Consider the following 57671-nt stretch of genomic DNA (forward strand, 5'->3'; position numbering starts at 1 on the left):
TTTAGACCGTCGGATTCAGGGTCGATACCGACCATCCAAACCGGTTCGATCCAGTCGGAGCGTTTCATTTTCATGAGTAAATCGGTACCAATATTACCCGGCCCAATAATCACTGCTTTTAATTTCTTGCTCATAATTTTTCCCTTAAGCGCTGTTGCTAGGCGCTTCAAGCCATATCATCGGCCGTTAGACAAACCGCACTGAAGCAGAACCGATACCGCCGATACTGACGCTCATATAATCACCTGCTTGCACAGGCTCCAACGGCACCAAGGAGCCTGACAGAATCACTTCACCGGCCTTCAATGGAATACCAAACTGTCCCAGCGTATTCGCCAACCAGGTGACACAGTTCACCGGGCTACCCAGTGCTGCAGCGCCGGCGCCGGTTGAGATAATCGAACCATTTTTCTCAACCACCATGCCGCAAGTAGCCAAATCGACTTTACGGGGATCAACCGCCTTATCACCGAGAATAAACAGACCACAAGAAGCGTTATCCGCCACCGTGTCCTGAATTTTGATATTCCAGTTTTCGATACGTGAATCGACCACTTCAAAACAGGGAATCACGCAATCCGTCGCGGCAAGCACATCGGCATTAGTAATTCCCGGCCCAAGCAAGTCTTTTTTCAGGATAAAAGCAATCTCACCCTCGGCTTTTGGCTGCATCAACTGCTGACTGATCGGCATCTCTTGGCCTTCAGAATAAGCCATCGCATCGGTCAGAAAACCAAAATCCGGCTGGCCTACCTTGAGCATGTTCTGCACAGCTTTTGATGTGAGGCCGATCTTTTTACCGATAATCTTTTCCCCGGCCGCGACCCGTCGCTCCATCATGCGCAGTGAGATGTTATAAGCATCTTCAATCGTGATATCTTCAAATCGTTCGGTAAAAGGACGCAGGGTGTGACGCTGTGTCATCGCCTCGTACAACTCATCACCGCACATTAGTATCTGTTCTTTATTCATCATGATTCTCTTGTAGTCAGACAGTTACAGCTTGATGCAGACGTTTTTCAGTTCGGTATAAAATTCCAGCCCGTGAACACCGCCTTCACGACCAATCCCCGACTCTTTAGCACCCCCAAAAGCAGTGCGCAGATCTCTTAGGAACCAACTGTTAACCCAAGCAATTCCCACATCCATCGCTTCTGCCACACGGGAGGCACGGGATGAATTCTCGGTCCAGATCGCTGCCGACAAACCGTATTTAGTATCATTCGCTAGTTCAATGACTTCGTCTTCCGTATCGAATGGACGGATATGGCAGCAAGGGCCAAAAATTTCCTCTTTGACAACCCGGGCGTCATCCGCAAGGCCGGTCCAAATAGTAGGTTCAACCCAAGCTCCCGCATTCAGTTCAGCACCCATCTCTGGTACACCGCCTCCGGTAACAACCGTGGCACCCTCTTCCACCGCAAGGCGGTAATAAGACAATACTTTCTCTTTATGCTCTTGACTGACCAGAGGGCCAAAATCCACGTTAGGATCTTCCGGCATACCCAGCTTAAGTTGCTCGACACCCGCTTTTAAACGCTGCACAAACTCATCAAAAATAGGCCGTTCAACATAGATTCGCTCGGTACCCAAACAGACCTGACCGCAGTTCACAAAAGCCGAACGCATGGTGCCCTCAATTGCTTTCTCTATATCACAGTCGGCAAACACAATACCGGGATTCTTACCGCCACACTCCAAGGAAATATTACGCAGCCCAACGGAAGCGGCTCGCATAATGGTTTCGCCGGTACGGGTTTCGCCGGTAAAGGTGATCGCGTTAACATCCGGGTGAGCGGTCAAGAACGCGCCCGCAGAATCAGGGCCAAAGCCGTGCACCACGTTATAAACGCCTTTCGGCACGCCGCATTCGTTCATTACTTCGCCGAGCAATGTTGCCGTTGCGGGTGTTTCTTCCGACGGTTTTACCACCACGGTATTACCACAAGCCAATGCCGGGCCGACCTTCCAGGTCATCAACAACAACGGCAGGTTCCATGGGCTGATGACTGCAATCACCCCTTTAGGAGAACGGTGGCCATAGTTAAGCGCACCACGGCCATCCGGTGTATCCAGTTTATAAGCTTCGGTGGGATGGTTTGCTAAGGTTTCGGAGAACGCTTTAAAATTAGCCGCCCCCCGGGGAATATCAATATGAGAAGCGATTTTGTGGGGTTTACCGGTGTCTTTACACTCGGCATCCAGAAACTCATCGAAACGCTCATTGATGCGATCAGCCACTTTGTCCAACAAGGTAATCCGCTGGGCTTGGGTCATTTTGCCCCAAGGGCCTTTCATTGCGGCTTTGGCCGCCGCCACTGCGGCAGCCACTTCAAGCTCACCCGCTTCATGTACTTGACCCAGCAGACTGTTATCCACCGGGTTACGATTTTCAAAGGTTTTACCGCTGGCGCTGGTAACAAATTCGCCATTAATAAAGTTCTTAAATTGTTTCATTCTTAAGCCTCGGTGAAGATAACAATAGCTAACAAATCAAGCTGCCCGGCCACCAGCCGAGCAGCGCTGCTAATCAGGTTAATACACTCAGGAAGCGCTCATTCAGCACTCGGTCATGGTAGAAAATCGCCTTACCCAGGTCTTCAGCTTTCCAGGTGACCGCCTCATGATCGGGATAGTGATAATCACCACCACAGAACACCTCATTACGATTACCCGATGGATCAAAGAAATAAATAGTCTGACCGTGAGTCAAACCGTGACGAGTCGGACCAATATCGATAGGGGTTTCGGTCATTGAGATCAGATCAGCCGCGCGTAACACTGATTCCCAAGTTTCTAGGTAGAAAGAGGCGTGGTGGAATTTATCCGGCTCTGGACAATCAATAAAAGCAACATCGTGAGCTTTCATGCCGACGGTGAGGAAAACAGCAACGCGATTTTGTTCGGGATCGACCACCTGTTCAGCCAGATCAAAGCCCAATACATCACGAAACAACGCATAGGTCTCCTCGATATTAGGCCCATACAGCAAACAGTGATCAAAGCGGGTGGCTTTCATCCCTTTCAAGTCGCGCGGCCAAGCCTCAGGATTAACCTTCGAAACACCCCATTTACCGGGCTGCTCTTTCTCGGCAAATAGCTCAAAATGGTGGCCAGTTGGCGCTACAAAACGGATACGGCGACCGCAGCCATTTAACTCACCTGCGGCGATATGCTCCACTTCACAACCATAAGCGATCAGATCGGCCTCTAGCTGTTCAAGCACCTCGTTGTTAAGCACTTTGAAGCCCATCAGGTCCATACCTGGATGATCTGCTTCACGCAGAACAACTGAGAACTTATCAATTTCGGTCCAAGCTTTCAGGTAAACACGTCCTTGAGTGTCCCGCTCAACTTCGATCAAACCTAACAGGTCACGGTAATGTTTCAGCGCTTCTTCAATATCCAGTACCCGTATCTGCACATGACCGGGACGCATTACACCTTTTCTCATATTTTCCTCTGCACTTCTTATCAACTTTTATTATTTAGCTAACGGTCGTTCTCTGTGACCTTATCAGCCGCTTTACAATGATCAGATTCAATTTCTAGATCGGTTCTCGGGAAAACTCGACAAGCAAGAACAAACCCCTGCTGCAGCTCTTCCTCTGACACATGGACTTTACTCATCCGCTTGGTCTCATACTCTCCGCTGAGAATACGGATTTTGCAGACACCACAGCCCCCGCCTCGACAACCAATATTAATAGCAGCAGCATTGCGACGCTCCATTCCTATCAATAAGGCTTGATCCTCCCGACAACTGAAACATTGATCACGATTAACAACATGGATCTGATGCATAAGCGAGTCAGCCATAAGCATCTCCACTCGGTTCATTCGGTTGTACCACTATAAACATAGCAAGCACTGAGCCAGCATCAAATAAAACAACCTAAGCCATTGTTTATAAATATATTTATCATTCACATCAGAAAATAACGAAGTCATTGATACTGCAACAAGTCATCAAATGATCAATACCAGCCAAAACGAGTGATCATTTAAGCAATTGAACATCACCTCATGTCCAATAGATCACAGCGGCTGAACAAGCCAATAACAGGATTCGGTCACGATTAAATCGGCGATTAAACCTAAACCGATGAAATTGACGCTTATCATAAGCATCAAAAAGCCTGAACAGAGTCAGGCTTTTGAGAGAGGATTAACATCAAACAATGTTATTGCCAGAGGTAGGACTCCATTGATAGCGCACTATATAAAATAGGGCTTTGCAACAGGGTTAAACAGTCGGTTGCACAACTAGCCCCCATGGCAATCAGCAGCGGTAGATAATGATCGGCTGACGGATGAGCTCTAGCAAACGCCTCCGTTTCAAGCTGCGGCTGACAGAGCGCCGAAATCTGCCGCTCACTCACCTGCTGCCGAACCCATGCTTGAAAGCGCACCGCATAGTCCGCAGGCGGTGCATCTTCATGTCGCACAATATCGCGCAGATTATGGGTGATGCTGCCCGAAGCAATCACGGCAATATTCTGTTCCCGTAAGGGTGCTAATGACTCACCCAAAGCCACCAACTGCAGCGGTGATAAGCTCGCAGGCAGAGATAATTGAATCACTGGAATATCCGCCTGCGGCAATAAAAACCGCAGCGGCACCCAAGCGCCGTGATCCAAACCACGCTGGTGATTAAGGGATACCTTGATACCCGCACCACCTAGGCAGTCAGCCACTTGGCCCGCAATCGCCGCGCTACCGGGAGCCGGGTATTGCAGTTGATACAGAGCCGCCGGAAAGCCACCAAAATCATGAATGGTGTCAGGCTGCGACGACGTGGTCACTTCGGCCTCAGCGGTTATCCAATGAGGAGAGATAATGACCACGGCGTTAAGCTGTGCAAATTGCGCAGTCAGCTGCATCAGCTGCGCGCCTGCTTCGCCGGGGTCTAATGCCCACATTGGCGAGCCATGACTAATAAACATAACCGGTGCTGTAGACATTGTTAGCGATCCTGTAAATAACGATACCAGCTAAGCTGAGGCCCAGCGGGGACAAAACCCTGTGGGTTTAAAGCCTTGATCGAATAGTAACCCGACTTAATATGATCAATTCGAGTATTTTGACTAAAGGCATCGATCTGTAATAAACGCTCTAAATAAGCCGATAAAGCGGAATAATCGCCGATGCACTGCCGGTTGGTTTTAAATAAACTAAAATAGACCGGATCGAAACGTACCAAGGTCACAAACAGCCGAATATCACTCTCTGTCAGCTGCTCACCCACGGCAAACTGATGCTCACTAAAGTGCTGTTCTAAACGATCTAGGGTTGCAAACACCCCAGTATACGCCTCTTCATAGGCCTGCTGCGACGAAGCGAACCCCGCCTTATAGACACCATTATTTAAGCTTTCATAGATCCCCTGATTAAATTGATCAATCTGAGAAGCCTGCGCAACCGGTAATAGATCGATCTCAGAACGGTGTAACGGCCGCAGGTCATGGTTGAAAATCCGTAGAATATCGGCCGACTCATTATTCATAATCGCACCGGCGCCCGCATCCCAGAGCACCGGCACTGTGGCCCGCCCGCTATATGCGGGATCAGTAGTGGTATACAGCTGATGAATATAGGTGATGGTTTCCTCCGCTACCGGCGTACTACCGGGAAAGTCTCCAAACTGCCACCCGCTATCGCTCAATACGGGTTCAACCACACTGATCGGGATATAGTGATCCAAACCCAATAGTGATCGCGCAATCAGTGTGCGAGTCGCCCAAGGGCAGATATACGCCACATACAACTTCAACCCTAACGCCTCGACATCATCAACCGCAGTCATCACGCGCGCAGCGCTGGGGGCAGCTCTAAAAGCACTACTCTGGCGTACAAACCGCCCTTGAGCATCTTTACTCTGTACCGGATCCCATTTCTTTTGCCATTTGCCGTTAACTAACATCACTCGTCCTCCTTGGAATAGACCCCATAAATCGGGGCCTCGCCATAAACCAGGGTATTTAAACCGCCGCTTTCAAAGACCGTTGAGCCGCTTTGTGTTCATCAAACAACACCCAACGACCATTGCCTAATAAGCCCTGTACCAGTGAAGCAATGATGAGAAAAGCAGGATATTCCCAACCACCACCTTGATTACCAAAGCCCCAACCGTTTGCCCCGTGTACCAACACAATAGAACCGAGTAATACCGGCACCAAGGCCAACGCGATCCAGCGAGCATAAACACCTAACACCAATGCAGTACCACCGGCAATTTCGATCGCCATGGTCAACGGCCCCATAAAGGCGGGCACACCTAAAGAGGCAAAATAGCCGGCGGTGCCCTCGGGTGAGAACACCAATAGCTTGAGCAAACCATGAGCCAGATACATCACGCCCAGTGCGATGCGAAGCAAGGTGGTTGCGTATTCCTGTTGTGTATTCATCTCTATCTGTTCCTTAAGCAAAACTATGTAATGGATAAGGTGATTTTTGACCACAGAGGAAAAATAAACAATAATCCATTCACTATACTTATTGTTCGGATATATTTAACAGTTATGGATAAGCTCAACCTGATGACCTCCTATATTGCGGTGGCTGAACAAGGCAGCTTTACCGCCGCTGCACGACAACTAGGTAAAACCAAAGCGCTGCTGAGTACTCACGTATCGCAATTAGAAGAGTGGCTTAAAGTTCGCCTGATTACCCGTTCGACCCGCAGCATGAAGCTGACCCCCGAAGGCCAGAGCTACTATGAACAGGCGAAGAAAATAATCGATGATATCGCCACGCTAGAAGCCGAGCTGCAGCATCAAAATCGCACATTAGTCGGACGCCTACGAATTGCCGCCCCCACCACCTTCGGCGAACTTGTGTTGATGCCCTATATCGCGCAGATACTCACAGACAATCCGGAATTAACCATTGAGTTAGTGCTGAATGATCGCTTTACGGACCTGATCGCTGAAGGCTTTGACCTAGGCATTCGTATTGGTCAGATGGACGACTCCAACCTTATCGCCCGCTCCGCCGGATCTTTACAGATGATGCTCTGTGCCAGTCCTGACTATTTAAAACGCTACGGCACGCCGCATCAGCTAACACAGCTGAACAAGCTGCCGTGCGTCTTTGATAGCAACCATCGAGCAGGTGCCAGTTGGCGCTTTCAAACGGACGACGGGTTAATTGAAGTCCGTCCAACATTTGTGGTCCGCGTTAACAGCGCCCTCGCCGCCGCGAATATGGCCCGCAGCGGCACGGTGATCGCTTACTGCCCGGACTTTGCCGTCAATGGGATGCTACAAACCGGGGAACTCGTCCCGGTATTGGCAGACCTCTGCCACAAACAGATACCGGTAAATATTATCTATCCGCACCGCCAACACCTTTCAGCCAAGGTGAAGGCCTTTGCCGATGGCTTGATCAGCTACCTTCATTAAAGCCGCACAAGACGGCTCTCTCATTTCAGTCCACTGGAACAATGCCGACAATCTGCCTTTTAGAGCCACTAGATGCGCTTAAACAATGCGGATCGATTTTGCTCTTCTGCGCCATCTGCAGCAGTTACAAACCGCTCCATATGGATATCCCGCTCGAATAAGCGTCCCTGCATTAAGGTGGTAATAGCCGCATCGATCATCGGTGGCGGGCCGCACAGATACGCTTTATTACCATCAAAGCGGCCATTAAAGTGGGCCTGTGCCGCTTCATGGACATAGCCGGTAAAGCCCTGCCAGTTATCCTCCGCTTGCGGAGCATTTAAGGCTGGCACATAGGTAAAATTGGCAAACTCTTTTGCCAATTGTTCAAACAAGTGACGGTTATAGAGTTCCCCTACATTGCGCGCGCCCTGTAACAACGTAATCGGACGACGGTCCCCCTCTTCTAACAGATCAAGAATCATTGATTGCGGACTAGAAAGCCCTGAACCACCGGCAATAAAGATCACCCCTTGTTGATCGGATTTACGCACAAAAAACTGGCCATAGGGTCCACTCACATCCAACGTATCCCCCACCGTCAATTGCTCATGGAGATACGCCGTGCCTACACCATCCGGCACCCGCCGCACATGCAACTCTAAGCAAGTGGCATCAGAGGGTTTATTAGCAATCGAAAATGCTCGACTCCCCTCCACTCCAGGAATATTCACATTAATATACTGGCCCGCCTGAAACGCCATCGGTTTATCTAGTTCAAAAAAGATCCCTTTAATCGTCGGAGATAGATCCCTAATATCGATCACCGTCGCGACAAAATCCAACACTGGATGACCAGCGAAGTCATCATCCACGTCAATATCCGCCTCAATCACCATATCGGATTCAGGCATACAGCAACAAACGAGGACTTTACCCTCTTCCCGTTCCATATCCATCAGCGCAAACGGCGAAGCATTACCAAGATCGCTTTCCCCTTCCAACACCTGCACCTTGCAGGTTGCACAGGTGCCATGACCACAAGCAAAAGGCAACCAGACACCTTGCCGCAAGGCGGCATCCAGAATCGTCTGCCCCTCTTCAACTTCAATGACATCACCGGTTGGTTCAACGGTTATTTCATAACTCATAATTTCACCTTGCTATAGGACCACGACAAATAACGTCGGCCCTACCTTAATCTGGCGGCATTTAAACACCGGCGTTTTTATAACCCAACAGTTCAGGGGTCTTAAAACGTATCAACGATTTATGCCCCACGCCCTGCGCCTCAAGACTGACCTCTAACTGCGGTTTAAACGACTCGCCATCGAGCAACCACTCAACGCTGTTCCAGTTGATCTGACTGAATTCGGGATGCTGTCCAAACGCCTCGGGCAGAGTGCTCTCGATCAGTTCACCAAATGTCATAGTCGGCGACAGCAAACACGTTTTGGCCGAACAAAACATCCGATGTTCATCCCACGACAAATAAACCAGCTGATTGCCATGAAAGTTCTCAACCCGGTCTCGTGTTTCACCTGTATAACCAGGATTCAATGAAAAAATTGGCATTGTTATATCCTCTTCTGCTACGGATATGGCCGTGCCATATCCGTTGTTATTGTTATTATTGGAGGCTTACGCGACGCCTTTCCATTTATTCCAACGCACCTCATCCGGCGAACCTTTTATATCCATATTGTCGTGGCCGACATTCATCTTGTAATAATCCTTCAGAATATCGCCAACATCTGGGCCGCCACAGTTGCCTTGAAAAATCTGATGTACGGGTAACCATGCCTGCACATATTTTTCCGGCTCATCGTTAAAGATGTCACAACAACCATCAGAGCAGAAATGATAGCGTTCTCCCTCGTAGACCGTCTCACGCATCGAGTTTTGGTTAGGATTTTCCATATCGGTAAATAACATAGGGATCTGACACACCTGACAAAGCTGTGGTAATCCTGAGGTATAAAAACGTTCGCCCTTAGCTTCCTTCTCTTTCGCCATCTCCCACAGCGGGCGGTAGTATTTATCAAAGGTGTCGGGGTACTGCTCTGACAACCAATCGAGTTCCTCATCCGATGGAATCCAAGTATGGAAACCAGCGGCATGGCCGTAGCTATAGAATGTCCACCACGTCTGATGCGAAACATGATGTTTCTCTTTTTCAATCACATCGGCATATTTCGGCATCCGAATGCCATAGCGGGCCAGATCCTTAAACAGCGCGCCACCGGCGTCTTCAAAATACACCTCCCAGGCTTCCTTCCACGACATCACCTTATTAGGCAACATATAGTCCATCATCATCGCCACTAGGCTTAACAAACGAGTGCCACGCCAAAACCACTTATCCAGCCACTTTTGCACAATCGGCAGATTATCTTCATGCTGTTCCAGCAGGAATTTAATCACTTCCAACCCCAGCGTCATATGCCGAGCCTCATCCGATTGAGCCGAAAAGCCAAACGTTACCGTCGCCATATCACCGTTATGGGCAGCACCCGACATAAAGGGCACAAATAGTAAATTGGTTAACACATATTCAAAGGAAAAGCCGATCGCCAACATAAACTCAAACGGCCCACCCGAACGCGCATCATGAAAGAACGATCGAGGTACCGACAGATACCATACCCGATCCTGCATATGGCTGAATTCTTGGAAACCATCAAAATATTTATTGTAGTGGCTCATCGCATGAATCTGGGTCTGCACATGACGTAACTCATCCAGTGCCTGCATCTGACAAGCAACTCTGGCACCCACACCACTTAATTGACGTCCCACGTGGGCAAAACCCTCGGATGCCTGATACTCCTGCGGCGAAATACCGGTCAGGAACAGTTTAATTGCGTTGACATAACGGGCATCTGTGACATTGAGGTGACCATTATTCTGTGAGAAGGCGTCCAGAATGGCATAGAGTTTCTTTTCTTTCTCAGCCTGATATTTCCAGTACGCATCCATTGTTAAGCGGAACGGATCTTCCCACTTATCCCAATCAGTAATTTTTATTCCTTCAAACGCCTCATAGGGAAACGCCTCTTGTCGGTCTTCGTAGGAAAACTCCCAATCAAGGTCACGGGTTAGTAAGCGATACTTATCTTTTATAGTTAGTTTTTTAGCAGCCATAATGTTTCCCCCTTACTGTTTCCACTCGAGCGCGAACTGATCATCATCTTCATCGACGTTGCCGCCTAAAGTGATTAGATTGAGGTGTAGCTCTTGCACATCCCAATCCCGACCCATTTTTTCTTCTACCACTTCACGTTCAATCACCAACCGCGCCTCCCGCTCAATACGAATCATGGCTGGTTGATGGATAATGGTGGCATCGGGATTACTTTCTTCTATGGCTTCGACAATATAGCGGGACTCATCATTGTCCTGCAGCATGATATATACTTTTGACATGGTATTAACCTTGTTATTTTTATAGGCGGTTTATTGGAACAAACCCGCTTTATTTAAGCGTTTAAGCAGCGCGCCTTCTGCCACATTGAGCGCCTGATCATCGATCATCTCTTGTGCCAACGGTTGCAATGCCTTAAGCGCTTTCTCTTTCCAAGCGGTAATCCAGAGTTCTAAGTGCTGCTGATTAGCGGTCGATTCCGCGGCGGCAATCTTCACCACCGCATCCACCCAGCGGTTCGTCTCTTTATTCCAATTTTGAATAAATTCGGTCAACATGCTGAAATCCTGTCCGCCGTTATCCGCTAGCCATTGATCAAACTGCAGATAGACAAGCTCATAGATCAAGCCATCGAGGACCACATCTTGGGCGACAAACGACTCAAACCAATCTTTGACGCAGATATTCGCCTCACAATAAGCGCGCATGCCCTGCCACACGGCATCACTCATCCAGAAGCCTTTAGCCTCCACCAGCGCATCACCAGAGTTACCATCCAGAATTAGACCGATACGAGACAGGTACTGTGCATTCCCCAGACGATCCATACCGTTAAATAGCAGCGCTTGAGAGATAGCGGTTCCACTGGCGAAGGAGTTGCCATACATATTGTTCAAATTCGCCGCCTGCTCGACATGACGAAGAGGCACTAACAAGCGGATAACCTTCTGCTGAATCGCTTCAGGGATAAGACGAGCCAGATCACGTTTTTCAAAGAAACTGTAATTACTCTCCGCCACTTCTTGCTGTTTGGCGCGGGCTTGAACATAAGAGCCGTAATAAAATTGGCGAGGGTCTTTAAAGGCATACCAATCCTGCATCACAATCGCGGTACGTGTGACATCATTCAACTCATATTCGGGCTGCCACAATGGCTTATAGTGAAAGTTACGTTCGGACGCCACGTCATAGGTGGCTTCTTGATAGCGGGTTGCTGGTTTGTCGCCAAAACGACGTTCGATATGCGCAAAGGTATGGCGCACGGGCTCCAGCATTGCAGTTTTAATCTCAATGGTCATTGGTTTTTATCCCATTCTTTGGATCATTATTGTTATTTTCAAAACATCCGCATAAATATCAGCGGTTACGAGCCATCAATGTCGCTTCACCGTAGCGCCACTTCTTCATCTCAATATCGACAGCGTCCTGCTGCGCTTGGGTCATAAAGACCACGTTATTGGTCTGACAGAACTGATCAAATACCTTTTGAGGCATAATCAACTCAACAAATAACGCGGGATCACCGATAGCAAAATCAAACTCCACAAAGCGTGCATGCTCCGGGCTTCGCACCCGAACATAGCGGATTAGCTTTTCCCCAGTGTGGCTATCTAAACAATCGTTGCCCCCCTGATCGTCTCGTTGTGTTGTCACCATCTGTGCTCCTTGAAACTTAAATTACTCAAAACAGATAGAGCAAGCGCTATGCCAGACAGAAAAAAACAACAACAAAAACCCGCAATCCCTTGAAATAATTAAACTATTTATCTATTCCCATCAAATACAGTAGATTGTTGACGCGCCCATTTCCCACTTGTTCAAACCAACCAAATGGTTAAAAGTTAATGAAAAAGTTAAATTTTTCTCCGCCGCTAGCGGAGAACAACGCACACCGAAAATTTAGGGTGTTGTTTTTATTTTAGAAATAGCGCCACAATAAAAGAGTGGCCACCGGCTATCTAAAAATAACTATAATGACCATGTGCAAAAAATATGACCGAACAAAGCCTTGTACTTCCAAACCCGCAAGACCTGCTCAAACAGATTCGCTTTGAAACTGAAGAGGGTAAGATCTGGCTCGATGAGCAACGTATGCTGCTTATTCACTCATCCGTCATGGGCCTACTGCGTAATGAATTAATCCAAACAATGGGGGTTGAGCGCGCTAAAGGGTTCCTAATGCGTTTTGGTTACCATACCGGCTGGCGAGATGCGGAGCTGGCCAAAAAAGTCCGCCCGGATATGAGCGCTGAAGAGGCCTTTATGGTTGGCCCGCAGCTTCATGCCATTAAAGGCATGGTAAAAGTAAAACCTAATTCGCTAGATTTCGACTCCGATAGCGGCCATTTCCATGCAGAGTTTGACTGGTTCAACTCTTATGAGGTGGAAACCCACCTTTCCAATTTCGGCAACTCTGATGTTCCTGTTTGTTGGACACTCATCGGCTATGCCAGTGGCTTTTCAAGTTTCTATATGGGCCGCCAAATTGTTATCAAAGAAACCCAATGTGCAGCCACCGGTGCCCATCACTGCCATATTGAGGGCCGACCCGCAGAGGAGTGGGACGATGCTGATGAGGTGCAAAAATACCTATTACCCGATCCCATTATCGAGCAGTTGCTAGCGCTGCAGGATGAGGTAAGCACCCTGAAAAATCAGGTTCGCAGCTCAGAAAGCGAAGAAGATATACTGTTTAACAGCGTAGGACACTCTGCAGCATTTAAGAATGTCTGCCACCTAATCAAGAAGGCTTCAAAAAGCAAAGTGAGTGTGTTACTTCAAGGAGAAACAGGGGTGGGAAAAGAGATTGTCGCTCGTAGCCTACACGGCTCAAGTGATCGAGCCAGCCAACCCTTTATTGCGGTCAATTGCGCCTGTATTCCACCCGATCTAATCGAAGCTGAATTATTTGGCGTTGAAAAAGGCGCCTATACCGGTGCAAGCCAATCCAGAGAGGGAAAGTTTGAACGGGCTCATCGAGGCACCATTTTTCTCGATGAAGTAATCGAACTATCGCCTCGAGCGCAGGCCTCCCTATTACGGGTATTACAAGAGTCAGAATTTGAGCGAGTGGGAGATACCCACACCCGCCGCATTGATGTCAGAGTGGTGGCTGCCGCTAATGAAGATCTAGAGTTAGCGGTACAGGAAGGGCGCTTTCGAGCCGACCTCTTCTATCGCCTCAATGTCTACCCAATACATATTCCGCCACTGCGCGATCGAACGGAGGACATCCCCCTACTGATCGAGCACTTTCTTAAAAAATACTGCGCTCTGTATAACAAAAAAATTACCGGCGTTTCAGACAAAGCCCTTCAGGGGCTCACCCAATATAAATGGCCGGGTAATATCCGCGAGCTAGAAAATATGATTGAACGGGGTGTCATTCTGGCGGAAAGTAATCATGTCATTGGTTTTGAAAGCTTATTCCCCTCGTTATCTGAGCCCTCCCACCCACTCAACATCATTAATGGCCGGGTTTCATTACATAAAGAAGACTCGCCACAATCGGATCAGCAGCCTGACCCACAAACGGCTGAGCAACTGCTCGTCGACAACTTCAGTCTAGAAGAATTAGAGCAACAACTAATAGACGAAGCAATGGCTCAGGCCAACGGCAATGTGTCAAAGGCAGCCCGTAAGCTAGGCTTAACCCGTCCAGCGCTGGCATATCGACTGCGCAAACGACAAGATAGCTAAGTTAAAAAAGCTGCTTTAAAATGGCGAGCCTAAATTGATGCTACGCTGGAACACCATGAACCTGATTCTGCTTTTTGAAAGTGATTTTACCGCCGTTGATACCGTCGTCATCAGCGATCGACGTTTTCACCACATCAAACAGTTTCACCAACCGGTGCCAGCGCAGTCGCTTAAAGTGGGTTTGCTCAATGGCGAAATTGGCCAAGGCATTGTCCTCAGTCTGACGGAGCAAAGCATCACATTGCAGGTTAAGCTGACTCAGCAACCACCCGCGCCGCTCCCCCTGACTCTACTGCTAGCACTGCCTCGGCCGAAAATGCTTAAGCGCACCCTGCAAACCGTTACCAGTATGGGGGTCAAGCAGATCTACCTGATCAACTCATATAAGGTTGATAAGAGTTACTGGTCGACCCCTCTGTTGCAGACACAATCCCTAACAGAACAGTTACTGCTTGGCCTAGAGCAAGCAGGCGACACCCAAATGCCTGAAGTTCACCTACGCAAACGCTTTAAACCCTTTGTCGAAGATGAGTTACCGGTAATCGTTCAGCACAGCCGCGCACTGGTCGCCCACCCTTATAACGCCGCGATTTGTCCGCCCGCAGAGTCGGTTAAAACAACCCTTGCCGTCGGCCCTGAAGGGGGGTTTATCCCCTATGAAGTGGAAAAACTGCAGGATGTCGGGTTTGCAGCTATTCATATCGGCCCCCGTATCCTCAGGGTCGAAAACGCCGTGCCAGTGTTACTAGCCAAACTATTCCCGGTATGAAACCCTCTACAGCAGAGATTTAGAGCTTAATTAATAGCCGTCAAACTGATTTCGGTCAATTTAATTGAGAATCATACGCATTACCATTGACATTAACCCCGCTATAAATAAGAATAGTTCCCATTAGCAATACACAATGACTCGACGCTCTCGAGCGTAACGCATTCGCCGTTACCCGGTAGCTGCATGCGGTCTCATAGATCAGGTATCCCTATAATGCGTAATAATTTGAAAAAACTGGCGTTTCTTACTCTACCTCTCACTCTAGCCGCCACTCATGTGTCTGCCGCTGATGAAGTGAACATCTACTCTTACCGCCAGCAGTTTTTAATTCAACCGATGCTCGATGCCTTTACTGAAGAGACCGGTATCAAAACCAATGTGGTATTTGCGAAAAAAGGCCTGATCGAGCGCTTAGAGCATGAAGGCAAAAACTCACCTGCAGATATCGTACTGACATCAGATATTGGTCCGCTTTACGATGTTGTCGCTAAGGGTCTAACCCAAGCGGTCCACAGTGATGTGTTAGAAGAAAATATCCCAGCTCATTATCGTGATCCTGATGCCCACTGGTTTGGTTTAACTAGCCGCACCCGCTTGATCTACGCTTCGAAAGATCGAGTCAAACCCGGCGAAATTGAAACCTACGAAGATCTCACGGATCCTAAATGGGAAGGCCGTATCTGCACCCGTAGCGGTAAGCACACTTACAACCTGTCACTGATCGGTTCAATGATTATTCACCATGGCGAAGCCGAAGCGGAACAGTGGCTCGAAGGTCTGAAAGCCAACCTAGCTCGCAAACCACAGGGCAACGACCGCGCTCAAGTTAAAGCCGTTAAAGAGGGGGTTTGCGACCTCGCACTGGGTAACTCTTACTACTTTGGCAAGATGCTGACCAATGATAAGCAGCCAGAACAGAAAGAGTGGGCTAATGCCGTTAACCTCGTGTTCCCGAATCAGGAAGACCGCGGTTCACACATGAGCATCTCTGGAGCAGCACTGACAAAATACGCACCGAATAAACAAGCGGCGATCCAACTAATGGAGTTCCTCAGTCAAGCCAAAGCACAATCCATGTATGCTGAAGCTAACTTTGAATTCCCAATTCGCCCAGGCACCAAACGTTCGGCGCTACTCGACGAATATATGGGCGACTTCAAACAGGATAACGTCAGCCTGCAAGAAATTGCCGAACTACGCGCAACCGCCGCACGTATGGTTGATAAAGTAGGTTTTGATAACTAAACCGACACCGACATATTTGGACAATTCGACATCAAAACGGTAGTCTGCGCGCTACCGTTTTTTGTTTAAGAAGACAGCGTTATGCAGGCAGAACAAGCCATCCCAAAAATCAAGCAGCCCCCAACTCTCATGACACCACAAAAAAACTATCTGTTTGGTTGGTACAGTGGCACCTGGGGCACTGCGTTGATGGTGGCACTGCCGATCCTCTCGGTTTTCTATCTTGCTCTGTTTCCCAAAGAAAATATCTGGTCACATCTCGCTGCCACCGTGTTACCGGTCTATGTCACGACGACGCTCGCATTGATGGTCGGCGTAGGCGCACTATCCATTGCGACCGGCGTTTGCGGTGCTTGGCTGGTAACCATGTGCCGCTTTCCTGGACGCAAACTGTTCGAGTGGGCATTGCTACTGCCCTTTGCCGTACCAGCCTATGTGATCGCTTATGTCTACACCGACCTATTGGAATACTCCGGGCCGTTACAGATAGCCCTGCGGGAGCTGTTTGGCTGGCAAACCGCGCGAGATTACTGGTTTCCCGATATTCGTACCCTTGGTGGCGCGATTCTAATGCTATCGATGGTGCTATACCCCTACGTCTATCTATTAACCCGCGCCACATTTTTAGAACAATCGACAACGATTCATGACGCTAGCCGGACTCTCGGCTGCACGCCACTACAAAGCTTCTATCGGGTATCCCTGCCAATTGCCCGCCCCGCAATCGCCGTGGGTTTATCTTTGGTTTCCATGGAAACCATTAATGATTTTGGTACGGTGGATTATTTTGCCGTCAAAAGCATGAGCGCGGGCATCTATGATACCTGGCTAAATATGGGCAACCTCGGCGGCGCAGCGCAGATCGCCAGCCTAATGATGATCTTTGTCGTGGTACTAATTTCACTGGAGCGCCTTGCACGCGCGAAGCAACGGCAATTCAATAGCTCTGATCGCTACAAAACACTCACCGGTTATCGATTAACCGGCTGGCGAGCTTGGGGCGCCACGCTACTCTGCGCGCTACCGGTAATCACAGGCTTTGCTATTCCGGTGTGGGTATTAGCGGGCTATGCACTGAAACATATCGATCAGCTCTGGACGCTTGAGTTTTTCACCTATGCGAGCCATAGCTTTATACTCTCCAGTAGCGCAGCGATACTAACCATTATCATCGCCCTACTTCTGGCTTATTCCAAACGACTGCATCGCAACAAGAGCCTCAAGATAGCCGTGCAGTTTTCAAGCCTCGGCTATGCCATGCCCGGAGCTGTGCTAGCGATTGGTGTCATTATTCCTTTGGCAGCATTCGATAATACCATCGACAATCTGATGGATCAGTTTTTTGGCATTTCCACGGGTCTATTGCTTAGCGGCACCGCTTTTGCTGTTATCTTCGCCTATGTCGTACGCTTTTTAGCGGTTTCCCTCGGGTCGGTAGAATCCAGCTTGAATAAGATTACCGAAAGTATGGATATGGCCTCCCGCTCATTAGGTCTCTCGCCACTGCAAACCCTACTGAAGGTACACCTACCGCTCATTAAAGGCGGTATTCTCACTGCGGCTTTAGTGGTGTTTGTTGATTCAATGAAGGAGCTGCCAGCAACGCTAATTTTGCGGCCCTTTAATTACGACACCTTAGCCACCTACGTTTACCAGTATGCCTCTGACGAAATGCTAGAAGCCTGCTCATTAGCAGCGCTATTGATTGTACTTGTGGGCATTATTCCGGTTATTCTCTTAAGCCGCACCATATCTGGCACCCGCGATATCCACTAAACCCAAGCGAGATTAAATAACATCGCTGCCAGAGGCAATCCCAGCAATAACAATGCCCCCCCTGTGGGGCGATAAAACCAACCAAAAACCATCGCTGCCAGAGGCCGCTCCCATATTAATAAAGCCTCTGTGGGAGCCCCGTCCCGGGGCGATAGATTTAGCTAGAAAACGCGATAGGGCGATGTGCAGCGACATGCAACGAAACCTGCGAACCAACTTCGAACATCAGCGGTTCAAATATTTCAGATTCGATTCGCCGGCCTGATGGCAGCAACAGATGATATACCACCGAATGACCCAAAAACTCTTTCTGCTCAACAAGGGCCATCACACTCCCTTTATCCATACTTGGACGGATATCGGCAGGGCGGATAAAGAGAGATAAATGTTTACCTGAAGCCGCACCGAAAGGCTCAGCAAACTCCAGCGTGCCTAGCTCGGTTTTCACTGAGGTTTCATTCAAGCACTCCCCATCAAACAACTCCCCTTTGCCGACAAAGCCTGCCACCAAAGGATTAACTGGCTGATAGTAGAGTTCGGTTGGCGAGCCCCACTGTTGCAGTTGCCCCTGTGCCAGAATCCCCAGCTTATCACTGATCGCAAACGCTTCTTCCTGATCATGGGTCACCATAATTGAGGCGATCCCTTGATCTTTAAGAATAGCCCGAACTTCTAAGGCCAGCTGACGACGCAGATCGGTATCCAAGTTAGAAAACGGTTCGTCCATCAATAGCAGGTTGGGCTTCGGCGCTAATGCTCGGGCTAGCGCCACCCGCTGCTGCTGACCACCGGATAACTCATGGGGGTAACGGGCAGAAATATCAGGAAGTTCCACCAGCTTCAACAACTCAGCCACCGAGCGCCTTTTTTCAGCTGCACTGTGTTTCTGCAAGCCAAAAGCAATATTGTCAAACACGCTCAAGTGCGGAAACAGTGCATAATCTTGAAATACAACACCGATACTCCGCTGCTCTGGCGGCTGAGTGAAGGCGGCGGTAGAGATCGCTTGACCATTCTGTAGAATACGCCCAGCTAACACCGGATTGAAACCGGCAATCGCACGTAATACCGTCGTTTTACCGCAACCACTAGGGCCTAGCAGACAGGCAATTTCGCCCGAGTGCAGCTGAAAATTCAGCTGTTCAGCGATCACTGTATCGTCATAGCCACAACTAAGTGAGTTGAGTTCCAGTAGAGGGGTCATACGTTGGGTGCTCTCTATCCTAAATGAAAATGATTCTCGCTTATATCTGGTAATATTTCAACCAGCTAACCGTTGTAACTCGAGCAATCAAAAGGAATATTTGACGATGGTGATTATACAGACCTCGCTATCAAGCTGAGGTTTTTCTTGATAGCACTAACATCGGTTCAATAAAAAGGCGACTCGATACCGAGCATGGTAAGCAGCCCCAACACCAGCAACCACAGAATCGCGGCACGTCGAATCAATTGATTGAGGCTAACAATCTCTTCTGCCGCATGATGCATAAACTGCTCATCGCCCCCATTAGCCCGTTGAAATTGATAAGTGCTATCCTCTCCGATAGCTCCAAGCGCGATCTGAAATAACCATTCACGCGGTTTTAACGCCTTGGATTCTGGGTGCTTCAACTGGCTATAGGCACTAAAGCCATTACCGACGATAAAGAATGTGAATCCTAACAGCCTAGCCGGTATTAAAATCACCCATTGCGCGACGCTATCCAACCGCTTAGCCGCCAACCGTTGTAGCGTCCAACCGCCCCACAGCGCGAGAAACAAACCCGGCAACCCTAGACAAACAAACCAAAACAACACGGCAAAGAAGCCGGTCAATGATAAGTAGAGATACTGCTGACAAATAGCATAATGAGCTGCAGGAGTGTCGATCACATCATCGGTTCGCTGAAGCCCTAACAAACCGGCTAACTGCAACCACGATGCTTCAAAGTCGCCCCGACACCAATCCTGATAATATTTGCCGGTTATATCGCTGGGCGACCAGTTTTCCAAATAGAAGTACAGCGCTAACAACTCGGCTACCAACAGCAAAAAACCAAAGGACCAACTAAACCATTCGAGCAGCAGCACCTCTCCAACGAACAAACCGAAAATAAGCAGCCACCAATAACGATCTTTTACCGGTTGATTCGCTTGAGCCAACTCAACCGCCCTTTGTGAGCGGCGTTTATAACGCCCGAAGATCAGCACGAGCATGACCGCTAAGAATTTCATCCCTGTATCTCCATGGTTAGCAGCCGATTAAAATAATCCCGATTAAAGGCAGGGCCCGGGTCGGTTTTACGTTGCGGCGCGATATCCGAATGGCCAGTAATCTGATCTGGTCTCATATCAGGATAGTAAGCAATCAGCGCTGCGGCCACACGCGCTAGCTGTTGATACTGTTGTTCCGTATAAGGAATAAGGTCGGCACCTTCAAGCTCAATACCAATAGAGAAGTCATTGCAGTTGTCGCAGCCAGCATAATGCGACTGCCCTGCATGCCAGGCACGCTGATCAAAACTAACGAACTGCACCAACTGCCCTGTGCGCTTAATCAATAGATGGGCAGACACCTTAAGGGTGTCGATCGTGGCAAAATAGGGGTCGGCATTCGCGTCCAGTTGATTAACAAAGAAATCTTCGATATAGCCACCGCCAAATTTGCCCGGCGGTAAACTGATATTATGCACCACCAGCAAGCGCGGTAACTGCTCTGCTGGGCGCTGATTAAAGTTCGGCGATGGGCAATGCACCGCAGCACTCAACCACCCCGCGTTGATCTGTAAATTATCCTTAGACTGCGTCATTTTTCCTCGAACAGCGACTACTTTACCCGACAGGTTTCCGTTAGAATAGCCGCCTGTGAGCGACCACTGACTGAATAGTACCACGCCGCACACATCAGACAAGCTATCAACACAGCCTTCGCCTGTGATAGCCGATTAACCGGAATCAGATCATTTAACGGAGCTCCCATGGCCAACACCCAACTACTCAGTGATATCCCCGCCACCGTGCGTACCGCATTGTTGGAAGATATCGGTGATGGCGATATTACCGCCCGTTTGATTCCAGCAGAACAACAGGCTAAAGCCCGAGTGATCTGCCGTGATGACGCGGTTATCTGTGGCGTTCGTTGGGTTAATGAAGTTTTTCATCAAGTGGATAAAAACGTCAAGGTTAACTGGTTAGTGGATGACGGCGACCGGGTGAAGCCGAATCAAGCCTTGTTTGAACTTGAAGGCCCAGCCCGTTCACTACTGACCGGCGAGCGCAGCGCCTTAAACTTTCTGCAAACTCTTTCCGGCACCGCCACCATCAGCGCTTATTATGCCTCACTGGTTGAAGGCACCGGCGTTAAACTGCTCGATACCCGTAAAACCATTCCAGGCCTTCGGTTAGCACAGAAATATGCGGTCAGCTGCGGACAGTGCTATAACCATCGAATTGGCCTCTATGACGCGTTCCTGATTAAAGAGAACCATATTATGGCCTGCGGCTCGATCGCCAACGCGGTGGCCACCGCCAAACAGAATGAACCGGACAAAGCGGTTGAGGTGGAAGTCGAATCCTTTGACGAACTGCAGCAGGCGCTAGACGCTAATGCCGACATTGTTATGCTGGATAATTTTGATCACGCGGGACTGCGTTTAGCGGTACAAAAAAACAAACAACACCCCACCCCAGCCAAACTGGAAGCCTCCGGCGGCATTGATCAAAACACTCTACGTAGCATTGCCGAAACCGGCGTCGACTATATCTCTATTGGCCTGTTAACCAAGGATTGTAAAGCGGTCGACCTATCGATGCGGTTTGTGTAACACCTTAGGCATTGAGTGCTAACGCGATAAAGCCACAAAGCACACTGATTATTTATTGACCACTTGGTATATCCACAGTTGCACAAACAGAATGAATCCGTTATTTAAGTGGATTCATTCTCGGTGCAAACCAGTTATATTCGAAATACCGCTCAAAAAACTTATTCCAAAAAGGAAAGAATAAACCGCTTAAAATAAAATACTCATTTTGAGTATAAATCCCGCCAATTATCGCTTGATTTGCGACAAAAGATAGATTTTTAGCAAATTATGAATCTAACACCTCATGGCGCTTTACGACGGCAATCCGCTGCGCCGATCAGTTCCCACTCATCACTTTTCTGAATTTGAAGAATGTCATAAACCTCAACCACAGTTTTATTGACGTTATTATTCCACAGAATCTGACAGATCTCGGTGGCACTATCATTACGCTTTTCACCATTCTCACGGGGCAGCATACCGATCGCCAAAATACCACCATCCGACCACCAAACAGGCGTAGCGGGGTACTTATCCGGTTGGGCCGCTAAGTCCGCCTCGACCGCGGCCCGCTTAGCCAGCGATAAGGGTTCATCATAAAGGAAGTAAGTCACTGCTGCGGTAATCGCAACCAATAAAATGAGCATTGTTTTTTTATTCATTGATAACCAAAGAATTAGTTGATGACAAAGTAACAGTAAATCAAAAACTTAACGAATAAACTAGTCACCCTTAGGCTAATTTCAGACATAAAAAAAGCGCAAATTAATTTGCGCTTTTTCACTAGCATGAGAAGTTAGTCACACAAGCCAGCATCGATACAAGTTCCGCCGCTTGAAGCCCAAAAGAGCGCCCCTTTACTCGTAGTATCGTTACCTACAAGAACATAATCAAGAGTACCTTGAATATCTTGAGAAGTTGCAGTTATTGAAACTTGAGAAGAAGTGGCAGCGACTGCAACATTATTTACGAATTTACCGACACTAGCCCCGTCAATAGCTTTGCTGACAGTTTTGTTATCCGCTGCATCACACTTATCAATAGCACTACCTGTCTGGTAACAAACATCAATCGCAGACTTGATACCTTGGGTCGCATTCACAACTTCAGCAAACTTCGCACGGTTGGCATAAGTCTGATACGCCGGCAACGCAATCGCTGCCAAAATACCGATAATCGCAACCACGATCATCAATTCGATCAGGGTAAAACCCTGTTGTTTATTCATCGTTTTTTTCATAAGTTATCTCTCCAGCGAGTAAAGTATTCTTCATCGTCCCTGCTCCGAACGACTCCTTCCCTTGCCATATGGCCCCTCATCCCTGCTCCTTACGAGCCTGATATGAATAGTAACCTATTTTTTATGGCAGTCCAGTGACTTAAAGCAAGCGTCTGTTGATTCTCAAACCGACTAATAGATGTTACTTTACATATAGATAATAATACAAGACAGTTAAGCGGTTAGCGCGGCATTTAACTTGCTACTAAAGTCGCAAATCAAGCCAGTACGTCAGGTGATCTTTTCCATGCCGCTATTAATAGGCTAAATAAGACCATTTTAACCGAGAGCAACAGATAAAAAATGGATTCTCTGAAACGATGAGTGTACAACCTTTTCAGCCCCTCAGCGGCTTGGCTAGACGATTGGTCAACGACGGTGTGTTTTCATCCGATGTGGCAATGGATGCACTTAAAACCGCCCGTAAAGACAATAAACCCTTTATTGCCCATATTATCGAAAACCGTCTCGTCAGTGCTTATCGGGCAGCAGCAGCCGCTGCTGATGAGTTCGGCATGCCGCTGTTTGATCTCGATGTGATTGATATCGAATCGCTGCCGCAAGGGTTGGTCGATGAGAACCTCATTACCAAGCATCACGCACTACCATTAATTAAGCGGGAAAATCGCCTCTATGTGGCCATCTCTGACCCTACCAACATCCAGGCGTTAGATGAGTTTAAATTTCACACCGGTACCACCACCGAAGGGGTTATCGTTGAAGAGGATAAACTATCCCACCTTATCGACACCTTCTTGGATGAACAAAACTCGGCTCTCGATGGTTTGGAAGATGCCGATCTCGACAACCTAGAGATTGATGAAGGGTTACAAGAGCCTCAAGAGGACAACAATGAAGAGGCGGCCAACGATGCGCCTATCGTGCGTTTCGTTAATAAGATTTTGCTTGATGCCATTAAAAACGGCGCGTCAGATATTCACTTTGAACCCTATGAAAAAACTTATCGAATCCGCTGCCGGATCGACGGCATTTTACAAGAGGTCGCTAAACCACCATCAAACTTAGCCCCCCGGCTCTGCGCCCGTCTTAAAGTCATGTCTCAGATGGATATCTCTGAACGACGCATGCCGCAGGATGGTCGGATTAAGATGAAAATATCTAAAAACCGGGCGATCGATTTCCGGGTTAACACCCTGCCGACGCTCTGGGGTGAAAAGGTCGTGCTGCGTATTCTCGATCCGACGAGTGCCCAGATGGGGATTGAAGCACTGGGGTATGATGATGATCAGAAAGATCTCTATATGGAGACTCTACAGAAGCCCCAGGGGATGATTTTGGTAACCGGCCCTACCGGTAGTGGTAAAACCGTTTCGCTCTACACCGGCCTGAATATCCTCAACACCGTTGAACGCAATATCTCAACCGCTGAAGACCCAGTGGAGATCAACCTCGAAGGGATCAACCAGGTCCATGTGAATAACAAAGTAGGTCTAACCTTTGCCGAAGCACTGCGCTCCTTCCTACGTCAAGACCCGGATGTGGTTATGGTGGGGGAAATACGGGATATTGAAACCGCAGAGATCGCTATTAAAGCCGCTCAAACCGGTCATATGGTGTTATCTACATTGCACACCAACAGTGCCGCTGAGACATTAACCCGATTACGTAATATGGGGGTACCCGCCTTCAACATTGCCACCTCGGTATCGCTCATTATTGCCCAGCGCCTCGGTAGACGCCTATGCAGTGGCTGTAAAAAACCGACCACTATCCCTGAAGCGACACTGTTAGAGGAAGGCTTCACCCAAGCACAGATCGATGAAGGCCTAAACCTATTTGAGCACAACCCCGAAGGCTGTAACAAATGTAATAAGGGCTATAAGGGCCGCGTGGGTGTCTATGAAACAATGAAGATGACGCCTGAAATTGCTCAGGTCATCATGGATAATGGTTCATCATTGGATATACTCGCCCAAGCAAACAAACAGGGCTTTAGATCGTTGCGCAAATCAGGTCTACGCAAAGTCATTCAAGGCATTACCAGCCTCGAAGAGATGAACCGGGTGATTAAGCTCTGATAATGCTAACCTTAAAATATTTCAACCTGTAAACGGAAGTTATTCAGATGGCGAAGAAAGCAGCAGATAAAACCCCTCTGACTTTTAACTGGGAAGGCAAGGACAAAAGTGGCAACCCAAGTAAGGGGGCCATCAATGCCGAGAGTGTAACTGAAGCTAAAGCGATGCTGCGCAAGCAAGGCATCATGCCGAAAAAAGTGCGTAAACAGACGCACAGCATGTTTAGCAACCATAACAAACCGATAAAACCCATGGATATCGCCCTGTTCACTCGACAGACCGCCACCATGCTGAAATCCGGTGTTCCCCTACTCCAGGGTTTCGAAATCGTCGCCAACGGTATCGAAAAAGCCAAAATGAAAAAGATTATCTACGATCTAAAATCCGATGTCAGCGGCGGCACCAGCTTTGCGAAGGCTTTAGAACGACACCCCAAATATTTTGATGATCTATACTGCAACCTTGTCCATGCGGGTGAAAGCTCCGGCTCACTGGAAACCATGCTCGATCGTATAGCCAGCTATAAAGAAAAGATCGAAACCCTCAAAAAGAAAATCAAAAAAGCCCTGACCTACCCTATTGCCGTTATCGTGGTCGGTTTAGTCGTGTCAGCGATTCTGTTGATCAAAGTAGTACCGCAATTTGAAAGCGTATTTTCCAGCTTTGGTGCCGATTTACCTGCCTTTACTCAATTTGTTGTCGGCCTGTCAAAAGTTGCCCAAGACTGGTGGTTTGTTGCCATTATCGTCATTGTATTAGCCGGCTTCGCCTTTACTAAGGCCCATGAAAAATCGAGAGGCTTCCGCGAGTGGCTCGATCGTACCATGCTTAAAACCCCCATCATCGGGCAAATTCTACACAATTCATCCATTGCCCGCTTTGCCCGAACCTTAGCTACCACCTTTGCTGCCGGGGTACCCTTGGTAGATGCATTGGATTCTGCCGCGGGTGCATCCGGTAATGTTGTCTATGAAAAGGCCATTCACCAAATCAAAAATGGCGTCTCGACCGGCCAATCCCTGCAAAACGCCGTCAATATGACCGGGTTATTCCCGCCGATGGCCACTCAGATGATCGCCATCGGTGAAGAAGCAGGCTCTCTGGAGATGATGCTTGATAAAGTTGCCAGTTATTATGAAGAGGAGGTCGATAACGCTGTGGATAACCTATCTACCCTGATAGAGCCGCTAATTATGTCGATTCTCGGTATTCTGGTGGGTGGTTTGGTTATCGCCATGTATCTACCAATCTTCCAGCTCGGTAATGTTGTCTGAAAAACTTCCAGGATTACAGTTTTCGCTTTAATAAAAACGTTTCAGGTTAAAGATTTTAATTTTGAGCAATCAGTACGACAGTAGGCCGAATTAGCATGATGTTCGACATAATTGCAGCGCAACCTTGGCTGGCGATCTCTTTAACCTTTATTTTTTCATTGCTGATCGGCAGTTTTATGAATGTGGTTATCTATCGTCTGCCGTTGATGATGGAGCGGGAATGGCTGGAGATGGCAGAAGAGGCTCTTGCATCGACATCAACAGACTCGACATTGGAAACAACAACAGCAGATGCTCAACTCGATGAGACGGTTTTTTCTAATACAGATCAGGCCGACTCAGCACTGGTAGAACCCTCAGTATTAGCAACACAACCCATACCGGAAGCCACAGAGAGAGAAGAGACCAACAAGGTCTTTAACCTTGCCCAACCGGCATCAACCTGCCCTAACTGTAATCACCTAATTCGTTGGTATGAAAACATCCCTCTCATCAGCTATTTTCTGATCCTCAGAGGCCGTTGTAGCGGTTGTAAAACCCCCATTTCAATACGCTATCCTCTCATTGAGCTGATTACCGCCATAATGTCCGCCTTTATCGTCTATCAATTTGGTTTTAATACCGTGGCGCTGGCGATTATTGTCTTTAGTTGGTGCCTAATCACGCTGACCGCGATCGACCTAGATCATCAACTATTACCGGATAAAATCACCCTACCGCTACTTTGGATCGGCCTGATCGTTAATAGCTTTGGCTATTTCACCAGCCTGCCCTCGGCACTCTGGGGCGCAGTTCTCGGCTATCTCTCGCTCTGGTCAGTCTACTGGTTATTTAAGCTAGTGACTGGTAAAGAAGGGATGGGTTACGGTGATTTTAAGTTACTCGCAGCACTTGGCGCTTGGGCCGGAGCGGATATGCTACCGCTGATAATTCTCGTTTCATCGCTGATTGGCGCACTAACCGGCGGTTTAATGATACTTTTCCGGCGTCACGGATCGCAAACACCGATGCCGTTCGGCCCCTATCTAGCAGGTGCGGGTTGGGTTGCGCTATTATGGGGCGATAATCTTACCGATTGGTATCTACAGCTGCTAAGCTTATAGTCGTTGAGCCGATAAAGCCGATCAGAGCAAGTACATACAACGCTGAATTCAGAGAGACTAATATGTTTGTAGTGGGTCTTACCGGTGGTATTAGCAGTGGAAAATCTGCAGTCTCCCACCTATTTGAGCAGTTAGCCGTGACCGTGATTGATGCGGACCAAGTCGCCCGTGAAGTCGTCGAACCCTGCGAGCCCGCGCTAGAAAAAATTACCCGACGCTTCGGCCCTGAGATACGCTTAGCGAACGGCGGGCTGGACCGCAAAGCCCTGCGAAAGATTGTCTTTTCCGATCCCCGCCAACGGGACTGGTTGGAACAGCTACTACACCCTCTCATTCGAGATCGCATTCTATTAAAGCTGGATCGGTGTGATTCAGACTATGCTATCTTGGCATCACCACTTTTATTAGAAACCGATCAGCATCTGCTGGTAAACCATATTGTGGTGGTCGATGTGGATGAAGCGACTCAGATTAGCCGTACCGTAGCACGCGATAATACAGATATTGCACAGGTAAAAGCGATTATCGCCGCACAGATGCCTCATGATGAACGCATCACTAAAGCCGATGACCTGATCGATAACAGCGGCTCTTTCGCGGATCTGAAACCACAGATTGAACAACTACATTTAAAGTTTCTGGCGCAAGCACGACAGGAACAGGAGTCCGACCTTGGCAAATAACCCCACTCACGGTAACAAACCGCTAGTCGCCTGCCCTTGTTGTAAGAAAGAGCAGGAATGGAGTAGCGATAATCCGTTTCGGCCATTCTGCAGTGAACGTTGTAAAATGATCGATCTGGGAGCATGGGCGGCCGAAGAATACCAGATTGCCGCCGAACCCAGTGTCGACGATTACAGCAGCAGCTTTGAAGATGCCGAAGGCACTGATTACCTAGACCGACCGCTGCACTAATTCACAGGATATCTATGGCAGCTTTTCATTGTGATATGAAGGCTCGACGCGATTATGTTGATCTAGCTTTATCGCCCCTAGAAGGGGCTCCTACAGAGCGGCTGCTGTTTTGATGTAGGAGATATCTCTGGCGGCGATATTGCTTGTTGAGGTTTATCGCCCCGAGACGGGGCTCCTACAAGAGCGGTTGCTGTTTTGATGTAGGAGCTGCCTCTGGCGGCGATGTTGCTTGTTGAGGTTTATCGCCCCGAGACGGGGCCCCTACAAGAGCGGTTGCTGTTTTGATGTAGGAGTTGCCTCTGGCAGCGATCGATTACCTGCGCATCAACAGCGAAACCCGCTAATCGCTGCGATTCCTTGACCACCAACATGGATCGCTGTGTCAATATTATCGAGTGATACCCCACCCAGCGCATAGACCGGCAACCTTGTTTGACTCACCAGCCGGGTAAATTCATCCCAACCTAGCGGTGCAGTATCGGGATGACTCGGCGTCTGTTGTACTGGCGATAGGGTAATGTAATCCACTCCGACCCGCTCAGCCTGCTGAATCTGTTCTAAGCTATGACAGGATGCTCCCAACCAACGGCCTGAAAATAGGTCGCGACCATTAAGCCCTTGACGATCCAACTGCTGTAAACGGTCAGAACTTAAATGAATAACGGGTACTTTGGCCTCATTAGCCGCTTCGATCGAGGTATTCCAGATGATCGGCCGGCTTTTAAAACGCTCAGCAAGCTGCGTATAAAGCGCTAACTGCACAGAGTTATCAAGATGCTTTGCCCGCAACATAATCGCGTCAGCGCCATTAAGCATCGCTTGAGCCACGAATCTGCCATACTGATCGGCTAGCTCAGTTAAGCACGACTCGCTCATCTGACCGTCTTCTAACAAAGCCTCTGTCGAATATTCCGGCGTAATCGCAATCGCATTCGGCAATAACAGCGCATTCACAATCGGTTTATTCGCCGCCGGAAACTGATAGTTCGGTAACTCAGACAAACGGATCCATTTTAGCGGCTGACCTTCTCGGCCATAAGCATCACCGCTAAACCGATTGACCCGAAACACATCCAGCAATACTGATTTATCCGGATAATGATAAGGCACCTGTATCAACGGCCGAGAGGCCGCCAGATCGATGGTAATACCTAACTCTTCATGCAGCTCACGGGTCAGTGCGTCGTGGGCAGATTCGCCCGGCTCCACCTTGCCCCCGGGAAACTCCCATAAACCGCCCTGATGCTGCTTGCTATTACGCAGTGCCAGAAGCAATTCGCCAGACTCATTAAAGATCGCTGCCGCCGCCACATGAATCAATTTAGACAAAACGCGTTCCTACTCAACGATTGATTAAGAACGGTAGTCCGCATTGATAGCAACATAGTCTTTGCTCAAATCAGTGGTCCAAACCGTTTCTTGTTGATCACCTCGATTAAGCAGAATACGAATAGTAATCTCTTCCCGACTCATCACTGCCTGTCCAGCCGCTTCGGTATAACTGGCCGCACGACCACCGTTTTCAACGATACAAGCTTCACCTAGCCAGATTTGCAGTGCATCAACATCGAGATTATCAACCCCAGCATAGCCCACCGCCGCTAGGATCCGCCCCCAGTTAGGGTCACTGGCAAACAAGGCGGTTTTCACCAACGGAGAATGTGCCACTGCATAAGCCGTTTTTAACGCTTCCTCAGAACTAGCCGCCTGCTCAACACTGATGGTCACAAACTTGGTCGCCCCTTCGCCGTCACGCACAATAGCCTGTGCTAGTTCGAGCAACACCTTGTTGACCGCCGCATCAAACAAAGCCAACAACTCGGCTGTTGCTTCGCTAACGTCGATACCACTGGCACCAGTCGCTATCAACATGCAGGAATCATTGGTAGACGTATCGCCATCGATGGTAATACGGTTAAACGAACGATCCGCCGCACGACTCAATAGAGTTTGCAGCAGTGCCGGTTCAACCTTCGCATCGGTAGCAATATAGGCCAACATGGTCGCCATATTCGGTTTGATCATACCGGCACCTTTGGAGATGCCGGTTAGGGTAATCAACTGCCCTTGATGTTCAATCTGCATCGAATAGGCTTTAGGGCGAGTATCGGTGGTCATAATGCCACTGGCAGCCTCTAGCCAGCCGTTATCCGACAGAGCGTCAAAAGCGGCGGGGATCGCACTAATGATGCGTTCTTTCTGTAGCTTTTCGCCGATCACGCCGGTTGAGAATGGCAATACCTGAGCAGACGTTACACCCGCCGTTTCAGCCACGGCCTGACACACATCCAGCGCGTCCTGATAGCCTTCTTTACCGGTACCAGCATTGGCATTGCCGGTATTGGTCACCAGATAGCTAGGCATTCCCTGTTGCAGATGCTGTTTACAAATTCTCACCGGCGCAGCACAGAACTGATTAAGAGTAAAAACACCCGCCGTCGATGCGCCAGCGGCAACCTCCATCAATACCAGATCTTTTCGGCCTGGCTTTTTAACGCCTGCGGATGTTGTACCTATACGAAACCCTGCAACCGGGTGCAGCGTTGGAAGCGTGCCAGGACCTACTGCCATTACCAACTCCTTAAACCTTGAAAAAAAAGAAAGCAGCTTGGCTGCTTTCTATCAATTAATCAATCACCGGATCGGGGTAAGTATTACCCCTTAAGCGATCAGCTCAGCTTACCGTGACACTGTTTAAACTTCTTACCTGAACCACAAGGACAGGGATCATTACGCCCGACTTTTTTACCATCGCGTACAAAGGTTTCAACTTCAGCCACCGCTTCTGGTGCTTCAGTCTCAGACTCATCGGTAGCCATCGCTGATGACTCAGCATGCTGGAAATTCATCTGCTGCTGTTCAGCCTGCTCACGACGCTGACGTTCTAACTCGTCCAGCTCTTCTGGTTGGCGTACCTGTACATGACTCAAGATTTTGATCACATCGGTCTTAATATTTTCCAACAGATGTTCAAACAAGATAAACGATTCGCGTTTATATTCCTGTTTTGGGTTTTTCTGTGCATAACCGCGCAGATGAATCCCTTGGCGCAGCATATCCATCGACTGTAGATGCTCTTTCCACAGTGTATCTAGCACCTGCAACATCACCTGTTTCTCGAACAGGCGCATATTTTCTACCCCAACAAACGCCGCTTTAGCCTGATAATCTTCGACGATATCACGCAGAATCCGCTCGCGCAGTGTATCTTCATGCAGGGTGTCATCTTTATCCAGCCACTCCTGAATCGGCATCTCTATGCCAAATTCAGACTCAATATGCTTCTCTAGCCCAGCAACATCCCATTGCTCTTCCAAGCTCTGCGGCTTGATATAATCATTGATCGCATTTTCAACCACTTCAGCGCGCACCGCCTCAATAGTTTCAGAAATATCATTGGTGGCCATCAGTTCATTACGTTGATCATAGACCGCCCGGCGTTGATCGTTCGCCACATCATCATATTCCAGCAGTTGTTTACGAATATCGTAGTTACGGCCTTCAACTTTACGCTGTGCTTTTTCAATCGCGTTAGAGACCATCTTATGCTCGATCGCTTCGCCCTTTTCCATTCCCAGCGCTTTCATAAACTGACGCACACGATCGGAGGCAAAGATACGCATCAGATCATCTTCCAATGACAGGAAGAAACGTGACGAGCCGTTATCACCCTGACGACCGGCACGACCTCGAAGCTGGTTATCGATACGGCGTGATTCATGACGCTCAGTACCGATAATATGCAGGCCGCCCGCCTTCAATACTGCATCATGACGCTCTTGCCATTCAGCCTTAGCTGCCGCGACCTGCTCTTCAGTCGGGTTATCTAAACCTTCCAATACCGATTCAAACTTACCACCCAAGACGATATCAGTACCACGACCCGCCATGTTGGTGGCAATTGTCACCGCACCGGCACGGCCAGCATCGGCGATAATCGTCGCTTCCTTACCGTGGTTCTTGGCGTTCAAAACATTGTGAGGAAAGTTTTTCTTCTTCAAGAAGTTAGAGATCATTTCAGAAGATTCAACCGAGGCAGTACCCACCAGCACCGGACGTTTCTCTTCAACGCAGTGCTCGATCTCTTTTAGAATCGCTTCGTATTTCTCTTCAATCGTGAGGAAGACCAAATCGTTATAGTCGATCCGCGCAACGGGCACATTGGTCGGGATAACCACAACATCCAAACCATAGATCTGATTCAATTCGAATGCTTCAGTATCCGCAGTACCGGTCATACCTGACAGTTTTTCATACAAACGGAAATAGTTCTGGAAAGTGGTTGAAGCCAACGTCTGACTTTCTTGATTAATATGCACGCCTTCTTTTGCTTCAACCGCCTGATGCAAGCCTTCAGACCAACGGCGACCCGGCATAATACGGCCGGTGTGCTCATCAACGATAACCACTTCACCATTCTGCACGATGTAGTCAACATCCCGCTGAAACAGGTTATGCGCCCGCAGTGCCGCTAAGACATGATGTAACATACCCAAGTTTTGTGGCGCATAGAGGCTTTCGCCTTCGGCAAGAATCCCCTCTTTTGAGAGCATCTCTTCAATACGTTGATGACCGCGCTCCGTTAACTCAACCGAGCGGTTTTTCTCATCAACGGCAAAATCACCATCGATCTCGATCTCTTCTTTAGGATCGATCTCACCATCAAACTTTTCCAGTACCGGAATCAAGGTGTTCATTTTGCGGTACATTTCAGAGCTATCTTCCGCGGCGCCAGAAATAATCAATGGCGTACGCGCCTCATCGATCAAGATGGAATCAACCTCATCCACAACTGAGAAGAAAAAATCACGCTGTACTTTGTCTTCAACACTAAAGGCCATGTTATCGCGCAGATAGTCGAAGCCAAATTCGTTGTTTGTACCGTAAGTAATATCGCAATGATAAGCGTCGCGTTTAGTTTGCGGATCCTGACCAGATAAAACCACGCCCACGCTCATACCGAGAAATTCATACAGTGGGCGCATCCACTCTGCATCTCGGCTGGCCAGATAATCGTTCACGGTGACAACATGAACACCGCGGCCCGCTAATGCATTGAGATAGACAGGCAGTGTCGCCACCAGTGTTTTACCCTCACCGGTGCGCATCTCTGCAACTTTGCCCTCATGCAGGGTGATACCACCGATCATCTGCACATCGAAGTGACGCATCCCCATGACCCGGCGTGATGCTTCCCGTACCACGGCAAACGCTTCAGGCAACAGCGCATCGAGGGATTCACCCTGTTCAAGGCGCGCCTTAAACTCAACCGTCTTGGCTTTCAGATCATCATCGGAGAGAGGTTCAACTTCGCTTTCATAGCTATTGATCTGCTTAACAACCTTACCCATCTGTTTGAGCACACGGTCGTTCTTACTACCAAAAACCTTCTTTAACATCGAAGTGAACATAATCTGATTATTTACCTATTAGCAGCGGCGGGCTTGAGCCGGTTAAAGTATAAAATTAACGCAACATTCTACATCTATTGGGGCATCAAATTGAATCTCAATAGGGATATTTTTTCTGTGGGGATAAATGACTGGCAAAAAGCGTAAAAAGCCGAACTAAATAGTTCGGCTTTTATGGCGTTACAACCGCTTAGCTTACAGCTGCTGGTTGTAAGTATGAAATAGGCACTGATTGCTCACGCCCTTCAAAGGTAACAATCTCCCAAGCATCTTCTGTTTCCAGAAGCTTACGCAGTAGGAGGTTATTTAAATAATGGCCGGATTTAAAACCGTGGAATTCACCAATCAGGCTTTTACCTAATAGATAAAGGTCGCCGACAGCATCCAACACCTTGTGTTTAACAAACTCATCATCGTAACGCAGCCCATCTTCATTCAGAATGCGGTAATCATCCACGACAATGGCATTATCCATGCTTCCGCCAAGGGCTAGGTTTTGCGCTCGCAGGTATTCAATATCCCGCATAAAACCAAAGGTACGTGCCCGGCTAACCTCTTTAACAAATGAAGTGCTGGAAAAATCAAGGGTAGCTTCCATATTGCGTTCGGCAAAGGCAGGGTGGTCAAACTCGATGGTAAAACCAACTTTAAAGCCTTCAAATGGCTTAAAGGTTGCTGATTTATCATCCAATTCAACACGAATCTCTTTCTTAATGCGGATAAACTGCTTCGGTGCATCCTGCTCGTGAATACCGGCTGATTGAATTAGGAAGACAAACGGCGCTGCGCTGCCATCCATAATCGGCACTTCTTCTGCACTCAACTCAACAAAAGCATTATCGATACCCAATCCTGCCATCGCTGACAACAGATGCTCTACCGTAGAAACCCGAACATCACCTTTCTGCAGATTGGTCGACAATGTGGTATCACCCACATTCTTCGCCCGCGCATGAATCTCGACCACAGGATCAAGATCGACACGGCGGAAAACAATACCGGTATCCACGGGTGCAGGCTTCAGTGTCAAATACACCTTCTGCCCGGTGTGGAGGCCCACGCCAGTTGCTTTAATGCTGTTGCGTAAAGTACGTTGTCCGATCATATTTCCTGCCAAGGTTATTTTGTGGCGATAAACGCGCCATTCTAACAAAATTACGCCTATATCAGCAATAACTGATTAAGCGTAACACCGACAATGTCAAGCGCATGGGTATAAACCCTTAATCCGCCTGACGCCGCAGAAATGTCGGGATATCCAGATAGGTCTCGGTTTCCCCTTGCGTGCTACTCTTCGACTGCTGTGAGCCAGAAAGTTCCCGCTGAGAGACTCTATTTTTTTCAGCACTGATATGATCCGCTTTACGGCGGTGTACCGCTGGTAGTTCCAGTTGATCCAGATCCAGCGCACCGTCGGGCTTGCGGTTGCTACTGACCACTTTAACGGTAGTGTCCTCTGGTGCCGCTTTTTGTAAACCGGTGGCAACAACAGTCACTTTAATATCATCGGTCATTTCTGGATCGATAACGGTTCCAACCACGACAATGGCATTATCAGAAGCAAACTCTTCAATTACCTGACCGACATCACTAAACTCACCGAGACCTAAATCTAGACCCGCTGTGATATTAACCAAGATACCGCGAGCGCCCATCAGATCGACATCTTCTAACAATGGACTGCGAACCGCCGCCTGTGCGGCTTCCATCGCCCGGTTTTCACCCCGCGCCATGCCAGTCCCCATCATCGAGGTACCCATTTCAGACATCACAGTACGAACATCAGCAAAGTCGACGTTGATCATACCCGGACGGATAATCAGATCAGAAATACCCTGTACCGCACCTTTCAATACATCGTTCGCTTCATCGAACGCCTTCATCAGAGTGCAGTTTTTACCCAGCACCTGAAGCAGCTTCTCGTTAGGCACGATAATCAATGAATCAACATGCTCGGATAACTCTTTGATCCCCTGATCGGCAATCAGCATGCGCTTCTTACCTTCAAACGGGAATGGCTTGGTCACCACGGCAACGGTCAAAATACCGAGCTCTTTAGCCACTTCAGCCACAATCGGTGCCGCACCGGTGCCAGTACCACCGCCCATACCGGCAGTGATAAACACCATATCGGCACCGCTCAGCATCTCGACGATCTGATCCCGATCTTCCAGTGCGGCCTGACGACCAATATCCGGATTTGCCCCCGCGCCCAACCCTTTGGTGATCTCGCCACCTAATTGCAGGACACTGCGCGAGGCCATATTATTCAAGGCCTGCGCATCGGTGTTGGCACAGATAAACTCAACCCCATCAACTTCTGACGAGACCATGTGCTGGACCGCGTTGCCGCCGCCACCACCCACACCGATCACTTTAATGACGGCGCTCTGTGCAATGTTATTCACTAATTCAAACATATCCCTTCCCTCCAGGTTCAGTGCCCGACCCGCACCTGCTTGTGTTGCATTCTGTTTCATTGCTGACTGTCACATCCTGTGAATACTTCAATCACCCGGGGATAACACACTGTGTATCACGCCCCGCTCTAAATTTATTATGTTGCGTCCGTTCTTTATTTCGCTTACAAAATCATCAGAAGTTCCCCTGAAACCAGGTCTTCATGCGCTGTAGTACATTGGGTTGCTCAATGCCATCATCAACCGGTACCGCTTCAGCCATATGCTGAATATCCTGTTTAGCGTATTGCAGCAAGCCAATGCCGGTGGCGTAGATAGGGCTATTCAAAATATCACCCATTCCCCGTACCCCCTTTGGCAACGCCAGACGGACCGGCATGTGGAAAATTTCTTCCGCCAGCTCCACTGCACCTTCCATCTTCGCCGTGCCACCGGTCAGGACAATACCTGCCGCGACTAAATCTTCGAACCCACTGCGCCTCAGCTCAGCCTGTATCAGGGTGAACAGTTCGTCATAGCGAGGCTCAACCACCTCAGCTAACGCCTGCCGGGATAGATCCCGCGCAGGACGGTCGCCGACACTCGGCACCTTAATGGTGTCATCGGCACTGGCAAGTTGGGCCAATGCGCAGGCATATTTAATTTTGATCTCTTCTGCGTGGGGTGTCGGTGTGCGTAACGCCATAGCAATATCGTTGGTCACCTGATCTCCGGCAATGGGAATCACCGCCGTATGGCGAATAGAACCACCGGTAAAGATTGCAATGTCGGTCGTGCCGCCCCCCATATCCACCATGCAAACGCCGAGCTCTTTTTCGTCATCGGTCAATACTGAATAACTGGACGCTAATTGTTCCAGCACCGAGTTATCCACCGCTAAACCGCAACGCTGAACACACTTTTCAATATTTTGTACCGCGTTTACCGCACCGGTCACCAGATGCACCTTAGCTTCCAATCGAACACCGGACATACCCAGTGGCTCACGAATACCTTCCTGATTATCGATGACATACTCTTGCGGTAAAATATGCAGAATCTTTTGATCAGCGGGAATGGCCACCGCTCGAGCAGCATCAATCACCCGCTCTAGATCGTGCTCCATCACTTCACCCTCACGCACCGCGACGATGCCGTGAGAATTCATGCTATTAATATGGCTACCGGCAATACCCACTGTCACCGAATGGATCTTACAACCAGCCATCAGTTCGGCTTCTTCCACCGCTCGCTGTATGGAGTGCACAGTGGACTCGATATTCACCACCACGCCGCGCTTTAGCCCACGGGACTCATGGGAGCCAATACCAACGATATCGATCGTGCCATCTAGGCCAACCTCACCCACAAGGCAGACCACTTTTGAGGTCCCTATATCCAGCGCCACAATCATATTATTTCCAGGCTTCATTGCCATATTCACTGTATCAACCTTGTTGTTGTTCATCTGTGGCGGCCAAAGGGCGCCACTTAACGGCTATGCCGTTGTTGTATCGAATATCAATCTGCTCTATCCGGCCAGCATCTGCTTCTGCTTGCAAACGCTGCTGATAGACTTTCAAAAAACGTTCTAACCTTGCTACAACCTGATCTCGGCCGACAATCACGCGAATACCGTTATCCAGCAATAGAGTCCAAGCCCCTCTCGCTTCCAGCTGTAACTCCACCAATTGCAAACCGGTATTACGCAACATCTGATTTAAGTCGTAATACTCCGACATCATCATCCCAGTGTTACTCGAAGGCCCCTTTAAACGCGGCAATGCGTTGTACTTAGCAACATCATCGGGCCAAAAAATATCCCCTTCGTGGTTTAACAAACCATCTTCACCCCAACGGGCAATCGGCACCTCTTCGGTGACCGTTAAATAAAGCGATGCAGGCCAACGCCGACTTATCCCAACCTGATAAACCCAAGGATTCGCCTGTATCCCCTCTTTAACCGCCTGAATATCGGCACTCAATAAACCGCCATCCATCAAGGCGACTGACTTAGCGGCGATCTGCTGTCGGTCAAGGTGGCGCGTATTACCGGCGAAAGTCACCCGTTCAACCGGCTGATCCAGCCAACTATACAACGACCCAAAGGCATAATTACCTAGGGCAAAAAACACTGCGAGTGCCGTCAAAATAGTGGCTGGCTTGATCCACCAATCACCATCGATAGCCTGCCAACGAGGCAAGACATCATGGTCTGCATCAACGGCCGTTTGGCTGCTAGGCTGCACTTCCTGTGTGTCATTGTTAGCTGAACGTGCAATCGGCTTTATGCGCCTAAACCAACCCTTGCCAACTTTATGCTTTGGTTCATCTGTTTTCTTATAAACCGTTGCCGACGCCCCTCTTTTAGGCGCTTCAGGCTGTGGCTCTTCAGTTGAAAACAGTTTCTTCAACACAGTTAAAGGCTCCCTCGCAGGATCGTCACCACCAACTCTTCAAAACTAATTCCCGCTTGCCGTGCAGCCATCGGCACTAAGCTATGATCAGTCATACCCGGTAAGGTATTCACTTCCAGCAACTGAAACCCCCGCTGCTGATCCAACATCACATCCACTCGCCCCCAACCTCGGCAATCAACCATTTCAAAGGCTTGCTCAGCCAACCGTTTTAACTCAGTTTCCTGCGCTTCGGTCAGTTCATTATCAAAATGATACTGGGTATCGTTAGCCTGATATTTAGCCTCAAAATCGTAAAATTCATGGGGTGTTTCCAAGCGGATAACCGGCAGCGCTTGGCCATTTAACACCGCAATCGTAAACTCAGGGCCGTTGATCCAACTCTCCACCAGCACCGCCCGATCAAACTGTCGGGCCGCTTCGATCGCTTGTGCTAACTCAGCCGCGCTCGTCACCTTGCTCATACCTATGCTTGAACCTTCATGAGCAGGCTTTACAATCATGGGAAAACCCAGTTGCTCAGCTAACTGCTGTAGATCAGTCGCTTCATCAGGTACCACATAGGCAGGTGTTGGTAATCCTGCGGCACTCCAAATCTGTTTACACTTAACCTTATCCATCCCTAGGGCGGAAGCCATAACACCGCTGCCGGTATAGGGTTTCGCCATAATTTCTAACACCCCTTGCAGAGTGCCATCTTCACCGCCACGGCCATGCATAATCAGAAACGCCCGATCAAACACCGCCTGCTGCAACTGCGCAAGAGGGTCTGCGCCATCAGCACATAGATCGATCCCAAACGCATCCACATTGGCCTGCTGCAATCCACGCAAGACTTCGGCACCGCTTTTGAGAGACACGCTTCGCTCAGCAGATGAGCCACCGAACAGCACCGCCACTCGACCAAATTCAGCACGTTCCGCAGCCGTAATCCTATAAGTGCCCATCAATCAGCCTCCGCCACGACGGTTAAATCTAGAGTTAAGTCCAATGTCGACAACTGATGTGCTAAGGCGGTGATATTCCCCGCGCCTTGGGTCAGCAGTAGATCACCTGGCTGCAATACGTTTTTCAGCACTTGAGGCACCGCATCAACCGATTCAACAAACACTGGATCGACACTGCCACGCTGACGAATACTGCGACACAAACTACGGCTATCAGCACCGGCAATAGGCTCCTCACCGGCAGCATAGACTTCCATCAGCAGTAGCACATCGGCTTCGGATAACACCTGCACGAAATCCTCATACAGATCTCGAGTACGGGTATAACGGTGGGGCTGATTAATCATAACCAAACGTTTGTCTGGCCAGCCCTCTTTGACCGCCCGGATAGTCGCCTGAACTTCACGAGGGTGATGACCATAATCATCCACCAGCATCACCGAGCCACCCGCAACGGGAATATCACCTAACACCTGAAAACGTCGCCCAACCCCTTCAAATTTCTGCAATGCGGTACAGATAGCCTGGTCATCAATCCCTTCATCACTGGCCACCGCAATGGTCGCCAACGCATTCAAAACATTATGCCTGCCCGGCATATTCACAGTGACCTGCAGATCGGCGCGGCCATCAGGCCGTTTCACCGTAAAGCTGGTTTGCATACCGCGCTGAACAATATCTTCTGCCCGGTAATCGGCATCTTCATTGACACCGTAGGTGACGATAGGCCGCCCTACTTGGGGAATGATCTCCTTAACCACCGGGTCATCGGTACAAAGTACAGCTAAACCATAAAACGGTAGGTTATGCAGAAAATCGACAAAGGTTTGTTTCAACTTGCCAAAATCACCGCCGTAAGTATCCATATGATCCGCGTCGATGTTGGTAACAATCGCCACCATCGGCTGCAGATGTAGGAAAGAAGCATCACTTTCATCCGCTTCGGCCACCAAATAACGGCTTCCACCGAGTTTGGCATTGGTGCCGGCACTGTTGAGTCGCCCACCAATCACAAAGGTCGGATCAAACCCCGCTTCGGCCATCACCGAGGCCAGTAAACTGGTCGTAGTCGTCTTACCGTGGGTTCCCGCAACCGCGATGCCATGCCGGTAACGCATCAACTCTGCCAGCATCTCAGCCCGACGCACCACCGGAATACGGCGTTCACGGGCAGCACTAACTTCTGGGTTATCATTACCGACCGCCGTAGAAATAACGACCACATTAGCAGCAGTAATATTTTCCGCGAGATGCCCGATAAAGATCTCAGCCCCCATACTCTTAAGTCGCTCAGTGGTCGCCGAAGCGCGAATATCAGAACCGGTAATCTGATAGCCCTGATTCAACAGCACCTCAGCGATACCACACATACCCACACCGCCGATACCGACAAAGTGAATACGGCGAATACGGCGCATTTCCGGTACTTCATACATTTCAGTGGTATTATCAGTCACTTGTTCATTACCTCCAGACAGATATCCGCGACCGTTTGACTCGCATCGGGCTGTCCTAGCTGGCGGGCTTTTTGCGCCATATCTAAAAGTACCTCGCGGTCATTCAACTGCTCTGTCAAAATATTTATCAGCCGGTCTCGATTCAGTTCATGCTGCTGAATCAATAGTGCGGCGCCCGCCTCAGCCAGATAGCGGGCATTGCCCGTCTGATGATCATCAACCGCAAACGGGAATGGCACCAAGATAGACGCCACACCGGCAATACTTAATTCACTCACCGTCAGTGCACCTGACCGGCACAGGACGAGATCAGCCCAACCATAAGCTTCATCCATCCGCTCAATAAAGGGTACAACCCGGATCGATTCCCGATCAGCCAGTCCAGCCTCGCGGTATAGCGCTTCGGTTTCTGTTAGGTTTCGTTTACCAACTTGATGCAAAACGTCTGGAACCATCCCTTGCGGCAGCGCACTCAACACTTGCGGCAATAGTTCATTGATGGCCTTAGCGCCCAAGCTACCGCCAACAACCAATAGCCGTAGTGGCCCTTTGCGACCATCAAAACGCTTCTCGGGCTGCGGCAAGTTAAGAATATCGCCACGCACCGGATTACCGACGACCGTGGTTTTAACCTTACCCATAAAGGCCCCACCAAAGGCTTCCAACACCCGCTTGGCTAACCGCGCCAAGATCTTATTGGTCATACCAGCACAGGCATTCTGTTCGTGCACCACCACGGGCACACCCGTCAGCCAGGCCGCCAAACCACCCGGGCCTGATGCAAAGCCGCCCATGCCGAGTACCACATCAGGTTTTACCCGCCGCAAAACAGCCAATGCTTGATACAACGCCTGTAGCAAGCGCAAGGGTGCCAGCAGTAAGCTTAACTTCCCCTTACCGCGCAGCCCTTGCACATTAATACCGTGCAATTTAATGTCTGCCGCCGGCACAACATCGGCTTCAATCCCAGCAGCCGTACCTAGCCACTCGACGGCAACACCCTGCTGGCGTAAGCAGTCTGCAGTGGCCAGCGCCGGAAAAACATGTCCACCGGTACCACCCGCCATAATCAATACTTTGCGGCTGCTATTCATCTGCACTGCCTGTTTTCAATGATTTCTTTTTTCTTACCGGCGCCTTACCCGCTTCAACCTGTAACCGTTTCAGTTCGTAATCCACCCGCAAGACAATCGCCAACATCACACAACTCACCACTAAGCTACTGCCGCCATAGCTAACCAACGGTAGGGTCAACCCCTTGGTTGGCAACGCCCCCACATTGACACCGATATTAATCAACGCTTGTCCTGTCAGCATAATCGCGAAGCCATAAACCACGTAGGCCATAAAAAACTGCTGTAGCTTTTCGGCCCGACGACCAATACGAAACATCCGCTGGGCCATCAGGCCATATAACCCGACCACCAGCAGCGCAAACACCAAGCCCATCTCTTCGGCTAAGACCGAAAAAACAAAATCGGTATGTGCCTCAGGCAGGTAAAAAAGCTTTTGCACACTATTACCTAAGCCTGCGCCAAACCAATCTCCACGGCCAAAGGCGATCTGGGCTTGGGCCAACTGATAGCCGGAACCAAATGGGTCAGCCCAAGGATCGAGAAAGGTTTTTAAACGCACCACCCGATAAGGTTGCAGCATAGCCAACGAAGGAATCACCACCGCACAACCGACGACGATCAGAGCGAACTGGCTAAACTTCATCCCACCCAGAAAGATCATCCCCATCACACTGCCCATTAACACCACAGCCGCGCCAAAATCCGGCTCTAGAATCATCAGAAAGACAAAAAAAGCCAGTGGCAATGCGGGTTTCGCAATGCCTATCCAGCTACTTCTCACCTCCGTCAGTCGGCGTACAAGATAGCCCGCGAGGTAGATCACCATGGTGAACTTAGCCACCTCTGACGCCTGTAGGTTCACAGGTCCTAACGGGATCCAACGTACCGAACCATTAATTTCCCGGCCCACAACCAACACCAACATCAGTAATACAATACCCAGCAACAACAACCCTGGCCCCATACGCTGCCATACATGAAGCGGCACACGAATTACGGCAATTACTGCGGTTAGCCCCAGCAGGATAAACACACCGTGCCGGATCATATAAAAAAATGGATTGCTGTTACGCACCGCCGCCACTTCAATGGAAGCCGAGCTAATCATCACAAAACCGATCAAGATCAAACACAGCGCCGCCGCAACCAGCAAAGGATCAAACGGTAACACCCGGTGAGTACCGGGGGTCGCCGATCTATCTAATGCGGCTGCACTCATAGCGCCTCCACCGATTCAATAAAGGCATCACCGCGCGCCGGAAAACCACTAAACATATCGAAACTGGCGCAGGCCGGTGACAGCAATACAATGTCACCGGGCTGCGCCAATGCCGCCGCCTGTTGCACGGCGGCAGTCATACTTGCGGCATATTGACCTGATAGGCAACCGACCGCTTGATCAATCAACGCACCATCTTTACCGATACATATCAACGCCCGACCGGCCTGTTTTAACGGCTTATCCAAATCTCTAAAATCAGCGCCTTTACCAACACCACCCGCTATCAAGACAATTTTATGCCCTTCACCTAACGTGGCTGACAAACCATTGATCGCTGCAACGGTAGCGCCAACATTGGTGCCCTTACTATCATTGAAATAGTTAATGCCATTTTTCTCGGCAACCCACTGACAACGATGCTTTAACTCGGCGAACTGCTTTAAGGTGTGCAACATCGACTCGAGCGGGATATTCACCGCCTCACCTAAAGCCAACGCCGCAAGCGCATTCGCCAAATTATGTTGCCCTTGAATTTTCAATTCACTCACCGCCAATAATGGCGTTAAGCCTCGGGCCAAAAAGGTTTGCCCTTGCTGTTCGATCAAACCAAACTGATTAAGGTCGGGCCGCCCTAAACCAAAACTACTAATCTTAACCCCGGTACTCACCAGTGGTGAGGTCAATGGATCATCTCGATTGATCACCACATTCGCCGCACCTTTAAACACCCGATGCTTAGCCTGATAATAGAGTTGCAGACTTTGATCATAGCGATCCAAATGATCAGGACTTACATTAAGCACAGTGGCGGCGGTAGCCCGCAGGTCATTCACCGTTTCCAGTTGAAAACTAGACAGCTCTAAAACATATAGCTGCTGTTCCCCATCACTCAGCATATCCAACACGGGCGTGCCTAGATTGCCGCCAATACCGGTATCAATCCCAGCATCTAAGGCCATCTGTCCCACCAGCGTGGTCACGGTGCTTTTCGCATTCGAGCCGGTAATGGCAACAATCGGAGCACTGATCGCCTGACAGAACAGATCTATATCACCGCTGAGCTTTACTCCGGCGGCAACCGCAGCCTGAATCGCTGGCTGATCTTTTGCCACCCCAGGGCTGAGTATCATTTCACTGGCACGGCATAGCAGCGTGGCATCGAGCTCACCACAGTGCAGTTCAACATGAGGGAACTCTGAACGAATCGCGGCAAGATTTGGTGGCGCATCACGGGTATCCAACAACATAAACGGCAACCCTTTTGCCGCTAAATAGCGGGCACAGGAAAGCCCGGTCTGTCCCAGGCCAATAATAATCCGCTGTTGATCCGTCGCTATCAGGTTCACAATCACTCCACTAACGTATTTTCAGCGTTGCTAGTCCGATCAGTACCAGCACTACCGTAATAATCCAAAAACGCACAATAACCCGTGGTTCAGGCCAACCTTTTAATTCAAAATGGTGGTGCAGGGGTGCCATTCTAAAGATCCGCCGCCCCGTCAACTTGAACGATGCCACCTGCAAAATTACCGACACGGTTTCAATCACGAATACCCCGCCCATAATCAGCAACACCAATTCCTGGCGTACAACTACGGCAATAACACCCAACGCGGCACCTAGGGCCAACGCACCAACATCACCCATAAAGACCTGTGCCGGGTAGGTGTTAAACCACAAAAATCCGAGCCCTGCGCCAACAATCGAAGCACAGATAATCACCAATTCACCCGCACCCGCGATATAAGGAATATGCAGGTAGTTAGCAAAGTTAACGTTACCGCCCAAGTAAGCGAAAAAGCCCAATGCACCGGCAACCAAGACCGTCGGCAAAATAGCCAAACCATCTAAACCATCCGTCAGGTTGACCGCATTAGATGTGCCGACAATGACGAAATAAGTGAACACGATAAAGAACAGCCCCATCTCGATGGCAACGTCTTTAAAGATCGGAATAATCAACTGGGTTTCTGCCGGTGATTGCGCCGTCATATACAGCACAATAGCGGCCCCTAAGCCGCCCACCGATTGCCAAAAATATTTCCAACGGGCCGGTAATCCTCGGGTGCTCTTTTCGATCACCATGCGGTAATCATCCACCCAGCCAACCGCGCCAAAGATAAAGGTTACCCCTAGCACAATCCAGGTATAACGGTTACTCAGATCAGACCAAAGCAGGCTGCTGATCATAATGGCCAGAATAATTAGTGCGCCACCCATGGTAGGCGTACCAGCTTTACTAAAGTGGGACTCCGGTCCATCACTGCGAACCGTTTGGCCGATCTGTTTACTTTTCAGTTTACGAATCAACGCAGGTCCAAGCATCAATGAGATCGCCAGTGCGGTCAGCACGCCGAGAATACTGCGCAGCGTTAGATAACTGAACACGGCGAAAAAACTGTTATATTCAGCTAGCCAGTTGGCCAGTAGTAATAACATCAGTGACTACCTCCATCGGTAGAGCCATCATTGGTCAGGCCCATTACAATTTGATCCATTCCCGCACTGCGAGACCCTTTTACCAACAGAACACGCTGACTCGTCGGCAGCTGCTGCAGATAACGCAACAGCGCCTTTTTATCTGTAAAATGCTGGGCGTTTTGACCACCGGCGGCGATAAAGCCATCATGGGCTGCACGACTCAACACACCACAACTAAGCAAGCTATCGATATGTTTAGCGGCGGCATACTGCCCCACATCCTGATGCTGTTGCAGTTCATCAGCACCTAATTCACCCATATCACCCAGTACCAATACCTGTTCACCCTCAAGCTCTGCGAGGGTATCCAACGCGGCTTTCACCGCATCCGGATTGGCGTTATAGCTGTCATCGATAAGCAGTGTGGCGTCATCTAAGCGAATAGGTCGCATCCGCCCGGCAACCCCTTGGCACTGACTTAAACCTTTGGCTGCCACTTTAGGCTCACAGCCATCGGCTATCACCGCCGCCGCTGCGGCTAAGGCATTAGCAATATTATGACGTCCCATCAACGCTAGGCTGACCGAATACTGACTACCTTGATAGTTCAGACTAAACCCATAACAACCGCTGTCCTGTAAGCGGATATCCGACGCAAACACCGTTGCTTCAGGATTTGCCAGTGAAAAGGTCAATAGCGGTTGTTGCGCTAACATGCCCAACCAAACACTGGCATGCGGATCATCCAAATTTACAATGGCGGTGCCGTTCTCCGACAGACCTTCAAATATTTCCGCCTTGGCTAGCACTACACCTCGAAGCGAGCCGAAGCCCTCGAGATGTGCGCCATAGGCATTATTCAATATTGCTACATCCGGCTTTGTCAGTTGGGTGCTATAGGCGATCTCGTGAGCGCCACTGGCGCCCATTTCGATAACCGCATAACGATCACCCGCTGACAACCGCAGTAAAGTCAAAGGCACGCCAATATCGTTATTCAAGTTGCCCTGAGTGGCCAACGTTTGACCTCGTAACCGGTTTATTGATGCCAACATCTCTTTAACGGTGGTTTTGCCACTACTTCCGGTCACCGCAAACATGGAGCCACTAAAGCGGGCACGATTAAAGGCCGCGATATTACCCAGCGCCATCCGCGTATTACTAACCACCAGCTGCGGCACATCAATCTCGACTTGCCGCTCGACAACAACCGCTATCGCGCCATCAGCAACCGCTTGGGCGACAAACTCATGGGCATCGAAATGCTCGCCCCGCAACGCGATAAACAGATCACCGGCCTGTATATTGCGGGTATCGGTGCTGACACCCTGCACTTCGCAACTCGCGCCAATCAGCCGGGCAGACAACGGCCCGGCCAGCTCACTCAGATTAAAAGGGCCGTTCATTGCTGCCCCTCCAGGCGCTGTTGACGCACAACATCTAGGGCATGACGCGCCACGGCCAAATCATCAAATGGTCGTTTCACGCCCTGTATATCCTGATAAGTCTCATGACCTTTCCCAGCTATCAACAAAATATCCTTAGGTTTCAATGCCGCTACAGCGTATTCAATGGCACGTTGACGGTCCAGTTCACAGATAACCTGCGGCGCATCACTGAAGCCCGCCATCACCATTTCAATAATCTGTTGTGGATCTTCAGTGCGCGGGTTATCACTGGTCACGACAACGCGCTCGGCTAACTGCTCAGCGATTATCGCCATCGGCGCTCGCTTACCCATATCCCGATCACCGCCGCAGCCAAACACACACCAAAGTTCGCCTTCGCAGTGGCTTCGCAATGCTTGCAAGGCTTTTTCCAGCGCATCTGGCGTGTGGGCATAATCAACCACCACCAGCGGCGATTGCCTTGACACCAACTGCATTCGACCAGCAACAGGGCTCAATTGCCTCACCGCACTCTCAATCTGATCCAGTGGATAACCCATTTTTAGAGTTACTCCAATCGACAACAGTAGGTTGCTCAGATTAAACCGGCCGATAAGACCGGTATCCAACCTAAAGGTTCCCTGGGGTGTGCTAATCTGGGCGCGAATACCGGTCGCGGAAAGCGTTACCTCGGTCGCCCGTACGGCAACACCGTCTAATTCGCCAAAGCTCAGCCGCTCGTGACCATCTTTGCGGGCCAATAAATTAGCGCCAAATGGATCATCCCCATTGATCACCTGATGATCGATATCAAAATCAGTAAATAAACGCGCCTTCGCCGCACCATAGTTTTCCATATCACCGTGATAATCTAAGTGATCACGGGATAGGTTAGTAAATCCCGCCGCGTCAAAATGAACGCCGCTAACCCGCTGCTGATCTAACGCATGGCTGGACACTTCCATCACCACAGCCGTTGCACCCTGTTGACGAAAGTCCGCCAATAACTGATGCACACCGATAGCATCGGGGGTGGTATGGGTCGCGTCATTTAACTGACCCAACAGCCCATTCCCCACCGTGCCAATCAGACCACAGGTCTCACCACAGAAACTCAGTAACTGGGCAATATAATGGGCGCAAGAGGTTTTACCGTTAGTCCCGGTTACCCCGATAACCCGCATGTGAAGTGAAGGCTCACCATAGAAACGCGAGGCGACCTCGCCAATCGTGGCAGCAACATCTGCCACACCGATCAGCGGGATCGACACATTAATAGGGTCCGCTGCAGCCAGTTCTGCGTCATCAACGATCGCAGCGACTGCCCCTTCTGCTGCAGCGGAGCAAACAAAATCAATACCTTTATGGTTAACACCATCACGGGCGAAAAATAGATCACCCGATTTTACTTGTCGGCTGTCCTGACAAATCCCACTCACCGCCAACGGTGCCAGCACTGTACCGGCCAGTTGCGGTAGTAAGTCAGCCAAGGCGTAACAAGCCGAGGGGGTCTGAACGCCACTCATTTCATCACCACATGGGATGATGCAGGCTGCCAATTATCCGGCGCCACATTCAGCATTCTTAACGCACCACCCACTACCCGGGAAAATAACGGTGCCGCCACTTCGCCACCGTAATACTCTTGCCCCTTAGGGTTATCCACCATAACTACAGCAACGATCTCCGGATTATCCACCGGGGCAACACCGGCAAAGATGGACATATACTGATCATCGGCATAACCGTTCACACCCACCTTATGCACGGTGCCGGTCTTACCAGCCACCCGATACCCCTCAATGGCAGCACGACGTCCGGTACCACCACTCTGAGTAACGGTCTCCATCATGCGTAACACCGCATTAGCAACTTTTTCCGGCATTACCCGAGTACCTGACTCAGGCCGATCAAGCTTCAGCAGTGACACAGGCCGCACTAAACCGCCCGTCGCAAATGGCAGATAAGAGTGCGCCAACTGCAACGGCGTAACAGACAGACCATAGCCGTAGGACATAGTCGCCCGTTCTACCAAACGTTTTTCCGCTAAATAAGGCAAAACACCAGCCTGCTCACCCGGAAAACCGGTACCCGGCACCTGTCCTAGGCCGACGTTATGAAATACATTTCGTACCGCATCGCCATGCATACTGAGCGCTAGCTTAGTCGCACCGACGTTACTGGATTTAGTAATAATTCGCCCCAGCGTCAGCTTGCCATAGTTACGATGATCTCGAATCGTCTTGCTCTTCACCCGGATATAACCCGGCGAAGTATCGATCACGCTATCCAAGGTATACTTGCCGCTCATCAATGCCGCAGCGACCGTCAATGGTTTCATGGTCGACCCCGGCTCAAAGGTATCCGTTACCGCTCGATTACGTAGCGATTCCATGCCCTTGCCAAGGTTACTCCGGTCATTCGGGTTATATGATGGCTGATTCACCATCGCTAAGACCTCTCCGGTATGTACGTCTAACACCACCATTGCGGCAGAATCCGCTTTATGGGCCTGCACCGCCGCTTTCAATTCTCGATAGGCTAAATACTGCAACCGCAGATCGATACTCAGCTGCAGGTCTTTGCCCTGCACCATCGGTTCAAGCTCCCGAATATGCTTAACCGTGCGGCCCAACAGATCCCGCATCACCAGTTTCTTTCCGGGTATGCCCTGCAACCAATCTTCAAATGCCAGCTCAATACCTTCCTGTCCCACACCATCCAGACCGGTAAAGCCCACTAAGTGCGTCGCAACCTCGGCAGCGGGATAGAAACGCTTATACTCACGGTCCACATAAACACCGGGGATATGGAGATCTTCAACTTGTTCCGCCTGCGCAGGCGTCATCTGCCGTTTCAGATAGATAAACTGCTTATCACGAAACCGAGCAACTCGCTTTAGCAGGGCATTTTTATCGGTTTCAATCAGAGTCGCTAGCTTAGTAATAGAGCCATTTTGCAGATCAAACTCTTTCGGATTCATCCATACGGTTGAAACCGGTGCGCTAACCGATAAAGGCAGTCCATTACGATCACTGATCATGCCCCGGTGCGCCGGAATAATAGCCGTACGCAACACCCGAGCATCCCCCTGACGCTTCAGAAACGCTTGTTCCTGAACATTCAACGAGAGCATTTTGCCTGCCACACCGGTAGCGATCAGGCACAGCAAAAAAAACACCAGCCATAAGCGCCAGCCTCTTGCTGCACGAGCTTGAAAACCTTGCTCATCGCTCATCTCTGATCACCTCAACCTGCTCAGGAATTCGCATTCCTAGGCGTTTAATTGCCACTGATTCAACCCGGTTATTCGCCGCCAACGTGCCCTGCTCAAGCAATAGCTGGCCCCATTCAACCTGCAACTCATCCCACTGCTGAACTAATTCCTGCTGCTGATTAAACAGCACCCGATACTGATGCGCCGACCAGATCACCAGTAACGCAGACACCACCAGCAGGGACACCAGACAAAACAACAACACCCCAGACTTAATTAGCTCGACAGGCTCAATTATCCCATCGATGCGTGGCTCTTCTTTCGCCTTCAACCACGGCGGTAACGGCACACTCAGTTTCATCGTACTTTTTTAGCGACCCGCATCACGGCACTGCGTGAGCGTGGATTACCGGATACTTCATCCTGCCCCGCTTTCCTCGCTTTACCCACCGCTTTTAGACGGATATTCAACATGTCATCGGTGACCGGAATACCCGGTGGCAGATGTTCATCGCCTTTGACATATTTGCGAATAAAGCGCTTAACAATACGGTCTTCCAGAGAATGAAAACTGATAACCACCAGATTACCACCGGGCTTAAGCATCTCTAACGCCTGATCGAGACAATCTTCTAAATCTTCTAGCTCTCGGTTAATAAAGATACGGATACCTTGAAAAGCACGAGTGGCCGGATTTTTACCTTTTTCCCAAGCAGGGTTAGCTTCAGTAATAATTTTTGCCAAACGTCCGGTGGTGACAATAGGGTCAAGGGCTCGCTCGTTGATAATCGCACGCGCCATTCGCCGCGAATGACGCTCTTCACCATAGGTATAGAGCACATCAGCAATCTCTTTTTCACCCGCCCGGGCCAACCACTCAGCAGCACTTTCACCGACATCCGGATTCATCCGCATATCCAGCGGCCCATCGGACATAAAACTAAAACCACGAGTAGGGTCATCCAACTGCGGCGATGAAACCCCTAGATCTAACAACACACCATCAACCTGTCCTGCCAGCTCCCGCTGACGGACAAACTCTTCTAACTGCGCGAATGAGCCTCGCTCAATGCTAAAACGAGGTTCATCACCAAATCGCTCTGCCGCACAGGCAATCGCCTCGGGATCTTTATCGATACCCATCAGGTGACCATGTTCAGACAACCGACTTAATACCAACGCAGAATGACCGCCGCGGCCAAAGGTACCATCGATATAAAACCCATCCGGATCTTCGACCAGGGTATCCACAGCCTCATTCAGCAACACTGTGATATGTTTAAACTCTGCACTCATGTGCTAACCCCTGTCGGTTTAAAGTGATAAATTCTGTAACTCATCCGGTAGCTCTGCACCACCATCCGCTTCTGCCAAATACTCATCGCGAGTCGCCATCCAGCGCTCTTCGCTCCAAATTTCAAACTTGCCACCCTGACCTAGCAAAACAATTTTCTTATTTAAGCCGGCATATTCACGTAACGGAGCCGGTAACAACAAACGTCCATTGCCATCCATATCGATATCGGTAGCATGGCCGATCAACAACCGCTGAATACGCCGCGCGGCTGGATTAAAACTGGGTAATGCTTCAATCTTCGCCTGAATCTCTTCCCATTCAGCCAGGGGGTATAACAATAGGCAGCGTTCTTCCGTATCAATCGTCGCCACTAGTTGCCCACCGCAATGCTCCGTGAGCGTGTCACGGTAGCGTGCCGGTATGGCCATACGGCCCTTGGCATCCAGATTGATTGGATTGACCCCACGAAAAAACAAAAAACTCTCCTAAAAAAACAAAATAACCCACATTTACCCACATTTTCCCACTAGTGCACACTATAGGAATTAAGCCCTCTATTTGCAAGAAAGAAAGCGTGTGGCATAAGGTAAGAAACAGACGGACTATGAACTCGGCGAATACAATTCATCGCCCAGCGATACCCATGAGATAAAAACAGCCAAGAAAACAGCGAGTTGAAAAAAGTAAGTAGTTACTACGCCCGAGCTGCCTGTATTTCAGATGAAAATAAAGCAGGAACAAATCAGAGTCATTCAAGCCAACCCGATTCAGCCGAATAGCGACACAATACCGAGCACAAAAAAGAAAAGTAGCGACACCCACTCAACGAGTCAAAACCAGCGACCACCAAGAGCGCCGAAAGCACTGAGACAAATATCTAAGAAGGACTTGATCCCGGGCAATAATATGCCTGCCAACTAAAACTCAGCCCCAGTTTAATTAAAATGACTCAATAAAAAGTGTCGGCTTCATCAACAAGCCCTAGATGGTGACGGGGAGTTGTCGTGGGCATCAAAGTTTAGCCATAAAGAAGAAAAACAGAGTTCACCAATAAGCCCTAGATTTTGGTAAGGAGCTGTCGTGGACATCAAGATCATAAAGAAGAAAGTGTAGAGTTCGCCGATAAGCCCTAGGTTTTTACCGAGAGCTGTCGTGGACATCAAGATCATAAAGAAGAAAGTGTAGAGTTCGCCGATAAGCCCTAGGTTTTTACCGAGAGCTGTCGTGGACATCCAGCACCTAGATGCAAAAAAGGAAAATGAAATGTAGAGGTGTAGAGTTCGCCGATAAGCCGGGTTTTGTCGTGGACAATCATTCATCTAGGGCCTGCGTCGCCACAGGCCTCAAGCGACCTACCCGAATCCAGCATGGGCCATGCCTCATGGATTCCTATTTGGTCTTGCTCCAGGTGGGGTTTACCTTGCCGTGACGTGTTACCACGCACGCGGTGCGCTCTTACCGCACCCTTTCACCCTTACCGGCTTCCTGTAAACAGGAAACGTAGGCGGTTTACTCTCTGCTGCACTTGCCGTAGGCTTGCGCCTCCCAGGCATTACCTGGCACCCTGCCCGATGGAGCCCGGACTTTCCTCCCCTCCCTTACGGAAGCAGCGATTGTCTGGCGAACTCTACGGCGCAAAGGATACCAGCAAGCACACCATAAGCAAGCACAACAGTCGTTAGCGCAGCGAATTATTTACGCTCAAGCGCCGCTTGATACATTACCTTCTTTTTAATCCCGGTAATTTTCGCCGCGAGCGCCGAAGCCTGCTTCACCGACAACTCTTCAAGCAGAATATCCAGCACTTCACTGCTGCGAGGGTCCAGCAGAGTTTCATCCTGCTTCGGAGCCCCTTCGACCATCAACACAAATTCACCTTTACGCTGATTAGGGTCTGCCTCGACCTGAGCCAACACCTCTTCAGCGGTGTCGTTAAGAAAAGTCTCAAAGGTTTTCGTTAACTCTCGGGCAAGAGCAATATTTCGCTCCGCCCCGAAAGCCGCAACAATATCCTTTAAACTATCGATAATTCGATGAGGGGACTCATAAAACATTAAGGTCCGAGTTTCCGCCGCCAGCGCGGTATAAAAATTAAGCCGCTGCTGAGACTTTGCTGGAGGAAAGCCCTCAAAAGCAAAACGATCGGAAGGCACACCGGCGGCACACAGAGCCGCCACTAACGCACAGCACCCCGGCAACGGCGTCACTTTAAAACCCGCCGTACGCACTTCACGCACCAAAACAAAGCCGGGATCAGAGATCAACGGCGTGCCAGCATCAGAAATCAGCGCAATATCTTCGCCTCTCTGCAACTTTTCGATAATTTTTTGCTGCTGCTGGCGTTCATTATGGTCATGAACTGCTATCATCGGCGTTTTGATATTAAAATGTGACAGCAAACGTCCACTATGGCGGGTATCTTCAGCCGCAATTAATGCAACCGACTCCAATATACGGAGCGCGCGCGGCGTCATATCTTCCAAGTTGCCAATTGGCGTTGCAACAACATACAAAACTGCTTCGGACATCAGTATTCGAGCCATTTATAATTCAGGATGTGAAAGTATATGACGTTTCCAAGCCGTCTGTCTCTGGTCCTAACCGCCAGCGTAGCACTTTTTCTTACCGGCTGCGGTTCCCAACAGGGAAATATGACCCCAGCCTCCACTGACCCGATGCAGCAGGTCGCCGAACTTATCCAACTGGCGGAGGTGGCTGCGCCGGTTAAAAGTGCACAACTCAAAGCCAAAGCGGCCCGCATCCTGATTGCGCAAAATAGACAAGACGAGGCATCACAATTGCTCGACGAAGTCGATATGCAGCGCCTGACACCCGCCCTGCAATTTGAGATCTCTGAGTTAAGAGCCAGAACCGCACTGCAACAACAGGACGGACAACGAGCGCTTCGCTATTTACAGCAACTGCCAGCGGGAACGACCCAAAACTTACCCACAGAGCAACAATACCTAATAGGTGAGATGCAGGCTGACGCCTATCGCTATCAGGAAAATTCATTCAACGAACTGCAACAACTCATTCAACTAAGCAGCTACAGTCCCGCTGATAAAGCCAGAACGCTCCATAATCGCATCTGGAACTTACTAACACAGATGCCGATCGATCAACTAAAACAGCTGAGCCAACAAGCGGACAACAACTATTATCAACAGGGCTGGTATGAACTCGCGCTTAGCGCAGGCAACGCCTTAGACCTAAACCAACAAGACAAACAACTGCAGCAATGGAATGTCCTCTGGCAATCTCACCCAGCCCAGCAAATCCCCCCCGACGCACTCCAAGCCGTCAGCAACGCAGAGACGTTAAGCGCCGAACACATCGCCCTTTTCTTACCAATGAGCGGCAATCTACAAAAACCCGCTGAAGCTATCATTACCGGCTTTATGACAGCCCACTACAATGCCGTACAAGCGGGTAAAACAACCGCCAGAGTCACCATGCTCGACTCGACTAAAATTAATACACCCGAGCAACTGTACCAGCTTGCCACAGAGCGCAATATCGACTTAATTGTCGGCCCGCTACAAAAAGAGATGGTCGAAAAGCTGATCAATTACGGACCGGCCCCAATTCCAACACTAACACTCAATACTGTGCCCGGCTTACAACAAAGCAATATTTACCAGTTCGGCCTAGCCATCGAAGATGAAGCCTCTCAAGCAGCAGAGCGGGTGTGGCAGGACCAAAAACGCCAAGTGTTGATTTATACTGCCAATACAGACTGGGGAGAACGCGCCGCCAATGCCTTTAGCCGTCGCTTCAACGAACTCGGCGGCACCATCCTCGACAGTCGCCGTTACAATGACAATATCAGCTATTCAGAACAGATCGCCGAGTTATTAGGCACCGATCAGAGTGGAATACGCAAATCTCAACTCACTCGAGTCATCGGCCAACGGCCTGAATTTGAAAATCGCCGCCGCCAAGATGTCGACGCGATATTCCTCGCCGCGCTGCCGCAAAGTGCACGCCAGATCAAACCCACGCTAGCGTTCCATTACGCCGGCAATATCCCCGTCTATGCGACCTCACTGATCTATACGGGCACGGAATCAGCCATTGAAGACCAGGACCTTAACGGCATTAACTTCGTTACCACTCCTTGGGTCAGCAGCCCCCCCTCGGCAACGCACCTACAGCTAGCACAACTGCGCGATGATACCGAAAGCCGTTTTGGACGCCTGTATGCATTAGGTATTGATGCTTTCACTCTGTTTCCTTATCTAGCCCAACTATCAGCGTCGAGCTCTGCTAAGATAGAGGGCGAAACCGGCTCTCTTTCTATCACTGAGAATAACCAGATTATGCGTACCCTTAACTGGACCACATTTACACAAGGCATAGCCCAGCCCTTAGAGTGATGAGATATCCATGGACAGACAACAGATCGGCAAGGATGCCGAGCAACGCGCACTGAGCTACCTCAAGCAGCAAGGCCTTAAATTGGTCGAACAAAATTTTCACTGCCGCTTTGGTGAAATCGATCTGATCATGCGCGATCAAGATCAATTGGTGTTTGTTGAAGTACGCAGTAGACGTTATCGACAATGGGGCGGAGCCGGTTTATCGGTCGATTTTCGCAAACAGAAGAAATTAATAAAAACAGCGAGTTACTTCCTCAGCCAGCAGAAAAGCAGTAATCTGCCCATATGCCGGTTTGATGTTATCGCATTCGAGGCCAATCAGGATCACGGGAGTGGAGATTCCCGCCCCGTATGGTATAAAGACGCCTTCAGACCTGAAGCCACTTTCTGACAGGAGCACCGATGGTACTTCAAGACCGAGTCATTAACCTATTCCATAACAGCATGGACGTTAATGCCCAAACCATCGAAGAATACACCCCGATGATTTCCCATGCTGGCGAGCTTTTGCTCGGCTGCCTGATATCCGAAAACAAGATTCTGTGTTGCGGAAACGGCGGAAGTGCGGCCTTATCGCAGCATTTCACAAGCTTGCTGATGAATCAGTTTCGCCATGAACGCCCCGGCCTTCCGGCAATATCTCTCAGCGCAGAAGGTTCTGCACTCACCGGCATCGCCCAAGATGGCCAGTTCAATGATATCTTTTCAAAACAGATCCGCGCTCTCGGCCAACCCGGCGATCTACTGCTACTTCTCTCTAGTGATGGCCGTGCGGCTAACCTTGTGCAGGCGATTCAAGCAGCTCATGATCGAGATATGCTAGTCATCGCCCTGACTGGGGGAACTAATAACAATATTCACTCTCTATTACTGCCGGACGAGGTTGAGTTTTGCATTCCGGCAGACGACCCCGCACTTATTTTTGGGGCACAAACGCTGATTCTGCACGCCTTGTGCGATCTAATTGACTTTCAACTTTTTGGCGGAGAATAAAAAATGAAACGGATAGCGATCCTAATGCTCGCAGGCATTCTAACCAGCGGCTGCTCAACCGTTGTTAGCAGTTTAAAAGAAGAGCCTATCAAGGAAGACCCTACGGGTAGAACCACCGGCAGCTTCGTTGACGACGAGCTCATTGAGATCAAATCCAACGTCAATATCAGTAAAGGCTCAGTTGAGCTGAGCAGCAGCCATGTGAACATCACCAGCTTTAATGGCATCGTGCTGATCACCGGACAGGTAGCAACCGAAGAAAGCCGACTCGAAGCGGAACAGATTGTTAGCCAAGTGCGCAAGATTCGCCGTATTCACAACGAACTGACTATCACCAGCCCAACATCCACCCTGACCCGCGCCAGCGATACTTGGATCACTGCCAAAATCAAAGCCAATATGATTGGTGATAAAGATGTCGATGCTAGCCAAATCAAGGTGGTCACGGAAAACGGCGTGGTTTATTTAATGGGCTTAGTCACCCGTGCACAAGCGGACAAAGCGATTCAAGTGGTAAAAAGCGTCAACGGTATCCAAAAAATCGTTAAGATCTTTGAATATATCGATTAATACTGACTTTATAAACAGCCCTCTCCTCGCCGCCAGAGGTAGCTCCTACCTTAGAAC

At 49.5% G+C, this 57671-nt stretch carries 54 protein-coding genes, 1 other RNA gene and 1 pseudogene; 15 read left to right on the plus strand and 41 right to left on the minus strand.

Going from position 1 to position 57671, the window contains the following annotated elements; translation table 11 throughout:
• The 8 genes and pseudogenes from ACN0T0_RS15050 to ACN0T0_RS15085 all read right to left on the minus strand — a co-directional run.
• Positions 1-134: pseudogene (locus tag ACN0T0_RS15050) on the minus strand (acetaldehyde dehydrogenase (acetylating)); the annotation flags it as partial.
• Between the two features lie 52 nt (positions 135-186).
• Complete coding sequence (dmpE, locus tag ACN0T0_RS15055; RefSeq protein ID WP_417227488.1) at positions 187-972, minus strand: 2-oxopent-4-enoate hydratase; 786 nt, start codon at positions 970-972, stop codon at positions 187-189.
• 24 nt (positions 973-996) lie between these two features.
• Complete coding sequence (locus tag ACN0T0_RS15060; RefSeq protein WP_417227490.1) at positions 997-2457, minus strand: 2-hydroxymuconic semialdehyde dehydrogenase; 1461 nt, start codon at positions 2455-2457, stop codon at positions 997-999.
• 73 nt (positions 2458-2530) lie between these two features.
• The gene (locus ACN0T0_RS15065) at positions 2531-3454 is read right to left on the minus strand and encodes a catechol 2,3-dioxygenase (protein WP_417227492.1); all 924 of its coding nucleotides are present in this window, start codon (positions 3452-3454) and stop codon (positions 2531-2533) included.
• Positions 3455-3492: 38 nt separating this feature from the next.
• Positions 3493-3819, minus strand: a complete 327-nt coding sequence (locus ACN0T0_RS15070; RefSeq protein ID WP_417227493.1) for a 2Fe-2S iron-sulfur cluster-binding protein — start codon at positions 3817-3819, stop codon at positions 3493-3495.
• 365 nt (positions 3820-4184) lie between these two features.
• Positions 4185-4964: a DODA-type extradiol aromatic ring-opening family dioxygenase gene (locus ACN0T0_RS15075; protein ID WP_417227494.1), complete on the minus strand. Its 780-nt coding sequence runs from the start codon at positions 4962-4964 to the stop codon at positions 4185-4187.
• A 2-nt stretch (positions 4965-4966) separates the two neighbouring features.
• Positions 4967-5923: a glutathione S-transferase family protein gene (locus ACN0T0_RS15080; RefSeq protein WP_417227641.1), complete on the minus strand. Its 957-nt coding sequence runs from the start codon at positions 5921-5923 to the stop codon at positions 4967-4969.
• Positions 5924-5981: 58 nt separating this feature from the next.
• Complete coding sequence (locus ACN0T0_RS15085; protein WP_417227496.1) at positions 5982-6407, minus strand: DoxX family protein; 426 nt, start codon at positions 6405-6407, stop codon at positions 5982-5984.
• Positions 6408-6521: 114 nt separating this feature from the next.
• On the opposite strand from ACN0T0_RS15085, the gene ACN0T0_RS15090 reads away from it, so the two are divergent.
• Positions 6522-7403, plus strand: coding sequence for a LysR family transcriptional regulator (locus tag ACN0T0_RS15090; protein ID WP_417227498.1), 882 nt, complete (start codon positions 6522-6524; stop codon positions 7401-7403).
• 68 nt (positions 7404-7471) lie between these two features.
• On the opposite strand, the gene ACN0T0_RS15095 is transcribed toward ACN0T0_RS15090, so the two are convergent.
• From ACN0T0_RS15095 to ACN0T0_RS15120, 6 genes are all read right to left on the minus strand, one after another.
• On the minus strand, positions 7472-8533 hold the full coding sequence (locus ACN0T0_RS15095) for an NADH:ubiquinone reductase (Na(+)-transporting) subunit F (RefSeq protein ID WP_417227500.1): 1062 nt from the start codon (positions 8531-8533) through the stop codon (positions 7472-7474).
• 61 nt (positions 8534-8594) lie between these two features.
• A complete protein-coding gene (locus ACN0T0_RS15100) occupies positions 8595-8957 on the minus strand; it encodes a phenol hydroxylase subunit P4 (protein WP_417227502.1) in 363 nt (120 codons plus the stop codon).
• A gap of 66 nt (positions 8958-9023) precedes the next feature.
• A complete protein-coding gene (locus tag ACN0T0_RS15105; RefSeq protein ID WP_417227504.1) occupies positions 9024-10526 on the minus strand; it encodes an aromatic/alkene/methane monooxygenase hydroxylase/oxygenase subunit alpha in 1503 nt (500 codons plus the stop codon).
• A gap of 12 nt (positions 10527-10538) precedes the next feature.
• Positions 10539-10808: an MmoB/DmpM family protein gene (locus ACN0T0_RS15110; RefSeq protein ID WP_417227505.1), complete on the minus strand. Its 270-nt coding sequence runs from the start codon at positions 10806-10808 to the stop codon at positions 10539-10541.
• A 30-nt stretch (positions 10809-10838) separates the two neighbouring features.
• A complete protein-coding gene (locus tag ACN0T0_RS15115; protein ID WP_417227507.1) occupies positions 10839-11825 on the minus strand; it encodes an aromatic/alkene monooxygenase hydroxylase subunit beta in 987 nt (328 codons plus the stop codon).
• A gap of 58 nt (positions 11826-11883) precedes the next feature.
• Positions 11884-12183, minus strand: coding sequence for a phenol hydroxylase subunit (locus tag ACN0T0_RS15120; protein ID WP_417227509.1), 300 nt, complete (start codon positions 12181-12183; stop codon positions 11884-11886).
• A 336-nt stretch (positions 12184-12519) separates the two neighbouring features.
• Here ACN0T0_RS15120 and ACN0T0_RS15125 point away from each other — a divergent pair, with 336 nt between their 5' ends.
• The 4 genes from ACN0T0_RS15125 (at position 12520) to ACN0T0_RS15140 (ending at position 18019) form a co-directional block, all read left to right on the plus strand.
• A complete protein-coding gene (locus tag ACN0T0_RS15125; RefSeq protein ID WP_417227511.1) occupies positions 12520-14226 on the plus strand; it encodes a sigma 54-interacting transcriptional regulator in 1707 nt (568 codons plus the stop codon).
• A 55-nt stretch (positions 14227-14281) separates the two neighbouring features.
• On the plus strand, positions 14282-14995 hold the full coding sequence (locus ACN0T0_RS15130; RefSeq protein ID WP_417227513.1) for a 16S rRNA (uracil(1498)-N(3))-methyltransferase: 714 nt from the start codon (positions 14282-14284) through the stop codon (positions 14993-14995).
• 216 nt (positions 14996-15211) lie between these two features.
• On the plus strand, positions 15212-16243 hold the full coding sequence (locus ACN0T0_RS15135; protein WP_417227515.1) for a Fe(3+) ABC transporter substrate-binding protein: 1032 nt from the start codon (positions 15212-15214) through the stop codon (positions 16241-16243).
• Positions 16244-16324: 81 nt separating this feature from the next.
• Entirely contained in the window at positions 16325-18019 is a 1695-nt protein-coding gene (locus tag ACN0T0_RS15140) for an ABC transporter permease (protein ID WP_417227517.1), read from the plus strand.
• A 157-nt stretch (positions 18020-18176) separates the two neighbouring features.
• Here ACN0T0_RS15140 and ACN0T0_RS15145 read toward each other — a convergent pair whose 3' ends face one another.
• The 3 genes from ACN0T0_RS15145 to ampD all read right to left on the minus strand — a co-directional run bounded on the left by ACN0T0_RS15145 (position 18177) and on the right by ampD (position 20811).
• Positions 18177-19223 carry an ABC transporter ATP-binding protein gene (locus ACN0T0_RS15145; RefSeq protein WP_417227519.1) on the minus strand — a complete coding sequence of 349 codons (1047 nt, stop codon included), beginning with the start codon at positions 19221-19223 and terminating at the stop codon, positions 18177-18179.
• Between the two features lie 167 nt (positions 19224-19390).
• Entirely contained in the window at positions 19391-20236 is an 846-nt protein-coding gene (locus ACN0T0_RS15150; RefSeq protein ID WP_417227521.1) for a hypothetical protein, read from the minus strand.
• Positions 20233-20811: a 1,6-anhydro-N-acetylmuramyl-L-alanine amidase AmpD gene (gene ampD / locus ACN0T0_RS15155; protein WP_417227523.1), complete on the minus strand. Its 579-nt coding sequence runs from the start codon at positions 20809-20811 to the stop codon at positions 20233-20235. The genes ACN0T0_RS15150 and ampD overlap by 4 nt, the downstream gene beginning before the upstream one ends.
• A 168-nt stretch (positions 20812-20979) precedes the next feature.
• On the opposite strand from ampD, the gene nadC reads away from it, so the two are divergent.
• Positions 20980-21825 (plus strand): carboxylating nicotinate-nucleotide diphosphorylase, encoded by an 846-nt coding sequence (gene nadC, locus ACN0T0_RS15160; RefSeq protein ID WP_417227525.1) that lies wholly within the window; start codon positions 20980-20982, stop codon positions 21823-21825.
• A gap of 284 nt (positions 21826-22109) precedes the next feature.
• Here the strand turns inward: nadC and ACN0T0_RS15165 are convergent, their stop codons facing one another.
• The gene (locus ACN0T0_RS15165) at positions 22110-22469 is read right to left on the minus strand and encodes a hypothetical protein (RefSeq protein WP_417227527.1); all 360 of its coding nucleotides are present in this window, start codon (positions 22467-22469) and stop codon (positions 22110-22112) included.
• 134 nt (positions 22470-22603) lie between these two features.
• Positions 22604-23035: a pilin gene (locus tag ACN0T0_RS15170; RefSeq protein ID WP_417227643.1), complete on the minus strand. Its 432-nt coding sequence runs from the start codon at positions 23033-23035 to the stop codon at positions 22604-22606.
• Positions 23036-23406: 371 nt separating this feature from the next.
• Here ACN0T0_RS15170 and pilB point away from each other — a divergent pair, with 371 nt between their 5' ends.
• The 5 genes from pilB (at position 23407) to ACN0T0_RS15195 (ending at position 28417) form a co-directional block, all read left to right on the plus strand.
• Positions 23407-25125, plus strand: coding sequence for a type IV-A pilus assembly ATPase PilB (gene pilB, locus ACN0T0_RS15175; protein WP_417227529.1), 1719 nt, complete (start codon positions 23407-23409; stop codon positions 25123-25125).
• Between the two features lie 47 nt (positions 25126-25172).
• A complete protein-coding gene (locus ACN0T0_RS15180) occupies positions 25173-26399 on the plus strand; it encodes a type II secretion system F family protein (protein ID WP_417227531.1) in 1227 nt (408 codons plus the stop codon).
• 95 nt (positions 26400-26494) lie between these two features.
• On the plus strand, positions 26495-27502 hold the full coding sequence (locus ACN0T0_RS15185) for a prepilin peptidase (protein ID WP_417227533.1): 1008 nt from the start codon (positions 26495-26497) through the stop codon (positions 27500-27502).
• 62 nt (positions 27503-27564) lie between these two features.
• Positions 27565-28185: a dephospho-CoA kinase gene (gene coaE / locus ACN0T0_RS15190; RefSeq protein ID WP_417227535.1), complete on the plus strand. Its 621-nt coding sequence runs from the start codon at positions 27565-27567 to the stop codon at positions 28183-28185.
• Positions 28175-28417, plus strand: coding sequence for a DNA gyrase inhibitor YacG (locus ACN0T0_RS15195; RefSeq protein ID WP_417227537.1), 243 nt, complete (start codon positions 28175-28177; stop codon positions 28415-28417). The genes coaE and ACN0T0_RS15195 overlap by 11 nt, the downstream gene beginning before the upstream one ends.
• Before the next feature lie 324 nt (positions 28418-28741).
• Here ACN0T0_RS15195 and ACN0T0_RS15200 read toward each other — a convergent pair whose 3' ends face one another.
• The 22 genes from ACN0T0_RS15200 to rsmI form a co-directional block, all read right to left on the minus strand.
• Positions 28742-29746 (minus strand): Nudix family hydrolase, encoded by a 1005-nt coding sequence (locus ACN0T0_RS15200; protein ID WP_417227539.1) that lies wholly within the window; start codon positions 29744-29746, stop codon positions 28742-28744.
• A gap of 24 nt (positions 29747-29770) precedes the next feature.
• Positions 29771-30988, minus strand: coding sequence for a bifunctional glutamate N-acetyltransferase/amino-acid acetyltransferase ArgJ (argJ, locus tag ACN0T0_RS15205; protein WP_417227541.1), 1218 nt, complete (start codon positions 30986-30988; stop codon positions 29771-29773).
• Positions 30989-31086: 98 nt separating this feature from the next.
• Complete coding sequence (gene secA, locus ACN0T0_RS15210; RefSeq protein ID WP_417227543.1) at positions 31087-33828, minus strand: preprotein translocase subunit SecA; 2742 nt, start codon at positions 33826-33828, stop codon at positions 31087-31089.
• Positions 33829-34018: 190 nt separating this feature from the next.
• Positions 34019-34933 carry a UDP-3-O-acyl-N-acetylglucosamine deacetylase gene (gene lpxC, locus ACN0T0_RS15215; RefSeq protein WP_417227545.1) on the minus strand — a complete coding sequence of 305 codons (915 nt, stop codon included), beginning with the start codon at positions 34931-34933 and terminating at the stop codon, positions 34019-34021.
• 118 nt (positions 34934-35051) lie between these two features.
• Positions 35052-36248, minus strand: coding sequence for a cell division protein FtsZ (ftsZ, locus tag ACN0T0_RS15220; RefSeq protein ID WP_417227645.1), 1197 nt, complete (start codon positions 36246-36248; stop codon positions 35052-35054).
• A gap of 175 nt (positions 36249-36423) precedes the next feature.
• On the minus strand, positions 36424-37665 hold the full coding sequence (gene ftsA / locus ACN0T0_RS15225) for a cell division protein FtsA (protein ID WP_417227647.1): 1242 nt from the start codon (positions 37663-37665) through the stop codon (positions 36424-36426).
• Positions 37666-37675: 10 nt separating this feature from the next.
• Positions 37676-38644 carry a cell division protein FtsQ/DivIB gene (locus tag ACN0T0_RS15230; RefSeq protein WP_417227547.1) on the minus strand — a complete coding sequence of 323 codons (969 nt, stop codon included), beginning with the start codon at positions 38642-38644 and terminating at the stop codon, positions 37676-37678.
• A gap of 2 nt (positions 38645-38646) precedes the next feature.
• Positions 38647-39591 (minus strand): D-alanine--D-alanine ligase, encoded by a 945-nt coding sequence (locus ACN0T0_RS15235; RefSeq protein ID WP_417227549.1) that lies wholly within the window; start codon positions 39589-39591, stop codon positions 38647-38649.
• The gene (murC, locus tag ACN0T0_RS15240) at positions 39591-41027 is read right to left on the minus strand and encodes a UDP-N-acetylmuramate--L-alanine ligase (protein WP_417227649.1); all 1437 of its coding nucleotides are present in this window, start codon (positions 41025-41027) and stop codon (positions 39591-39593) included. The genes ACN0T0_RS15235 and murC overlap by 1 nt, the downstream gene beginning before the upstream one ends.
• A 17-nt stretch (positions 41028-41044) precedes the next feature.
• Positions 41045-42142, minus strand: a complete 1098-nt coding sequence (murG, locus tag ACN0T0_RS15245; protein WP_417227551.1) for an undecaprenyldiphospho-muramoylpentapeptide beta-N-acetylglucosaminyltransferase — start codon at positions 42140-42142, stop codon at positions 41045-41047.
• Positions 42135-43343 carry a putative lipid II flippase FtsW gene (gene ftsW, locus ACN0T0_RS15250; RefSeq protein ID WP_417227553.1) on the minus strand — a complete coding sequence of 403 codons (1209 nt, stop codon included), beginning with the start codon at positions 43341-43343 and terminating at the stop codon, positions 42135-42137. Before ftsW ends, murG begins: the two co-directional genes overlap by 8 nt.
• Positions 43340-44692, minus strand: coding sequence for a UDP-N-acetylmuramoyl-L-alanine--D-glutamate ligase (murD, locus tag ACN0T0_RS15255; RefSeq protein WP_417227555.1), 1353 nt, complete (start codon positions 44690-44692; stop codon positions 43340-43342). Before murD ends, ftsW begins: the two co-directional genes overlap by 4 nt.
• A gap of 10 nt (positions 44693-44702) precedes the next feature.
• Positions 44703-45785: a phospho-N-acetylmuramoyl-pentapeptide-transferase gene (gene mraY, locus ACN0T0_RS15260; protein WP_417227557.1), complete on the minus strand. Its 1083-nt coding sequence runs from the start codon at positions 45783-45785 to the stop codon at positions 44703-44705.
• Complete coding sequence (locus ACN0T0_RS15265) at positions 45785-47173, minus strand: UDP-N-acetylmuramoyl-tripeptide--D-alanyl-D-alanine ligase (RefSeq protein ID WP_417227559.1); 1389 nt, start codon at positions 47171-47173, stop codon at positions 45785-45787. Before ACN0T0_RS15265 ends, mraY begins: the two co-directional genes overlap by 1 nt.
• Positions 47170-48681: a UDP-N-acetylmuramoyl-L-alanyl-D-glutamate--2,6-diaminopimelate ligase gene (locus ACN0T0_RS15270; protein WP_417227561.1), complete on the minus strand. Its 1512-nt coding sequence runs from the start codon at positions 48679-48681 to the stop codon at positions 47170-47172. The genes ACN0T0_RS15265 and ACN0T0_RS15270 overlap by 4 nt, the downstream gene beginning before the upstream one ends.
• The gene (locus tag ACN0T0_RS15275) at positions 48678-50393 is read right to left on the minus strand and encodes a peptidoglycan D,D-transpeptidase FtsI family protein (RefSeq protein ID WP_417227563.1); all 1716 of its coding nucleotides are present in this window, start codon (positions 50391-50393) and stop codon (positions 48678-48680) included. Before ACN0T0_RS15275 ends, ACN0T0_RS15270 begins: the two co-directional genes overlap by 4 nt.
• Positions 50383-50733, minus strand: coding sequence for a cell division protein FtsL (ftsL, locus tag ACN0T0_RS15280; RefSeq protein ID WP_417227565.1), 351 nt, complete (start codon positions 50731-50733; stop codon positions 50383-50385). The genes ACN0T0_RS15275 and ftsL overlap by 11 nt, the downstream gene beginning before the upstream one ends.
• On the minus strand, positions 50730-51668 hold the full coding sequence (rsmH, locus tag ACN0T0_RS15285; protein ID WP_417227567.1) for a 16S rRNA (cytosine(1402)-N(4))-methyltransferase RsmH: 939 nt from the start codon (positions 51666-51668) through the stop codon (positions 50730-50732). The genes ftsL and rsmH overlap by 4 nt, the downstream gene beginning before the upstream one ends.
• An 18-nt stretch (positions 51669-51686) precedes the next feature.
• Positions 51687-52145, minus strand: coding sequence for a division/cell wall cluster transcriptional repressor MraZ (gene mraZ / locus ACN0T0_RS15290; RefSeq protein WP_417227569.1), 459 nt, complete (start codon positions 52143-52145; stop codon positions 51687-51689).
• 495 nt (positions 52146-52640) lie between these two features.
• Entirely contained in the window at positions 52641-52901 is a 261-nt protein-coding gene (locus ACN0T0_RS15295) for a hypothetical protein (RefSeq protein WP_417227571.1), read from the minus strand.
• Positions 52902-52940: 39 nt separating this feature from the next.
• An RNA gene (gene rnpB, locus ACN0T0_RS15300) (RNase P RNA component class A) lies at positions 52941-53298 on the minus strand.
• Between the two features lie 62 nt (positions 53299-53360).
• A complete protein-coding gene (gene rsmI / locus ACN0T0_RS15305) occupies positions 53361-54197 on the minus strand; it encodes a 16S rRNA (cytidine(1402)-2'-O)-methyltransferase (RefSeq protein ID WP_417227573.1) in 837 nt (278 codons plus the stop codon).
• A gap of 39 nt (positions 54198-54236) precedes the next feature.
• Here rsmI and ACN0T0_RS15310 point away from each other — a divergent pair, with 39 nt between their 5' ends.
• From ACN0T0_RS15310 to ACN0T0_RS15325, 4 genes are read left to right on the plus strand one after another with little or no spacing between them, the layout of a single operon-like run.
• Positions 54237-56048, plus strand: coding sequence for a penicillin-binding protein activator (locus ACN0T0_RS15310; protein WP_417227575.1), 1812 nt, complete (start codon positions 54237-54239; stop codon positions 56046-56048).
• A gap of 10 nt (positions 56049-56058) precedes the next feature.
• Positions 56059-56442 (plus strand): YraN family protein, encoded by a 384-nt coding sequence (locus tag ACN0T0_RS15315; RefSeq protein ID WP_417227577.1) that lies wholly within the window; start codon positions 56059-56061, stop codon positions 56440-56442.
• An 11-nt stretch (positions 56443-56453) separates the two neighbouring features.
• Entirely contained in the window at positions 56454-57044 is a 591-nt protein-coding gene (locus ACN0T0_RS15320) for an SIS domain-containing protein (protein WP_417227579.1), read from the plus strand.
• A gap of 3 nt (positions 57045-57047) precedes the next feature.
• Positions 57048-57614: a BON domain-containing protein gene (locus ACN0T0_RS15325; protein ID WP_417227581.1), complete on the plus strand. Its 567-nt coding sequence runs from the start codon at positions 57048-57050 to the stop codon at positions 57612-57614.
• Positions 57615-57671 lie beyond the last annotated feature (57 nt).

This window comes from Amphritea sp., assembly GCF_048266285.1.
GTDB lineage: Bacteria > Pseudomonadota > Gammaproteobacteria > Pseudomonadales > Balneatricaceae > Amphritea.

Bases quoted from the DNA above. Each gene is read 5' to 3' on its own strand.
- dmpE (WP_417227488.1), bottom strand. From the start codon at position 972: ATGAATAAAGAACAGATACTAATGTGCGGTGATGAGTTGTACGAGGCG.
- ACN0T0_RS15060 (WP_417227490.1), bottom strand. From the start codon at position 2,457: ATGAAACAATTTAAGAACTTTATTAATGGCGAATTTGTTACCAGCGCC.
- ACN0T0_RS15065 (WP_417227492.1), bottom strand. From the start codon at position 3,454: ATGAGAAAAGGTGTAATGCGTCCCGGTCATGTGCAGATACGGGTACTG.
- ACN0T0_RS15070 (WP_417227493.1), bottom strand. From the start codon at position 3,819: ATGGCTGACTCGCTTATGCATCAGATCCATGTTGTTAATCGTGATCAA.
- ACN0T0_RS15075 (WP_417227494.1), bottom strand. From the start codon at position 4,964: ATGTCTACAGCACCGGTTATGTTTATTAGTCATGGCTCGCCAATGTGG.
- ACN0T0_RS15080 (WP_417227641.1), bottom strand. From the start codon at position 5,923: ATGTTAGTTAACGGCAAATGGCAAAAGAAATGGGATCCGGTACAGAGT.
- ACN0T0_RS15085 (WP_417227496.1), bottom strand. From the start codon at position 6,407: ATGAATACACAACAGGAATACGCAACCACCTTGCTTCGCATCGCACTG.
- ACN0T0_RS15090 (WP_417227498.1), top strand. From the start codon at position 6,522: ATGGATAAGCTCAACCTGATGACCTCCTATATTGCGGTGGCTGAACAA.
- ACN0T0_RS15095 (WP_417227500.1), bottom strand. From the start codon at position 8,533: ATGAGTTATGAAATAACCGTTGAACCAACCGGTGATGTCATTGAAGTT.
- ACN0T0_RS15100 (WP_417227502.1), bottom strand. From the start codon at position 8,957: ATGCCAATTTTTTCATTGAATCCTGGTTATACAGGTGAAACACGAGAC.
- ACN0T0_RS15105 (WP_417227504.1), bottom strand. From the start codon at position 10,526: ATGGCTGCTAAAAAACTAACTATAAAAGATAAGTATCGCTTACTAACC.
- ACN0T0_RS15110 (WP_417227505.1), bottom strand. From the start codon at position 10,808: ATGTCAAAAGTATATATCATGCTGCAGGACAATGATGAGTCCCGCTAT.
- ACN0T0_RS15115 (WP_417227507.1), bottom strand. From the start codon at position 11,825: ATGACCATTGAGATTAAAACTGCAATGCTGGAGCCCGTGCGCCATACC.
- ACN0T0_RS15120 (WP_417227509.1), bottom strand. From the start codon at position 12,183: ATGGTGACAACACAACGAGACGATCAGGGGGGCAACGATTGTTTAGAT.
- ACN0T0_RS15125 (WP_417227511.1), top strand. From the start codon at position 12,520: ATGACCGAACAAAGCCTTGTACTTCCAAACCCGCAAGACCTGCTCAAA.
- ACN0T0_RS15130 (WP_417227513.1), top strand. From the start codon at position 14,282: ATGAACCTGATTCTGCTTTTTGAAAGTGATTTTACCGCCGTTGATACC.
- ACN0T0_RS15135 (WP_417227515.1), top strand. From the start codon at position 15,212: ATGCGTAATAATTTGAAAAAACTGGCGTTTCTTACTCTACCTCTCACT.
- ACN0T0_RS15140 (WP_417227517.1), top strand. From the start codon at position 16,325: ATGCAGGCAGAACAAGCCATCCCAAAAATCAAGCAGCCCCCAACTCTC.
- ACN0T0_RS15145 (WP_417227519.1), bottom strand. From the start codon at position 19,223: ATGACCCCTCTACTGGAACTCAACTCACTTAGTTGTGGCTATGACGAT.
- ACN0T0_RS15150 (WP_417227521.1), bottom strand. From the start codon at position 20,236: ATGAAATTCTTAGCGGTCATGCTCGTGCTGATCTTCGGGCGTTATAAA.
- ampD (WP_417227523.1), bottom strand. From the start codon at position 20,811: ATGACGCAGTCTAAGGATAATTTACAGATCAACGCGGGGTGGTTGAGT.
- nadC (WP_417227525.1), top strand. From the start codon at position 20,980: ATGGCCAACACCCAACTACTCAGTGATATCCCCGCCACCGTGCGTACC.
- ACN0T0_RS15165 (WP_417227527.1), bottom strand. From the start codon at position 22,469: ATGAATAAAAAAACAATGCTCATTTTATTGGTTGCGATTACCGCAGCA.
- ACN0T0_RS15170 (WP_417227643.1), bottom strand. From the start codon at position 23,035: ATGAATAAACAACAGGGTTTTACCCTGATCGAATTGATGATCGTGGTT.
- pilB (WP_417227529.1), top strand. From the start codon at position 23,407: ATGAGTGTACAACCTTTTCAGCCCCTCAGCGGCTTGGCTAGACGATTG.
- ACN0T0_RS15180 (WP_417227531.1), top strand. From the start codon at position 25,173: ATGGCGAAGAAAGCAGCAGATAAAACCCCTCTGACTTTTAACTGGGAA.
- ACN0T0_RS15185 (WP_417227533.1), top strand. From the start codon at position 26,495: ATGATGTTCGACATAATTGCAGCGCAACCTTGGCTGGCGATCTCTTTA.
- coaE (WP_417227535.1), top strand. From the start codon at position 27,565: ATGTTTGTAGTGGGTCTTACCGGTGGTATTAGCAGTGGAAAATCTGCA.
- argJ (WP_417227541.1), bottom strand. From the start codon at position 30,988: ATGGCAGTAGGTCCTGGCACGCTTCCAACGCTGCACCCGGTTGCAGGG.
- secA (WP_417227543.1), bottom strand. From the start codon at position 33,828: ATGTTCACTTCGATGTTAAAGAAGGTTTTTGGTAGTAAGAACGACCGT.
- lpxC (WP_417227545.1), bottom strand. From the start codon at position 34,933: ATGATCGGACAACGTACTTTACGCAACAGCATTAAAGCAACTGGCGTG.
- ftsZ (WP_417227645.1), bottom strand. From the start codon at position 36,248: ATGTTTGAATTAGTGAATAACATTGCACAGAGCGCCGTCATTAAAGTG.
- ftsA (WP_417227647.1), bottom strand. From the start codon at position 37,665: ATGGCAATGAAGCCTGGAAATAATATGATTGTGGCGCTGGATATAGGG.
- ACN0T0_RS15235 (WP_417227549.1), bottom strand. From the start codon at position 39,591: ATGGGCACTTATAGGATTACGGCTGCGGAACGTGCTGAATTTGGTCGA.
- murC (WP_417227649.1), bottom strand. From the start codon at position 41,027: ATGTATGAAGTACCGGAAATGCGCCGTATTCGCCGTATTCACTTTGTC.
- murG (WP_417227551.1), bottom strand. From the start codon at position 42,142: ATGAATAGCAGCCGCAAAGTATTGATTATGGCGGGTGGTACCGGTGGA.
- ftsW (WP_417227553.1), bottom strand. From the start codon at position 43,343: ATGAGTGCAGCCGCATTAGATAGATCGGCGACCCCCGGTACTCACCGG.
- mraY (WP_417227557.1), bottom strand. From the start codon at position 45,785: ATGTTATTACTACTGGCCAACTGGCTAGCTGAATATAACAGTTTTTTC.
- ACN0T0_RS15265 (WP_417227559.1), bottom strand. From the start codon at position 47,173: ATGAACGGCCCTTTTAATCTGAGTGAGCTGGCCGGGCCGTTGTCTGCC.
- ACN0T0_RS15270 (WP_417227561.1), bottom strand. From the start codon at position 48,681: ATGAGTGGCGTTCAGACCCCCTCGGCTTGTTACGCCTTGGCTGACTTA.
- ACN0T0_RS15275 (WP_417227563.1), bottom strand. From the start codon at position 50,393: ATGAGCGATGAGCAAGGTTTTCAAGCTCGTGCAGCAAGAGGCTGGCGC.
- ftsL (WP_417227565.1), bottom strand. From the start codon at position 50,733: ATGAAACTGAGTGTGCCGTTACCGCCGTGGTTGAAGGCGAAAGAAGAG.
- rsmH (WP_417227567.1), bottom strand. From the start codon at position 51,668: ATGAGTGCAGAGTTTAAACATATCACAGTGTTGCTGAATGAGGCTGTG.
- ACN0T0_RS15295 (WP_417227571.1), bottom strand. From the start codon at position 52,901: ATGTCCACGACAGCTCTCGGTAAAAACCTAGGGCTTATCGGCGAACTC.
- rsmI (WP_417227573.1), bottom strand. From the start codon at position 54,197: ATGTCCGAAGCAGTTTTGTATGTTGTTGCAACGCCAATTGGCAACTTG.
- ACN0T0_RS15310 (WP_417227575.1), top strand. From the start codon at position 54,237: ATGACGTTTCCAAGCCGTCTGTCTCTGGTCCTAACCGCCAGCGTAGCA.
- ACN0T0_RS15315 (WP_417227577.1), top strand. From the start codon at position 56,059: ATGGACAGACAACAGATCGGCAAGGATGCCGAGCAACGCGCACTGAGC.
- ACN0T0_RS15320 (WP_417227579.1), top strand. From the start codon at position 56,454: ATGGTACTTCAAGACCGAGTCATTAACCTATTCCATAACAGCATGGAC.
- ACN0T0_RS15325 (WP_417227581.1), top strand. From the start codon at position 57,048: ATGAAACGGATAGCGATCCTAATGCTCGCAGGCATTCTAACCAGCGGC.